The 57092-nt window shown below is 66.1% G+C and carries 50 protein-coding genes and 1 tRNA gene (2 of these 51 only partly in view); 17 read left to right on the top strand and 34 right to left on the bottom strand.

Annotated elements, in window-relative coordinates:
• From ACQ5SP_RS03745 to ACQ5SP_RS03725, 5 genes are all read right to left on the bottom strand, one after another.
• Positions 1-3125: the 5' portion of an Eco57I restriction-modification methylase domain-containing protein gene (locus tag ACQ5SP_RS03745; RefSeq protein ID WP_430936582.1), read on the bottom strand. It extends 1228 nt beyond the left edge of the window; the window shows 3125 of its 4353 coding nt (coding positions 1-3125); its start codon is at positions 3123-3125; its stop codon lies beyond the left edge, outside the window.
• On the bottom strand, positions 3122-6253 hold the full coding sequence (drmD, locus tag ACQ5SP_RS03740) for a DISARM system SNF2-like helicase DrmD (protein ID WP_430936580.1): 3132 nt from the start codon (positions 6251-6253) through the stop codon (positions 3122-3124). Before drmD ends, ACQ5SP_RS03745 begins: the two co-directional genes overlap by 4 nt.
• 22 nt (positions 6254-6275) lie before the next feature.
• The gene (locus ACQ5SP_RS03735) at positions 6276-7388 is read right to left on the bottom strand and encodes a DNA cytosine methyltransferase (protein ID WP_430936578.1); all 1113 of its coding nucleotides are present in this window, start codon (positions 7386-7388) and stop codon (positions 6276-6278) included.
• A 196-nt stretch (positions 7389-7584) separates the two neighbouring features.
• Positions 7585-9189 (bottom strand): hypothetical protein, encoded by a 1605-nt coding sequence (locus ACQ5SP_RS03730; RefSeq protein WP_430936576.1) that lies wholly within the window; start codon positions 9187-9189, stop codon positions 7585-7587.
• 39 nt (positions 9190-9228) lie between these two features.
• On the bottom strand, positions 9229-9573 hold the full coding sequence (locus tag ACQ5SP_RS03725) for a hypothetical protein (protein WP_430936574.1): 345 nt from the start codon (positions 9571-9573) through the stop codon (positions 9229-9231).
• Positions 9574-9897: 324 nt separating this feature from the next.
• Between ACQ5SP_RS03725 and ACQ5SP_RS03720 the strand changes: the two genes are divergently transcribed.
• Positions 9898-10059 (top strand): hypothetical protein, encoded by a 162-nt coding sequence (locus ACQ5SP_RS03720; protein ID WP_430936572.1) that lies wholly within the window; start codon positions 9898-9900, stop codon positions 10057-10059.
• On the opposite strand, the gene ACQ5SP_RS03715 is transcribed toward ACQ5SP_RS03720, so the two are convergent.
• The 5 genes from ACQ5SP_RS03715 to ACQ5SP_RS03695 all read right to left on the bottom strand — a co-directional run bounded on the left by ACQ5SP_RS03715 (position 10052) and on the right by ACQ5SP_RS03695 (position 15488).
• Complete coding sequence (locus ACQ5SP_RS03715) at positions 10052-12427, bottom strand: DUF3987 domain-containing protein (protein ID WP_430936571.1); 2376 nt, start codon at positions 12425-12427, stop codon at positions 10052-10054. The genes ACQ5SP_RS03720 and ACQ5SP_RS03715 overlap by 8 nt on opposite strands.
• On the bottom strand, positions 12424-12639 hold the full coding sequence (locus ACQ5SP_RS03710; protein ID WP_430936569.1) for a helix-turn-helix transcriptional regulator: 216 nt from the start codon (positions 12637-12639) through the stop codon (positions 12424-12426). Before ACQ5SP_RS03710 ends, ACQ5SP_RS03715 begins: the two co-directional genes overlap by 4 nt.
• Positions 12640-12725: 86 nt before the next feature.
• Positions 12726-13247 (bottom strand): hypothetical protein, encoded by a 522-nt coding sequence (locus tag ACQ5SP_RS03705; protein WP_430936567.1) that lies wholly within the window; start codon positions 13245-13247, stop codon positions 12726-12728.
• 15 nt (positions 13248-13262) lie between these two features.
• Positions 13263-14639, bottom strand: coding sequence for an SEL1-like repeat protein (locus tag ACQ5SP_RS03700; protein ID WP_430937169.1), 1377 nt, complete (start codon positions 14637-14639; stop codon positions 13263-13265).
• A gap of 45 nt (positions 14640-14684) precedes the next feature.
• Positions 14685-15488, bottom strand: a complete 804-nt coding sequence (locus ACQ5SP_RS03695) for a 3'-5' exonuclease (RefSeq protein ID WP_430936565.1) — start codon at positions 15486-15488, stop codon at positions 14685-14687.
• A 213-nt stretch (positions 15489-15701) separates the two neighbouring features.
• On the opposite strand from ACQ5SP_RS03695, the gene ACQ5SP_RS03690 reads away from it, so the two are divergent.
• From ACQ5SP_RS03690 to ACQ5SP_RS03675, 4 genes are all read left to right on the top strand, one after another.
• Complete coding sequence (locus ACQ5SP_RS03690; RefSeq protein ID WP_430936563.1) at positions 15702-16358, top strand: hypothetical protein; 657 nt, start codon at positions 15702-15704, stop codon at positions 16356-16358.
• A gap of 208 nt (positions 16359-16566) precedes the next feature.
• The gene (locus ACQ5SP_RS03685; protein WP_430936561.1) at positions 16567-18441 is read left to right on the top strand and encodes a hypothetical protein; all 1875 of its coding nucleotides are present in this window, start codon (positions 16567-16569) and stop codon (positions 18439-18441) included.
• A gap of 46 nt (positions 18442-18487) precedes the next feature.
• A complete protein-coding gene (locus tag ACQ5SP_RS03680) occupies positions 18488-18967 on the top strand; it encodes a hypothetical protein (RefSeq protein WP_430936559.1) in 480 nt (159 codons plus the stop codon).
• On the top strand, positions 18964-19824 hold the full coding sequence (locus ACQ5SP_RS03675; RefSeq protein WP_430936557.1) for a TerB family tellurite resistance protein: 861 nt from the start codon (positions 18964-18966) through the stop codon (positions 19822-19824). Before ACQ5SP_RS03680 ends, ACQ5SP_RS03675 begins: the two co-directional genes overlap by 4 nt.
• Before the next feature lie 273 nt (positions 19825-20097).
• Here the strand turns inward: ACQ5SP_RS03675 and ACQ5SP_RS03670 are convergent, their stop codons facing one another.
• Entirely contained in the window at positions 20098-21222 is a 1125-nt protein-coding gene (locus ACQ5SP_RS03670; protein WP_430936555.1) for a tyrosine-type recombinase/integrase, read from the bottom strand.
• Between the two features lie 364 nt (positions 21223-21586).
• Between ACQ5SP_RS03670 and hisB the strand changes: the two genes are divergently transcribed.
• On the top strand, positions 21587-22174 hold the full coding sequence (gene hisB, locus ACQ5SP_RS03665) for an imidazoleglycerol-phosphate dehydratase HisB (protein WP_430936553.1): 588 nt from the start codon (positions 21587-21589) through the stop codon (positions 22172-22174).
• A 1-nt stretch (position 22175) separates the two neighbouring features.
• On the top strand, positions 22176-22814 hold the full coding sequence (gene hisH / locus ACQ5SP_RS03660) for an imidazole glycerol phosphate synthase subunit HisH (protein WP_430936551.1): 639 nt from the start codon (positions 22176-22178) through the stop codon (positions 22812-22814).
• A gap of 15 nt (positions 22815-22829) precedes the next feature.
• Here hisH and ACQ5SP_RS03655 read toward each other — a convergent pair whose 3' ends face one another.
• The 3 genes from ACQ5SP_RS03655 to ACQ5SP_RS03645 form a co-directional block, all read right to left on the bottom strand.
• Positions 22830-23222: a DUF2147 domain-containing protein gene (locus tag ACQ5SP_RS03655; RefSeq protein ID WP_430936549.1), complete on the bottom strand. Its 393-nt coding sequence runs from the start codon at positions 23220-23222 to the stop codon at positions 22830-22832.
• A 69-nt stretch (positions 23223-23291) separates the two neighbouring features.
• Positions 23292-24764, bottom strand: a complete 1473-nt coding sequence (locus tag ACQ5SP_RS03650; RefSeq protein WP_430936547.1) for a sodium:solute symporter family protein — start codon at positions 24762-24764, stop codon at positions 23292-23294.
• Between the two features lie 3 nt (positions 24765-24767).
• The gene (locus ACQ5SP_RS03645) at positions 24768-24947 is read right to left on the bottom strand and encodes a hypothetical protein (protein WP_430936545.1); all 180 of its coding nucleotides are present in this window, start codon (positions 24945-24947) and stop codon (positions 24768-24770) included.
• A gap of 170 nt (positions 24948-25117) precedes the next feature.
• Here ACQ5SP_RS03645 and hisA point away from each other — a divergent pair, with 170 nt between their 5' ends.
• The 3 genes from hisA to ACQ5SP_RS03630 all read left to right on the top strand — a co-directional run bounded on the left by hisA (position 25118) and on the right by ACQ5SP_RS03630 (position 26983).
• The gene (hisA, locus tag ACQ5SP_RS03640; RefSeq protein ID WP_430936543.1) at positions 25118-25843 is read left to right on the top strand and encodes a 1-(5-phosphoribosyl)-5-[(5-phosphoribosylamino)methylideneamino]imidazole-4-carboxamide isomerase; all 726 of its coding nucleotides are present in this window, start codon (positions 25118-25120) and stop codon (positions 25841-25843) included.
• A gap of 67 nt (positions 25844-25910) precedes the next feature.
• Positions 25911-26672, top strand: a complete 762-nt coding sequence (hisF, locus tag ACQ5SP_RS03635) for an imidazole glycerol phosphate synthase subunit HisF (protein ID WP_430937167.1) — start codon at positions 25911-25913, stop codon at positions 26670-26672.
• A complete protein-coding gene (locus ACQ5SP_RS03630) occupies positions 26669-26983 on the top strand; it encodes a phosphoribosyl-ATP diphosphatase (RefSeq protein ID WP_430936541.1) in 315 nt (104 codons plus the stop codon). The genes hisF and ACQ5SP_RS03630 overlap by 4 nt, the downstream gene beginning before the upstream one ends.
• Positions 26984-27045: 62 nt before the next feature.
• Here the strand turns inward: ACQ5SP_RS03630 and ACQ5SP_RS03625 are convergent, their stop codons facing one another.
• The 3 genes from ACQ5SP_RS03625 to ACQ5SP_RS03615 form a co-directional block, all read right to left on the bottom strand.
• Positions 27046-28050 carry a hypothetical protein gene (locus ACQ5SP_RS03625; protein ID WP_430936539.1) on the bottom strand — a complete coding sequence of 335 codons (1005 nt, stop codon included), beginning with the start codon at positions 28048-28050 and terminating at the stop codon, positions 27046-27048.
• 95 nt (positions 28051-28145) lie between these two features.
• Complete coding sequence (locus ACQ5SP_RS03620; protein ID WP_430936537.1) at positions 28146-28424, bottom strand: hypothetical protein; 279 nt, start codon at positions 28422-28424, stop codon at positions 28146-28148.
• Between the two features lie 169 nt (positions 28425-28593).
• Positions 28594-28677 (bottom strand) — tRNA-Tyr (locus tag ACQ5SP_RS03615).
• 123 nt (positions 28678-28800) lie between these two features.
• On the opposite strand from ACQ5SP_RS03615, the gene rlmB reads away from it, so the two are divergent.
• From rlmB to ACQ5SP_RS03600, 3 genes are all read left to right on the top strand, one after another.
• Positions 28801-29595, top strand: coding sequence for a 23S rRNA (guanosine(2251)-2'-O)-methyltransferase RlmB (gene rlmB / locus ACQ5SP_RS03610; RefSeq protein WP_430936535.1), 795 nt, complete (start codon positions 28801-28803; stop codon positions 29593-29595).
• Between the two features lie 206 nt (positions 29596-29801).
• A complete protein-coding gene (locus ACQ5SP_RS03605) occupies positions 29802-30281 on the top strand; it encodes a CoA-binding protein (RefSeq protein ID WP_430936533.1) in 480 nt (159 codons plus the stop codon).
• Positions 30282-30439: 158 nt separating this feature from the next.
• Positions 30440-31732 (top strand): O-acetylhomoserine aminocarboxypropyltransferase/cysteine synthase family protein, encoded by a 1293-nt coding sequence (locus tag ACQ5SP_RS03600; RefSeq protein WP_430936531.1) that lies wholly within the window; start codon positions 30440-30442, stop codon positions 31730-31732.
• A 31-nt stretch (positions 31733-31763) separates the two neighbouring features.
• Here the strand turns inward: ACQ5SP_RS03600 and ACQ5SP_RS03595 are convergent, their stop codons facing one another.
• Positions 31764-32456, bottom strand: a complete 693-nt coding sequence (locus ACQ5SP_RS03595) for an SIMPL domain-containing protein (RefSeq protein WP_430936529.1) — start codon at positions 32454-32456, stop codon at positions 31764-31766.
• A gap of 166 nt (positions 32457-32622) precedes the next feature.
• Between ACQ5SP_RS03595 and ACQ5SP_RS03590 the strand changes: the two genes are divergently transcribed.
• Complete coding sequence (locus ACQ5SP_RS03590) at positions 32623-34995, top strand: hypothetical protein (protein ID WP_430936527.1); 2373 nt, start codon at positions 32623-32625, stop codon at positions 34993-34995.
• 101 nt (positions 34996-35096) lie between these two features.
• Here the strand turns inward: ACQ5SP_RS03590 and mgtE are convergent, their stop codons facing one another.
• Positions 35097-36488, bottom strand: coding sequence for a magnesium transporter (mgtE, locus tag ACQ5SP_RS03585; RefSeq protein ID WP_430936525.1), 1392 nt, complete (start codon positions 36486-36488; stop codon positions 35097-35099).
• A 232-nt stretch (positions 36489-36720) separates the two neighbouring features.
• On the opposite strand from mgtE, the gene guaD reads away from it, so the two are divergent.
• Complete coding sequence (gene guaD / locus ACQ5SP_RS03580; protein ID WP_430936523.1) at positions 36721-38013, top strand: guanine deaminase; 1293 nt, start codon at positions 36721-36723, stop codon at positions 38011-38013.
• Positions 38014-38016: 3 nt separating this feature from the next.
• On the opposite strand, the gene ACQ5SP_RS03575 is transcribed toward guaD, so the two are convergent.
• The 8 genes from ACQ5SP_RS03575 to ACQ5SP_RS03540 form a co-directional block, all read right to left on the bottom strand.
• Positions 38017-38466 (bottom strand): CAP domain-containing protein, encoded by a 450-nt coding sequence (locus ACQ5SP_RS03575; protein WP_430936521.1) that lies wholly within the window; start codon positions 38464-38466, stop codon positions 38017-38019.
• On the bottom strand, positions 38466-39113 hold the full coding sequence (locus ACQ5SP_RS03570) for a glutathione S-transferase family protein (RefSeq protein ID WP_430936519.1): 648 nt from the start codon (positions 39111-39113) through the stop codon (positions 38466-38468). Before ACQ5SP_RS03570 ends, ACQ5SP_RS03575 begins: the two co-directional genes overlap by 1 nt.
• Before the next feature lie 65 nt (positions 39114-39178).
• Complete coding sequence (locus ACQ5SP_RS03565) at positions 39179-40516, bottom strand: 8-oxoguanine deaminase (RefSeq protein WP_430936517.1); 1338 nt, start codon at positions 40514-40516, stop codon at positions 39179-39181.
• A gap of 157 nt (positions 40517-40673) precedes the next feature.
• The gene (gene upp, locus ACQ5SP_RS03560) at positions 40674-41306 is read right to left on the bottom strand and encodes a uracil phosphoribosyltransferase (RefSeq protein WP_430936515.1); all 633 of its coding nucleotides are present in this window, start codon (positions 41304-41306) and stop codon (positions 40674-40676) included.
• Positions 41303-42292, bottom strand: coding sequence for an adenosine deaminase (locus ACQ5SP_RS03555; RefSeq protein ID WP_430936513.1), 990 nt, complete (start codon positions 42290-42292; stop codon positions 41303-41305). The genes upp and ACQ5SP_RS03555 overlap by 4 nt, the downstream gene beginning before the upstream one ends.
• Positions 42293-42348: 56 nt before the next feature.
• Positions 42349-43551 (bottom strand): phosphopentomutase, encoded by a 1203-nt coding sequence (locus ACQ5SP_RS03550; protein WP_430936511.1) that lies wholly within the window; start codon positions 43549-43551, stop codon positions 42349-42351.
• Positions 43548-44861: a thymidine phosphorylase gene (locus ACQ5SP_RS03545; protein ID WP_430936509.1), complete on the bottom strand. Its 1314-nt coding sequence runs from the start codon at positions 44859-44861 to the stop codon at positions 43548-43550. The genes ACQ5SP_RS03550 and ACQ5SP_RS03545 overlap by 4 nt, the downstream gene beginning before the upstream one ends.
• An 8-nt stretch (positions 44862-44869) precedes the next feature.
• On the bottom strand, positions 44870-45262 hold the full coding sequence (locus ACQ5SP_RS03540; protein ID WP_430936507.1) for a cytidine deaminase: 393 nt from the start codon (positions 45260-45262) through the stop codon (positions 44870-44872).
• Positions 45263-45398: 136 nt separating this feature from the next.
• Here ACQ5SP_RS03540 and ACQ5SP_RS03535 point away from each other — a divergent pair, with 136 nt between their 5' ends.
• Positions 45399-46061, top strand: a complete 663-nt coding sequence (locus tag ACQ5SP_RS03535) for a DUF4396 domain-containing protein (protein ID WP_430936505.1) — start codon at positions 45399-45401, stop codon at positions 46059-46061.
• 3 nt (positions 46062-46064) lie between these two features.
• On the opposite strand, the gene ACQ5SP_RS03530 is transcribed toward ACQ5SP_RS03535, so the two are convergent.
• The 5 genes from ACQ5SP_RS03530 to ACQ5SP_RS03510 all read right to left on the bottom strand — a co-directional run bounded on the left by ACQ5SP_RS03530 (position 46065) and on the right by ACQ5SP_RS03510 (position 54130).
• Entirely contained in the window at positions 46065-46607 is a 543-nt protein-coding gene (locus ACQ5SP_RS03530) for a CIA30 family protein (RefSeq protein ID WP_430936503.1), read from the bottom strand.
• A gap of 86 nt (positions 46608-46693) precedes the next feature.
• Positions 46694-48586: a propionate-CoA ligase PrpE gene (gene prpE / locus ACQ5SP_RS03525; protein WP_430936501.1), complete on the bottom strand. Its 1893-nt coding sequence runs from the start codon at positions 48584-48586 to the stop codon at positions 46694-46696.
• Positions 48587-48604: 18 nt separating this feature from the next.
• Entirely contained in the window at positions 48605-50884 is a 2280-nt protein-coding gene (locus ACQ5SP_RS03520; RefSeq protein ID WP_430936499.1) for an NADP-dependent malic enzyme, read from the bottom strand.
• Positions 50885-51029: 145 nt separating this feature from the next.
• Positions 51030-53162, bottom strand: a complete 2133-nt coding sequence (gene scpA, locus ACQ5SP_RS03515) for a methylmalonyl-CoA mutase (protein WP_430936497.1) — start codon at positions 53160-53162, stop codon at positions 51030-51032.
• Positions 53159-54130 carry a hypothetical protein gene (locus ACQ5SP_RS03510; RefSeq protein WP_430936495.1) on the bottom strand — a complete coding sequence of 324 codons (972 nt, stop codon included), beginning with the start codon at positions 54128-54130 and terminating at the stop codon, positions 53159-53161. The genes scpA and ACQ5SP_RS03510 overlap by 4 nt, the downstream gene beginning before the upstream one ends.
• 123 nt (positions 54131-54253) lie before the next feature.
• On the opposite strand from ACQ5SP_RS03510, the gene ACQ5SP_RS03505 reads away from it, so the two are divergent.
• Positions 54254-54775 (top strand): DUF4174 domain-containing protein, encoded by a 522-nt coding sequence (locus ACQ5SP_RS03505; RefSeq protein WP_430936493.1) that lies wholly within the window; start codon positions 54254-54256, stop codon positions 54773-54775.
• Positions 54776-54779: 4 nt separating this feature from the next.
• On the opposite strand, the gene ACQ5SP_RS03500 is transcribed toward ACQ5SP_RS03505, so the two are convergent.
• Entirely contained in the window at positions 54780-55694 is a 915-nt protein-coding gene (locus ACQ5SP_RS03500; protein WP_430936491.1) for an aldo/keto reductase, read from the bottom strand.
• A gap of 4 nt (positions 55695-55698) precedes the next feature.
• A protein-coding gene (locus ACQ5SP_RS03495) for an acetyl-CoA carboxylase biotin carboxylase subunit (protein ID WP_430936489.1) crosses the window boundary here: on the bottom strand, positions 55699-57092 show its 3' portion. The gene runs 607 nt beyond the window's last position; 1394 of the gene's 2001 nt are visible here — the last part of the coding sequence; its start codon lies beyond the right edge, outside the window; its stop codon occupies positions 55699-55701.

Genomic DNA, 57092 nt, shown 5'->3' with positions numbered 1-57092 from the left:
GGAAATATCACTTGGGAGTATTTTGGTTTGTTTCTAATGAATGCTTGTGCGTCAGTTTCGGATAGGAAAAATCCCTTTCCAAGAGGTGCCGTTCCTTGTTGGATTAGACCGCTGTTTGTTGAAAGTTTTACTGGCTTCCACCTTTCATGCTCATCCAAACCTGCAGTGATAACGGCAACCTCAGAACCATTGAGGGTCTTTTTTCCGGACCATTTTCCTTTACATATTTGAATTCGGCTAGTCACGACATTCGCGGATCCAGGCCAAGTCTCGGAACGGACGGCCGAATAAATCTCTCCGCCTAAAGATATTATATTCTCTAGACCGACCTTTTTAGTTCCGCCCTCGGCAATAGACTTGGTGGCGATCAAGCCGATACAACCTAGATTTCGACAGACCAAGAATGAAGCCAAGAAGAAAAAAGCTACAAGATCTGAGGAACCCCGCGTTTTCTTACCCAGGCTAGTAATCAAAAAATTGAGATAGGACGAGCCCATTGCGCCGACAATACGTTTACCGCCTAAGAACGGTGGATTGCCGACCAAAGCGTCAAACCCGCGCTTCTCAGCCGAAAACACCTCCGGAAACTCTACTACCCAATGAAACGGCCGTCGCGATGGACGTCCGGCTGGGAGGTCCGTCGAGAGCCCTTCTCCGGCCTGGTTACGCAGCCGTCCGATATACGTCGGATCGCCTTTCATGGCCTCGCCGACTGTCAAGGAAAGCGACGTCGTATCACCACCTTCACCACCTTCCGCCAATGCGTCTCCGATTATGGCATCCCCGACCAGGATCGGCAGATCCAAAGCCTCTCGTGCACGACGATCGAGATCCACTGCGATTTCGACGTCGCGGATATCCACAATCGGCTTCGCGCGTAGCTCCCTCCGAAGACGAATGGCCTCGTCCACCGCCTCGTCGATCGTCGCTGCGAAGAGCTTCTTGGAAGAATTCGGCCCGGGATCGAGTTCGAGCGTGTGAAGTTGTTCGAGCGAGGTGATACCGAGCAGGCTGTCCCCGCTCTTCAGGTTGTGATCCAGAAACCCGAAGGGGCGCCCCTTGGCGAGCGTAACGAGCCAGATCGAAAGCTTCGCGAGTTCGACCGCGAGCGGGTTGAGGTCGACTCCGTAAAGGCAACGCTCGGCGATCAAGCGCTTCGCCGTCAAAAGACGTTCGTCGTCATCCTTGGCGAGCGGCTCCTCGGAGCCGAGCGTGTCGACCACACGGCCATTCTGGGTGACCGCCTTACGTTCCGCCTCCGCCGCGTCCCAGGCCTCGACAAGGCGCTCACCGAGCCAGCGGCAAACTTGCACCAAGAAGGCGCCCGACCCCATCGCCGGATCGCAGATCTTGAGATCGAGAAGCTCGGCCGGAGATTTCAGGCGCCAGTCGGCGCGTGGCGCGCCCTCGGCGGGACCGACGTATACGACCGGTTCGAGCGTTTCTTTGACGATCGCTTCGGTCAGCGATTTTGGGGTGTAGTGGGTCCCGGTTTCGCGTCGATCGGCCCCGGTCGTCACCATGAAGGTGTTTTTCGGATAGACCAGCGGATAGCCCCAAGGATCGCTTCTAAGGAGATGGAAATAGGGACGAATGCGATCTTTGAGCGCGACGTCGGCGTGACAGGCGGTCAGGAGCTTGTTTCCGTCCGCATCATCAACGGGTTTCGCCAAATCGTTGGAGACACGGCTCGCCGAACTGCCCGTCCTTTCCTGAAGGAGTGCCGCGAGTGCTTCGCGACCGCTCGTCGCCGCCGTTTCCAACTCTTCGAGCGTCACCCACGGCTTCTTGGACTTCTTGGTCGCGTCGAGATCGAGCGTGATTTCTTTGGCCTTGATCGCCGTCCGCTCTAGGAGACCTTCGTAGACGTAGCCGATTTGTTCGACGTCGAGCGCACGGTAAGAGAGAGTACGTCCTTGGAAGAGCTGCACGGCCTCGAGCAACAAGAGCACAGTCCGGTTGTCGATCGGCAAAGGCGCGGCCTGATCGTTTCGCCAGTTCGAGCCCCGCTTTCGGCCTTCGAGGAACGGGAACCGGTCGGGGTCGAAAAGCGATCCGCCGAGCGCCGGCATCCTGAGGCTTTCGTGCTCGATACCGGCGTAGACCGCTCGGAAGATCGCCAAGAGCCGTGACCAGGCGTCCCAACGACGTTCCAGGATTTCCTCGGTGTTTTCCCGTAGCTGCGTTCTGAGCGTCGAGACGGCGTAGTTGGCCTCATAGCCCTCGTCGCCCATAAGAAGCAGACCGCGTTCTTCGGCCGACAGCAGAAAGACGATCCGCATCATCACCGTCAGGCCGGCCTCGTAGAGCTCGCTAGGTTCGATGCCGTCGAGCAATTCGCGATTTCGGTTTGCATCCTCACGATCCAACGCTTGGATCAAGACCTCTACGGCACGCCGGACCTGCTCGCCGAGAGCGTCGGTCACCTCGTCCTGCATTTTGAGAGAACGATCCAAAAGCGCCGGCAGCTGTTCCTCGCGGTCGAGGAAGAAGCGTCGAATGCCTAGAAGATTGACGAAAGATTGGAGGGTCTTGGGCTCTTGACCCCAGAGACGTGCGTACCAACTCGCGAAACTCGGCACCCCTCCGACGGCCGCATCGACCAGCATCCAATGTTCGCCGTTCGTCAGGAGCCCAAGACGCACGCCCGTCCCGCGACAGAGATCGACCATGCGCTCGGCGGGGCTTGTCGCCCAGCGATCGACCGCCACCGGGTCATCAAGGTCGACGCGGCTGTCGTAGGTCACGACCAAGAGAAGGGGTTTGTCGGCATGCTGGTCATCGACAACGGCCATATCGGGGCGAAGCGTAAGACCGTGTTCAGGCACCTCGAAACGAAGGTTTTCAGGCAACGCGTCGGACGTCTTCAGAACGTCGTCATCAAAGTCTAGTCCAGTTCTCAAAACGAGATCGATCCAAGCCGCGTGATAAGCCTCCGCGTCCGGGTCCTCGTTGTCGATCGCGTCTCGCCATTCGTCGTAGGCCTGACGAAGACTACGTCGAACGTCGCTTTCGAGCCCCTCCAAGCCCTGAGGGAAGGCTTCGTTCAAGACCGGCTCGGCCAGGAACGGGCCGGAGACGTCGATGAGAGAGAGCCACTCTGAATGAACGGACGTCGGTTTCATCCGGATACCTCGGAAAGTTTCGAGTCGGGGACCAAGAAGATCACGGCAACGGGGAAGGTGCGCGGCGAGAACCCGTCGTATCGGCTCTCGATCGCCTCAGTTTCGATCCGCTTCTCGTCAGGGATCTGCCCGAGACGGGCGCGAATGGCCGCGAAGTCGCGACGCACCTGGGCACGTTCTTCTTCCTTGAACTGGTCGAAATCAAACAAGAGCTGCTCGGGCTCGTCTTCCTCGGCCAGCACCTTTTCGATGGAAGCGGCGAGTTCATCCAAGACGGTCGTGATATTCTTGATTTCTTGGTCTTTCTTGTTGAGGAGCGTCGTCTCCAACGTACGCAGACGTTCACGTGACCGCGCCTCGATGGCTTGACGGATCGAAGGCTCGTTCGCTGCGAACCTGGTCGCTAACGCTTCCATACCCAATTCACCAACGGTCAGCGGCTCCGCATTTTCGAGCCATTCATCGACGCGTGTGACGAGTCTTTCCCGCGCGAATCCGGTCTCGGTCAAATACCCGCCAGAGGCCGTCAGCTCTTCGTGAAGCCGATGATGGTTTCCCCCCGTGATGACCAGGCGCGAGATCACGACCACCGCCGGACGCTCGAGGACATCGTCCGGAAGCTTTCGGACGTCGACGCGATGCAGGCGCTTGGTGTCTTCGTGCGCCCAAACTTCGGCGCGCATCAGCTGGAGGCACATCTGCACCAAACGGTGATTGAGGTGGACGAGAACGACGTCGTCTCTGAACTTGGCTACCTCGTGGTCGAAGGTGATCGGTCGCATGACACCGGTGTGCGGGTGGCGCAGCCCCTCGAGGCAGCGCGCCCAAGACCCCGTCAGTGGCGGCATCTCGAACACGGTCCCAGGCGGGGCATTCGGGAGCTCCACCAGCTTCAAGGGGGGCTTTTCGGCCAGTGCCAAGCCGGTTTCGACGGCGGAACGCACCCTTTCCGGCGTCAGATGGAAGTCGCGTTGGGTCTCCAAAAGACGCTCGTGGAGTCTTTCGACGCGTTCCCTGAGTTGGCGCTCGGCTCCCACGAAGCGGCGCTGTTTTTCCACTCTGGCCTCGGCGGCGCGCGTGTCGAGTTCGCGGCGCGTGCCTTCGATTAGGCCAGCCATTTGCGGCGCGATCACGGGGTTCACCGCCCCCATGTCCGCACGCATCGCGTCGAGCTTTTCGAGTGCGCGGATGATGTCCGCCTCATGGCCCCCAAGCGATTTCGCCGCGTCGGGTTCGGCATCGACCGGATGCCAAATCAGCACCTCGTCGTAACGCTGACCGTGGCGGTCGATACGGCCGTTTCGCTGTTCCATGACATTTGGATTGTATGGGATCTCGACATGGACCAGGCAGTTGCAGTGGTTTTGAAGGTCGATCCCCTCGGCCGCCGCATCGGTGGCCAGCAATATGCGAACCGCGGAGTCTTTCGGATGCGCTTGGAACGCCGCCTTGACGCGCTCGCGCTCTTCTTGATCGACACCGCCGTGAATGATCTCCAAACGATCGGAATAACCATGGGACGACAGAATTTCCTGAAGCCAGCGATGGGTCGTCCGGTACTCAGTAAAGAGAACGACCCGACGATCGTTCCATTCTCCATCGGTCTTGAGGTTCTTCTCGATCCAATCGACGATCGCCAGGGCCTTCGCGTCGGGTCTCCGGCCGGCGACCTGCGCCCAATCCCGCAAGCGATCGAGAAGTCGGACCTCGTGAGCGGAGAGAGGCGCGCTGGACTTGGTCGCAAGATCGACCGCCTCCTCCTGAGCGGCTTCGACCAACCCGTCGTCCGCGTAGTCCTCAGCGGCTTTCGCGATGGCTTTTCGCAGGATCCTTTCGTCGAGTTTCGACGCGATTTTCTTAGCCCCACCGCTCGTCAGGGTCGTGTGATGTTTTTCAAGCGTCGAGGCCAAAGCCGCCGGCGACGAAAAGAGACGTTTCTTGAGCAGTTCGTTTACGAACTTCGTGCCTGGGGCTCCAGCCTCACGGGCCGTATTTTCTCTGCTTTTGCAATACTCGTCCAACAGCCGATGGATCGACCGCTCGTCATCGGTGAACGGCACCGGCAACGTTTTGAGGACACGTTGCGGATAGACCGGATCGCCGTTTTTATCGACGATCTGCGACTTCAATCGACGGATCATCACCTGCGAACGCTGGCGCTCGTCGGGCACGACACTGCGGGAGAACCGTTGATTGTCCAGAAGCTCGAGAAGCGACGTGAAGGACTCCGGGAAACCGTTGTGCGGCGTCGCGGTCAGGAAGAGCTTGTGCTGAAAGTGCGGAGCGATCGTCCGGATGAGCCTCGTTCTTTGACTTTCGAGCGCGTAGTGAGCCGAAGCCGCCGGAGCAACGTTGTGCGCTTCGTCGACCACCAATAAATCGAACTTACGAGGATGGGTCGCGCTGACTGGCAAGACGTCACGCATCGTTCGGAGTGGTTCGCCCGACTTCAGCCAATCGACCGATACGATGAGCCTGGGAAACGACGTCCAGGGGTTTGCATGGATTCCGCGTTCGCGACGCAACCAGCGCACGTACTCGGTATTCACGATACGGAAGTCGAGACCGAACTTTTCGAGCATTTCCGTCCGCCACTTCTCTTGAAGCGATGCGGGACAAACGACGAAAACGGTTCGCGCTCGGTGGCGGAGCAAAAGTTCCTGAATGACCAAACCGGCTTCGATCGTTTTACCGAGACCCACGTCGTCGGCGATGAGGAGGTTTGTCCGCGCCATATCGATCGCACGAACCAAGGGATCGAGTTGGAAGTCCTCGATGCTCACCCCGCTCCGAAACGGCGCTTGAAGGAAATTCCGATCGGCGCTGGTCGCCGCCCCCCAACGCACGGCGTCGAGAAATGCCTCCAGAGTTCGCGTATCGTCTCGGCCGGTGATCTTTGGAAGGCCAGCGCGTTCCAGGATGCGGGCACCGGGTTCAATCTCCCAGATGACCTCAATTTCTTCACCGAGGCTGTCGTCCTCGATCGACGCCAATCGAACACGATGCTGAGGCTCGCTAATTGCGCCGGAGGGCGTAGACGCGGTGATATCCGCGAGTACCCAGAGCCGCCTTCTGACTTCGACGAGTTGCCCCGGTTCGGGAACTCCGATAACGATTTCCAAATTCATACGCTCTTTCTCGAAATTTCGGTCAGGCCGCGCTGTCCTCCGCAGCTTCGTAATCTTGCACGTGCTCATAAATACTTTGGCCGATGGCCTTGCCGAGGTTGACCGGCACGGCATTTCCGATCAAGCGACCGACTGTCTTTATGTGAAGAGGCGCAGACTTCTCGACGAATTCGTAGGTTTCCGGAAAACTCTGAAGAATCGCGCCTTCGCGAAGAGATATCGCTCGATCTTGCTCCGGGTGACCGAAACGACCGTTTCCGAAACCGTAGAATTGGGTGGTCATGGTCGGAGCCGGCTCGTCCCAGACCATACGTCCGTAAACTCCTGGATAGGTCTTTCCAGTGGGCTTGGTATGACAACTCGCGACGAGCTCTGGCGGCCACTCTCGCCAAGTCCCGCCCGGACGAGAGGCCTTGATGCGTGCGAGGTTCAACTCGGAGAGCCTGGACGCCTGATGCATTCTGTCTCGCGCCGCGATTTCTCCCGCCTCTATCGGCTCCAGCTCCTCGATCGCCTCACGAACGGTAACGCGATTGCCCTCCGGAGTCGTAGGGCCGATAAGCTTGATGGGACCCAACTGAGAGGCGAGCAGAACCAGCCGATTGCGTTGCTGTGGCACGCCGTAGTCAGCCGAATTAACGACGTCGTACCAGAACCGATACCCGGCCCCATGTAGTCTTTCCACGAATTCGTGGAATACATCTTGATCGGACAGCCGGGGGACGTTCTCCATGGTAACGAAATGCGGCTGGACCACTTCGACGAGGCGCCCGAACTCTTGCAAAAGGTTCCAACGTTCGTCCGATGGGCCGTAACGACCCTGCTGGTAAGTCGAGAAGGTTTGACAGGGGGCACAGCCCGCTATCAACGAATAAGGTTTTTCGGCCAATACCTCACGGCACTCGGACGCATCTAAATCGGCGACGGACATATGGCGAAATTCAGCACGATTGTTGGCAGCGTAAGGGTATGCGCAATGCGCGTCCGTATCGACACCGAACGCAACGTCGAGGCCGGCAGCTTCGAGTCCATGAGTCAGTCCGCCAGCGCCGCAAAAAAGATCGATCGCACGGACCCGAGACGAACATGCGAGGCCATGCGAATTAATCGTGATTTGTTCTTTTTCACTGCTCATGATCCCACCCTAACATCGACGTGTTTTGCGTCCAGCAGAAGACACGAACTCTCTTCGGTCACTCGGATTTTTCAGGAATTTCGGGATCCGCTCTCATTGACTGACACCAGTTCGCATTCCGGCCAGTGGCCGCCGGCAGGCGCTCCATCGGCCTGATTGCGGATTCCGCGAGTTCGCATCCGTAACGGCACCCGTTTCACTCGACCACTAAGCGCCGCGTGCTCACCTGCGGCGCATCGCCGGCGGTCTCTTCGTCCGGCACGAACCGCATCACACTGGTTGCCAACACCCACCAGGCGTAGAGGGGTCCGATCGCTGCGGCCAGAAGCAGACGTCGTGCGAAGGCCGAACCACTGCGGGGCAATATCGTCTCCACGGCATGCCGAAAACGCTGACCGTCGATACGTCCGCGAATGTAGGCTGCCAGGAAGGGCCAAATCGCCGAGACGAGTGCAGCGCCGCCGCCGACACCGGCGGCACTCACGACGTCGACCGAGCTCGCCGGGGTTACACGCTCCAGCAATTCTTCGAAGTTCTCGTCCGTGACCCGGCGCAGCCCCTCGTTGCCCACGACGCTCGCCTGCACCATGTCGACCGCTTCGAACTCCTCGCCGAGTTCGGACGTGACGATGATCGGCGTGTCTGGATACCTGAGCAGGGTCTCTTCGATGTAGCCCTCATCCGCGGTCGCCTTGATCTGGACCTCAATGGTCTCTCCGGTCTCCAAGTCCGTGAACACGATGTCCGAACCGGGGTGTGAGAAATCCTCGTGCAAGCGGCCCTGCTGGGGCCGGTCCTCCCAACCCTCTCCGTTCCAGCTTTCGCTCCGCTCGACCAGCAGCTCGAACATCCGTCCCCTGACGAGGCTTTCCATGCCCTGTAGCTTGTCGGGATCGATCCTGCCGAGGCCGCCACCCAGCCTATCGGAGAGGATCTCCGCGATTTCGCGATCGGAGGCCTCTGCCAGATGGCCGTTGGTGTCTCTCAGAGCCTGCATGAAGGTCTCGCCCAAGGGCCCCTGCAACTGGTCGACACGACCGGCCAGGAGATGAACGAAGGCCACACTGACGAACAAGTCACCACGCAAACGCGCTGCGCCTGGAACGCCCTCACCGGTGAACCAGTCCTTCAGCCGTCGACCGGTCTCCAGATAGGTGCTCGGTGAAAAGCTACGCTTCACCAGCCCCCACTGATATCGAACCAGATCGCCGGTCGTCTTCCAGGCGGTCTTGGAGAGCCTGCGCGGGACGGTGAAGGCGCCATTCTCTCTGACTTCGACGAAGCCGATCCAGAACACGACGCCGATGAGGCTCGTCGCGAAGAGCTCGGCCAATGCCGTCGCGGGCAAGAAGCCGACCATCGAGAAGAAAGAGAAGAAGAAGCCGAGGACGTGGCGGAAGCCGATGAGTACCGTATAGGCGACCGCCGTCGCGGCGCCGAAATACTTCAGTACGTCGGCCGGCCGCTCGATCCTGACACCGACATGGCGTGCGATTTGGACGGCCATGTACATCTCGAGCGCCATGGCGACCACCACGCCGACCCCTAGCCTTCCGGGCAGGCCGGCCAACACGGCGTTGGCGATGGCTATCTGGCTGATGATCTGTCGGATGCGGGAATCCGTATCCGGCTCGGTTCTGCGCCAGAGCTCGGCGACGGGCTCGAAGACGTAGGCACCCAGTCGCTCGTCCTTGAAGAGGGCATCGACCTTCGACCAATTACGCCTCAGCCAAGCCAAAGCCTGCGTGTGCAGTCCGTCGTCGCGGCGTCGCGCGAACAGATCGAAGAGCTTCTTCTTCAAATCGAATGTCAAGTCGGGGAACCGTTGGCCTGTGAATCTTCAGCCGTGGCTCGAAAGCCTGGCCCTTTCACGGCCGGCCTCGAGCGCGGTCAGCAGGTCGTCGCTCATCGGCGCGCCGTCTTGCGGCGCCTCACGCCGCGGCAACAAGAAGGGCAGCGCCGTGCGCGCCGCCATGATCCTTACGCCCACCGGCTGCGTCGGGTCGAGCACGAGCCGCTCCATCTCGAGGAGAAGCGAGTGTCCTCGACGGTGCACCTCCTGTTCGAGCACGTCGACGTCTTCGACACCCAAGACCTCGGCGGCCGACATGCGCGCGATCGTCGTCTTGTTGCGCGAGCCTTTCTTACGCCCCGCTCCCTGTCTCTTGCCCCCGTGTGTGGCCACGTCCGGCACCTCCTCCGACCCTCTCGGATATCATCGATCTATCAAGTCACCCTCTTCTAACTCGGGTCCCCACGAAGTCCGAAGGACTCCACATAATCATTACAAATCAATAATATACCATACGGCGCCATCTGGCCACCCCGCCCTTTCTCGAAATCGCCACGACTTGATTTCCCGATGACCGTGGTGGGCGAGCGACAGGAGCGACTTCGGAGGTCCACAGGCCTTCAGGGTGACGGCGCGCGATGTCGGTTTTCCACGAATGCGTCACCATCCATGCGGCGCGCCCTGCCCTTTCTCTGACCCGATTTCTCGCTCAGAGAGGTGCCCCCAACCGTCGGTGACGGCATCACGGTCCACACCAAGAAACGCGGGTGTTTTCGCCGTGTCGAAGACGTCACCGACCGCGCCGGATGCATCCTGACCGAAACCTCTCACGTCCGGATCACGCTCGAAGAACACCGGTTCGTATTCGCCATCACGTGACGCATTTGCGCGGAAGCCGATACATGGTCGGCTTGATCCCCGGCTTGCCGGAGATCGCCTCGACGGTCTGCTCGATTTCGCCGTCCTCCACCATCGCGTTCAGGACACCGCTTCTTCGATCGTCCGGTACGTTTCGGAGGGCGTGCCGAGTTATGTGGTTCCGCGTCGCCGTGCCGCCCGCCTTCTCCAGGACCTGGAGCACCCGATCCTTTACGCGGTCGAGCTGGCCTCCGGTCCGCCCGGCGTTGCGCGCGATCTCTTCCAGCTGGATCAGCCCACGGCGCATGATCGAGATGGCGAGATCGACGTGTCGGCGCTCGCACGGAACGCGGTCCAACGAGGCCTCGGGGGTCATGAGCGCATCCGACACGGCGAGCAGACCCGCGATGCGCTGCGCGTTTTCGACGGCGCGGCCCCAGGTCTCGGCCGCCAGATCCCCGGAACGGATCCGCGCCTCGACCTCACCGAACTTGAAGTCGATCATCCGCTCGAGCGCGTCATCCGAGAGCCACACGGCGATCTTCGGCACGGGCCCTGGCACGAAGGGGCCGTGATCGACGCCCTTCAAGCGTCGGATCGCGGATTGCACGTCTTCCGAGAACTCCACGACGGCCTGCCGGTCCGGCAAGTCATCGCGGCCCCTCAACTCCGGCAGTTCGCGATCGACGAAGACCGTGAGGCGGTTGAAGAAGCCGCTGGAGCTGTCCTCCTGGCTCGTTCCCTCCGTGAAGTCCTTGATGGTAGAGGTGAGCATCAGCGTGGGGCGCGGATGCTCGACGGCCTCTATGTCGTTCTTGGTGTCCTTGTAGCGTCGGGCCTCCAGACTCGTCAGGCCACGCCCGTAAACTTGCATCAGAAGCGACATGAGCATCCTCTGCCAGCTCTGGGAGTGAGATTTCATCGCCTTGGCCAGAATACCGGCCTCGTCGATCATGAGCGTCGCACGCCCCGCCTGTCGCGACAGCGTGGCGTGAAACGACACGTCGGAGGGAGAGCCGTCGAAGACTTCGTCTCTGCGGCCCACCTCGTCCAGCAACGATGCCAAGAGGGTGCGGATCGCCTCCTTGCCGTATGCGGTCCGAGCGAGCGCGAGAACGTAGAGGTTCGTGCAGCAGGGCCCCATGACACCGTTTCGGATGACCGCCGAGGGGCCGGCCAGGGCACTCAAGGCGGCTAGGACACCACCGAGGTGAACCTCCCCCGCCCGCCGGTCCGTCGCCCGCTCCAGCGCCTCGTGCAGCCTCTTGGCGAGACCGGTGAAGGCGATCTCGGTGGCTGGGGAGTCGTCCTCCGCCACCATGGCGTGACCGCCGTCCGGATCGGGTGGTGGACCGAGAGGCGGTAATTTCTCGAGCTCCATGATCGCCGTACCGGCGCCGATGCGTGCGGGTTTGTCGTCGTCCTCGCTGGCCCAGAGCCGATCGATCTCCTTTCGCGCCGTCTCGCCGTTCTCCCATCTGAGCGAGAAATCGATGAACGCCGTCCGCGCCTCTTCTTCGAAGGCGGTGTCACGATATTTGTCGATCGTGCCGAAGGCGATGTTGCGCCAGGTTGCGTAGGAACCGACGGGGAGAGTGTTGCGACGCGTCGTCAGAAGGTCCAAGAGCCGGCGGTCCAGGCTGAGCTGGCGTAAGATGGCGCGGCGCGGGCTTGATCGCGCGTCCGTCGTGCGCTCATCGCTCGCGTTGGACGACGTCTCACGACGATCGTCGCATCCGAACGCTTCTTCCAACGCCGAGACGTCGTGGAGGGTGGCGGTGCCGGTCGACCAGGCGACCAATTCAGCGACGTAACCGCGCTCGATCTTGGTCGGCGACGGGTGGCTCACGGTACCGGGCAGACGCATCAGGCGTGCCGGGTTGACGCACTGGGGGTCTCCCCTCCCAAAGGCCGCCAAAGCGCGTTGAAGCGCCCGCCAGCGCTCCTGATCGCCGAGCGGTTCCGACAGGTCGAAATAGACGTGACGGCGCTCGTGCGGTGTGGTCCCGGTCCTGACGACGACCGAGGGCTCCACGCCCAAATCGTGCACGGCCACGGCGCCTTCTTCGTCTTGATCCAGGAAGCACGTCAGAAACGCCGGGATGTCCGCATCTCTCGCATGTCTGTGCCGGGCGCCGGCTCCTTTTGGCTGTGGAACCCAGTAAAGATTGGCGCCTTCTCGGTTGCGTTCGGAGGCCCAGGCGGCCGCCTCCTCGGCCCAGCCCTCGGTCATTTCGAAGGATCTTTGGATGCGTCTTCCCCGATCCAGTGCCGACAGCTCCACCACGAAGTCGTCGTGTCCGACCCGTTCTCCCCAACCTCGGGTCGTGTGCCCGAGAAACTGGCGTATGGTCTCCAGCTCGGGGGTCGGATCGTCGAAATCGGTCATCGGTCTCCTCCCTCGTCCATGGCGACTTGCGACGCCGTGAGCGTTTCGAGCGCGCGATCGACCTCCGCCTCGTTCCAGTAGTTCTTGGCGCCCGGCCCATCGCCGAATTTCTTGGGCGGTGGGAGCAGGCCTCTCTCGATGTCGGCGAAGATCGCGTTGCGCGAACGGCCGCCCATCTTGTTCCGCAGTTGCTGCAAGGTGATGAAGCGCATGGTTTTCTCTCCAATCGAAAGCGATGGAGAGAGAAATCACAGAACCGAACGGCGCAGGCGTCAGAGCCAAATACCTTGAATTCGGTCTATTTGGTTCGCATCGCCGACCATTCGAGCCACATGTCGACGATCTCGCAAACGTCAGTTCGATCGTGCTCCGCGCCAGCGATGGTGTGCCTGCTGGACCGGATCACGTTGACGAGCCACTCAGCATCCAGCCCGTAACGCTCCGCGATATGCGTGATACGCTCCTCCGCACTCGAAGACGGATCCTCCTCGCCCAACTTTCTATAAAGGTGACGCAAGCCGGCCTTGCGGTAGAAATTCATCACGGCCTCGTTTCGGTGAGGCCGCAGCCGGCCTCGGGCTTTCTTTGGGGGAATAAGCCCGTCTCTCCAAGCCTGGATCGCCAGCCCGTCGTATAGTGTCCAATAAGCATTGCCATCGGGGGTCCTGAACAACAATTCGAGGAATTTTCGGATTGCTTCGGCACGGCGCGCGAGCAACTCGGCCTGCGTGCCGGGTTCGTCCAACGCAGCGATAGCCTCGAAGATCTCGGATGGCAGCCGGTCTTCCGGCGCGTGCTCATGTGATTCGTCGTCTGCCATCTAGACGGTCAATTTTCAATCCAATCCATCAATATCGTCAGAAAAATCATAACTCTCTAAATATGCTTGATCTTCAATTTCAGGAGCACCCGAATCCATGTCAGCAGCCTTAGAAATCAAAAAATCGACTCTCTCCAAAGCACCCTCAGCATTACGAATCTTATTCTTTTTTGCTTCCCTATACCATTTTGCGGCCTCAAAAAGATTTTTTTTGACAAAAACTCCTTCTTCAAATATCCCCCCTAGAATAAACTGTGACCTTCCATCACCACCCTCCGCAGAAACCTTTACCTCAAGAAAATTCTGAAGTCTCTCTGTCATTCCATCCAAGTCTTCTTGATATCCCCTACTGCGCTCCAAAAGTTCTGAGTCCGATATTGAATCAATCTTTAGTAAAAGTTTTTTTGCTCGCTTATCTCCCTCCCTGGAAGCCAAAGCACACCACCTCCGAGCCTCCGAAAGATCACGCGCAACACCACGGGCATTCAAAAAGAATTGCGCAAGTCGATATTGAGCGTCACAAACACCTTGGGCGGCAGCCTTGCCATACCAATAGGCAGCGTCTTCATCACTTTGGCGCCCAAAAAGACCGTGATCAAATAGCTTTGCAATTCGATATTGCGCTTCCGCTAGACCCTGGTTCGCCGCAGCTTCAAAAAGGTCGCCTGCTACTTTCCGATCAGTCTCAGAGCTGCGTCTGGACCAGATCAGAGCTCCCAGACGGAATTGAAACTCTGCGTTCTTCTCGTTAATTGCCCTTGAGTAAAGGTGAGCGGCTCGCTCTTGCTCAATTTCTCCAAATTTGTCAATTGGAATCTCACAATTAGAATCTGACCCAAAGCCGACTCGATACCAATAGTATACCTTTTCTATATCTTTTGGAACAAGCTTCAAATATTTAATCTCTCTATCATTTGGATCAAATTTTTTACCTACATTTTCGCTTCCTGAGAATTGCGCTTCAGTGCCTTGTGGGATCGTCTTCTTTCTAGCGCTCAAGTTTTTTTGTTTTTTATAGCCGCGATGATTTTCTGAAGTAGATTTGAACTCATCTTCATGCCCTTCTTCCAATGTCGGTATGTAATATTTATTTTCTTCTATGTCGCGCTGTAGTAGCTTGCGAAACTTCGCAATGGCCCTCTTTTCGCCATTGACAGCCGACCTCAATAAGAGCATTAATGCCTTGTCAAATTTATCACCATCCCCTTTTAAAAGTAAATTATTTGCCAGTTTCCACTGAGCTCCAGAATGATCATTTTCGGCAGCTCTAGCTAACCAATACTCTGCCATTTTAGCATCTTGGGGCACATCAATTCCACGTTCATATCGCAAGGAAAGGCTTAGCTGTGCTTCGACCTCCCCCCTTGCCGCAGCCGTCTTGAGAGAAGTTATCTTTTGCTGTTCTTCAGAAGGGGTTTCATTCTTACTTGTATTTCTTTACGTCGGCTCTTTAAATTCGGGACTACCGACTCTCACCTTTGCCGGCTTAGCGACTGAAAATTCTTCGATTCTTGCAAGATACCACTTGGCTTGCCTGGATATCTCTGGATTCTGAGCCGATTCCACCAACCATTTCAGCCAAGAACTTATTTCTGGATCCGGCTCGCGAAAGTCATGTCCTTTAAATTTTCCAAATTGAATTATGGGCGGACACCAATCTCCTTCAATGAAATTATTCAAATCGCCCCACGAAGCGATTCCTTGGGCCTCAACCCTTGGCTTAAAGAATTTTCTTATTAGATCAATAACTGTATTTACATCACCCAGAGCGGAATGTGCCCCATGATCTGGAAGAGCAAAATGCTGCCGAAGGGTCTGTAGTTTATGATCTCCAGATTCCGAACTCCTAATAAGTCTCCTTGCAAGTCTTAAAAAACAAATTCCTCTTTGTCCGATCGGAGTAATGTTAAGGCGCCTCCATTCTGGAATCAGAACTCGATCCAAGTCAAAGTTTAAGTTATATGAGCATAATGGCTGCACGCCCACAAAATCCTTGAAATCCTGGTACGCTTTAATTGGTGAAATTCCCTCATGGCGCAGAAATTCTTCTGTGTATCCGTGAACTCTTTGGGCGCCGGGATCTATAGAAACCTCATGATTAAGAAGTCGTCGAAATGGTTCGCCGACCGGCTCCCATCCGTGCATACGCTGGGCAGCAATTTCAACCACATGAATGGGTCGCCTTAGACCGCTTGTCTCTGTGTCAATTACGACCCAGTCTTTATCCAAGTCACCGACCACAGCCTTATTCTCCTCGTACCAAAATAATTCCTAAGGCTACTAAATTCGCATACAAATCAAATCGAACCTTCGTAGACACCATTGTATGACCCAGTAGACCAAACAACTCACTCAACGGCTCGACTTCTGATGGTTAATGATGGTCGAATACCTGTGAGTTGTAAACTTCATACAAGAGCGACTGCGGGCACTTTTCATTCAAGGGAGGACCACATGGCCAAGAAGCGAAAACCAGCCAGCGTGCGTGGCTTGGAAACGCTCGGGCGTGAACGCCTATCGCGCCATTTCTTCATGCGAGATTTCCTTTACTCAGAGATCGGCAGCTTCAATGGAATTCCCAATATCCCGGATGATCCTGATCTCGCGCTGAAAGCCGGCAAATGCCTGGCGGAAGAGCTGTTGGAGCCACTCGTGGAAACCTTCGGTCCGATCGCCGTACGCTCCGCCTACAGGTCTCCCGAGGTCAATGCCTTCGGCAATGAACACGGGCTGGGCTGTGGCTCCAACGAGCGGAACAGGGCCGGACACATTTGGGATCAGCGAGACGCCCGAGGGCGTATGGGCGCCTGTGCTTCGGTCGTGATCCCTTGGTTCGCAGACCAATACGATCAGGGGCGCGACTTTCTCGATCTGGCATGGTGGATGTACGACCATCTCGATTTCCATGCCGTCTTCTTCTTCCCCAAGCTGGCAGCGTTCAATCTCACTTGGCGAGAGGAGCCGGAAAGACGCATCGGCTCTTGGATCGGCGAGTCCCGGAAGGTCTTGGGAGCCGGCGAAGATCCATCCGAACCGGCCGATCGACGTCAGAGACGCTACGCGGACTTCCCGAGCTTCCGCGGCATAGCATATCCGACGCCTGCACTCTGACACCGGATAGAAAATTGCGTCGGCAACGGAGATGGCAGGCCGGCGCGAGCGGAGCACATGGGCCGGACGATCGGTCGGGAGGATAGCGGCCGCTCGATACCCGACATCTCGTACCCGTCTGGATTTCGGGCTTGAAAAAAGCTGACTCCAGACCGCGTTGGCGTTATCGTCGAGTTCGACCTCGAAACGTATTTCCGAGGTAGGATCGTTGTTTGAACGCAAAGATTTTTTTCGATACGCCATCAAGTGCGTCGCAGCTTTTTGTTTGCTGGGAGCACTGCTGGCGGCGGTCCGTAATTTCGACGTCTGGGCCTTCGTTCTAGCCGTACCCATCATCACCGCACCCTTGGTGATGGTGTCGAGTGTGTTCGCCGCAGTCAGACGCGGCCACACACTATCGGTCTTTACCAGTGCCAGCTTTCTGCGCCGGTTGTTGTCGGGAACCGCCTTACGCCTGGTGATCCTGTCCACGTTCTACGGTGCACTCACCGCCCTCGTTCTGATCCCGGTGCTATCGCCCGTGGATCCTATCGAATGGCTACCTTTCATTCTCGGTGTACCGATCTTTTGGGTCGCCTTGAAATACTCCCAGGCGAATTTCGGGCCCCATTACGTGGAGCCTTTCAAGACCATCCGGCCGGTATCGATCGCCCATTGGATCACGACGTTCACCATCGTGCTCCTGTCCGTGGCCATGGCACTGACAGGGTATTTCACGCCCGAGCCCCTGCCCGCAGAACAGTTGTCGAATATCTTCGAAGAATTGGAAGCGCCGAGTGCATTGATTTCAGAACTGCTCGCCTTTGCGCGCCTACTGGAGAACTTCGAGGCCTACATCATAGGGAAAGCCTCCGAGGCCGGAGAGAACTCGCGCGTCTTGTCGATCTTGGTGTTCGGAACCGTGAGCGTCGGTCTCGCATGGACGATGTCTTCCTTCTTGGCCCTCGCTGCGATGCCTCACTCGCAATTGCTCCGAGCGATCATGCCTTCCGACGCATCGCCGTCGCCCCCGAAACCAACGCGCAGCGCCATCGGCTGGACGGTGGGCATCGCCACCTTTGCGCTCGCATTCGTTTGGGCGCCGCTCGCCGCGAACGTCGACGCGACGCTCCAGATGATGCCCCCCGAAGATCGCCCAGTCAGACGATTGGCGCGCTCGACCGAGAGGATCGTCGTCATCGTGGAAGAGATCCGTGGTATCTACACGAGCCCCGGTACGGTCTCGGAGCTGCGCCAGACGTCGCTCCTCAAGCTCGCCGACTTCGAAGACGTCGAGAAGACGAAGATCAAAGATGCGATCGACGGCGCCGCCGACGTCATGATCGACAACGTGGATCCGTTTCTGGACGAGTACTACAGCCTGGTCGGCGAATACAGACGGATCGCTGCGATGATGGCAGGCAGTCTCGAGAAGAGCCTACGCCGTGATCTCAGACAGGCACTCGAGAGAAACGCTCCCACCTCGGAATTGGAGAAATTGATCTCCGATGCCCGCATCGACGAAAAGGTCCCCGAAATCACCGAAGAGATCGTCGCCGAGGCAGAAGAGATCGTCGAATCTCGGAGAATGAACGTGCCCGCAGGCGCTCGCGTCGAGGTGATCCTGAGCTGCAGCCGCCTTCCGTGTTGGGAAGTCGAGAGCATGACCCAGGACATGATGGAGGATTTCGCCGATAGATTGCGCATCACCGGGACGGGCGCAGCGGCGGCAGGCGTGGTGAGTGCCGTGATCGTCAAGAAACTCGCCGCGAAGGGTGCGATCAAGATGGCGGCCAAGGCCCTCTCGAAGCTCGCGTCGTCCAAACTGGCGGCAGGGACGCTCGGGACGACCCTGGGCGGCATCGCCGGCGGCATATTGGGCAGCGTGGTGCCTGGCGCCGGGACGGCGGCAGGCGCCGCCGGCGGTGCAGCGTTGGGCGCCGTCGTGGTCGGTTTGAGCGTCGACAAGATGATGATCGAGCTCGAAGAGATGGTCAGGCGCGAGGAGCTGAGAGGGCAGATCGTTTCGGCGATCGACGAATGGAGAGACGAGATGCACGAAACGATCGATGGGCGGGAAACCGGCGACATCGCCGTCAAATAGTCAAAATCATCCCATCAATTTGCGGTTCAGAGACGTCTAGGGAGAGATGACCATGTTGCTGGAAGCGAAAGACCCTCGAAACGGGAACACCGTAAAATTCGAGGCCCCGGATTGCACCGAGGACTCGATCCGAGACCTTCTGGAATTCGACTTCTCGGACGAGGAACTCCGGCGCCGGATTTCCACTCTCGATCTGTCCGCCGATGCCAAGTCGGTCCTCTACACGATCGCGAAGGTATCGGTCCGCGCGGGATCGATGATCGTGAGGATCGGCCGAAAGATCTTAGACGGCGTGATGAAGATAATGGCGGAGTTTCCGTCGGCGACGTCCGGTACGATCTTGGGCGCGACACTGGGTTTCTTGGTCTCGTCCATACCCTTCGTCGGCTTAGTTCTCGGGCCGATCGCGGCGCCGCTATTCGCGGCCCTGGGTCTGGTGCTGGGGGCGAAACAGGACATTCGCGACAAGATGCTACTGAGACGCATCGCGGAGGCGAATGCGGCCTTCGACCCTCTCAAGACGTGACGATCGCCATGCAGAAAGAAGAAAGAGAAGACTGGTTCGAGGACGTCGAGACTGTCGTCGACGACCCGCTCCGCTTCAAGGCGAAACTGGGCATCGGCGAAGACGCCTACACCTCGCTCAGGATCAAGAACTCGGTCCTGGAGGCTTGGGACGTCGCAGGCGTCGCCCTCAGTGGAGCTTCCGTGGCGAGTTCGTCGGCAGTGGCTTCGAGCCTCTTCGGTGCAAAGACGATCTGGACCGCGATCGGGATAGGGACGGCGACCACGCCGATCGGCTGGGTCGTCGCAGCGGGCGTGCTGTCCGGAGGTGCATGGCTGGGCATCACGCGCTACCTGAAGAACACGAGCTCCAATCGTGTGACCGTCGTTCCGGATTTCATAAACACACCCATGGACGTCTTGGCCCTCGGCCTCTTCGATCTTCTCGCTCCCTTGGCCCTGAAGGTCGCGGACATCGACGGAGAGATCCACGAGCGCGAACGAGCACACATCTCGGACTACTTCGTACGGCAGTGGGGATATTCGGAGAAATTCGTCACCCAAGGCTTGTCGTTCGCCGAGGATAGGCTCGATCAGCACTCGATTAGGGATCTCACGTCGACGTTGGCAGACTTCAAGAAGAAGAACCCGGACTGCAATTACGGCGCCATGTCGAAAGAGATCACGAATTTCTTGACCGAGATAACCGAAGCCGACGGAGCGATCGACGAACGCGAAGAGATGGCAATAGACAGGATCGATCAGATCCTTTCGACAGAGGGCAAATTTTCGCTGAAGCGGAAAATTCGTAGGGGCGCTTCGGCCTTGAGCGACCGACTCGGATCGTTGAAAAAGTTCAAGAAAGTCAGCCGAGGTTAAGGTTTTTTCTTCTCGCTTTCAGACGAAAGCGCTGAGAATGACTAGCCGATAGTCGCGCCCGGGGGAGAACCGTTTGAGCGCCATACTTGTACCGCTCATTGTTTGCGCCATCGGAATCGGCCTAGCCCGGACCGGATTGCAACCCTTGGCGGCCATCGGTGTGTTGCTTTTTTTCTGGGGCGCCCACTCCGTTATTTCAACACTCGGATTGCTCGGCTCTCTTTAGTCCGCATCTAGCACTGATAGATAAGGCGGAATACTCGGCCGAAATTTCTAGTGCGTGACTGTCACATGATCGGCCCAGCGAGCCATCAGGTCACGTCGCAAATCCAAGTAATCGGTCCGCCTATAAGCCCGCTCGACCTTCCCACCCGATATGTGAGCCAGTGCGGCCTCGGCGACCTCGCGCGGCGTGTCCGTCATTTCGGCGCACCAAGTCCTGAAGGAGCTCCGAAATCCATGCGGCCGTGAATTCAGGCCGCGACGCTTCATCAGCTGGGACAATGTCATGTCGGACAGAGGTTTTCCCTTGTTACCTATGAAAGGGAAGCCGTCATTTTCGAAAGCCCGGGCATCTTCGAGGATCTGCAAGGCTTCATCGGAAAGTGGTACTCGATGCTCTTTGCCGCCTTTCATCCGGTCGCCCGGGATCGACCATATATTTCCCTGCAATTCTGCGAAGTTGAAGAGGCGCGCTTCGGTGGATCGCACGGCCGTCAAGATCAGAAAACGAAGCGCAAGATGTGCTGGCGAGCATTGATCGAGAGACGCGAAAAACGCCGGCACGTCTTGCCAAGCCATGGCCGGAGTATGCTGCACTTTGTGCCGCTGCCGCCCGAGGAGCGCCTTGGCCTTGGCAGTGAGCTGCATGTCGACGTCGAGCCCCATCGCTGCAGCGTATTGCATGACCATGCCCAGCCTCTCCAACGCGGTCCGAGCCACGACGGGCTTCTTGTGCCAAACGGGGGCGAGCGTGTTCTTGACGTCGTTCTGGTCGAGCTCGGTGACTGGAACGCCTCCGAGTTTGGGAAGAACATGATTGTTCAAGGGGCCCATCCATCTGGTGGCCTTCCCCTCGTTTTTCAGAGTAGCTTTTCGCGCCTCGAAACACGCGATCGCCACGTCGCGTAAAGTGTTCTGGGCACGTGCGGCTTCACGACGACGAGCCTGTCGGACCTTGATGGGATCTTTTCCCCTTCGCGCCAGAGCGCGCGCTTCTTCGGAGAGCTCGCGTGCTTCCTTGAGTGAGACGTCACGAATGCTTCCAAGACCCATTTCGCGACGTCTGCCATGGATCGTCACTCGTTGTATCCACTGGCCACCACCGTCATTGCGCTTAACCAGCCATAAGCCTGCACCATCGGGATACTTTCCAGACGGCAGGTGTTTGACCTGCAATGTTGTCAATTTGTTCCTAGCGCGTAGCAAACATGTCCTCCTTCCATCTCCAATCGAATACCCCCTCAAAAATCCCCCATTGAGGGCTCCCTTGAGTGATCAAGGCTGGGCAATAGTGAAAGGAATATCCAGTAACTAATTATTTCAAAACAATGACTTGAACGATTTTGAAGGTCATTGAAAACGCTGGCAAAGGGCATCGCCCGCTCCAGAAACTTCCAAGAAAGATCAGGCGGTGTTCGGGGCGTCCTTGTGGCTGCCCCGCGACGGCGGCCCGCCTAGGTGGCCGCGCCATGCGCTGCCCCCCTTCCCCTGCGCGCGCCGGGCGCCTATAACCCGCGCGAACCGCAAGAAGGGGCACGCCATGCGCAAGGCCACGATCACCCGCAAGACGGCCGAGACCGCGATCACCGTGGAACTCGATCTCGACGGCACCGGCCGCTACGACAACCGGACCGGGGTCGGGTTCTTCGACCACATGCTCGACCAGTTGGCGCGGCACGCGCTGATCGACATGACCGTGCGCTGTGAGGGCGATACCCATATCGACGACCACCACTCGGTCGAGGATACCGGGATCGCGCTTGGCCAGGCGCTGGCGGAGGCGCTCGGCGACAAGCGCGGCATCCGGCGCTACGGCGCCTGCCTTCTGCCGATGGACGACGCGCTGCTGCGCGCCGCGCTCGATCTGTCGGGCCGACCCTTCCTGGTCTGGAACGTCGATTTCCCCTCCGACAGGATCGGCGGTTTCGACACCGAGCTGGTGCGCGAGTTCTTCCAGGCGCTGTCCACCCATGGCGGCATCACCCTGCACGTGGACCGGCTGCACGGGATCAACAGCCATCACATCGCCGAGGCCGCCTTCAAGGCGGTCGCGCGGGCGCTCCGAGACGCGGTGGAGACCGATCCCCGCAAGGCCGACGACGTCCCGTCGACCAAGGGGGCGCTCTGACGTGACGACGGCGATCATCGATTACGGCTCCGGGAACCTCCACTCCGCCGAGAAGAGCTTTCAGCGGATGGCGGCGGAAACCGGCGCGGGCCCGGTCGTGGTGACGTCCGACCCCGATGTCGTCGCCGCGGCCGACCGTGTCGTTCTGCCGGGCGTCGGCGCCTTCGCCGACTGCCGGGCCGGGCTCGCGGCCTATGACGGGCTCTTCGACGCGATCGAGGCCGCGGTCATCGCCGGCGGCAAGCCCTTTCTCGGCATCTGCGTCGGCATGCAGATGATGGCCGACCGCGGCCGCGAATACGCCGTGACCGAGGGCTTCGGCTGGATCGCCGGCGAGGTCGTCGCGATCGAGCCCGCGGACCCGGCGCTGAAGGTGCCGCATATGGGCTGGAACGAACTGGTGATCGACACCCCCCACCCGGTCCTCGGGGGCATCGGCACGGGCGATCACGCCTATTTCGTGCACAGCTACCATTTCCGGACCGCCGATCCGGCCCATCGCGCCGCCCATGTTGATTACGGCGGCGAGATCACCGCGGCGGTGGCGCGCGACAACCTTTTCGGCACCCAGTTCCACCCGGAAAAGAGCCAGCGCACCGGGCTGCACCTGATCGCCAACTTCCTCAAGTGGCGCCCCTGAGCGGCGCCTGACGGCTCAGCGCAGCCGTGTCCAGTCCTGCCCCCGGCAGGCCAGGCCGCCCAGGATACACCCCTCGACCGTCAGCCGGTTCCCCTGCAGCGCCATCTGCGCGCGGTAGACCTTGTCGCGGTCCGGCGCCCAGATCTTGCCGCCGCCATAGCCGCCGCCCTCGGGGCGCATGTCCCAGATCATGCGCTTTCCGACGGTGTCGCTCTCGACCGGCGCCCCGGCGCGGTCGAAGGCGGCCTCGATCACCCCGCAGAGATGCGGCGCGCAGGAATAGATGCGGACATGGGCGAAGGCGCCGTCATCGCCGGGCTCCGTTTTCCAGAGCCCGGTGGCCGGGTCCGCGGCCGCGGGCCCCGCGAGCAAGAGGCCCGCGGCAAAGGCGCGTGCAAGACGTTTCATGGTTTTCCTCCCTCGTGAGGGCCCCAGACTGGGACCACCCCGCGGGATCGGGCAAGATTGACGTGGGGTCTACCAGGCCCCCATCCGGTCAAGCTCGGGACGCAGCGCGCCCTTGAAGTCGAGCGCATCGGCCCGCGGCCGGGTGACGAGGCTCACGCCCACGAAGAGCCCCACCGTCACCGCGATCACGGTCAGCGCCAGCGTCGGGTCGAAAACGCTGACACCCGCGACCATCGCCAGCCAGATCGCCGTCGTCGCGCCGCCCAGAAGCGAGGCCAGCACGCCCCAGGCGGTGCCGCCACGCCAGAAGAAGGCGCCGATCGTCGCGGGCACCGTCACGATCAGCCCCGCCGCCGACAGCGCCGCCAGCTGGTCGACGATCGCCGCCTCGCGCACCGCGAAGCCGGCGGCGAACAGCACGACCAGCACCACCACCACGCGGCCGATGAAGATCTGGCGCGCGTCGCGCCCCTCGCCCTGGCGCATCAGGTCGCGCGCCACCATCGAGCCCAGCGTCAGCGCGATGGAATCGAGCGTGGAGACGGCGGCCGACAGGATGCCGACGATCAGCAGCAGGCTGACCGCGACCGGCACCGCACCCGAGCCCAGCAGGGTCGGCGTCGCGCTGGCCGGGTTCTCAAGCCCGGGTGCGATCACCAGCGCCGCGAAGCCCCAGATCACCGCGATCAGCGTGAAGACCAGGCCGAAGCCCAGCACCCAGAGGATCATCCGCCGCATCGCGGCCATGTCCTCGACCACGAAGAGACGCTGGCTGACCTGGGGGTTGGAGAGCGGGAAGAAGAACCACGGCAACGCCAGCGCGATGAAGGTCGGAAAGGCCCAGAGCCCCGGGCCCGGGACGTCGAGCCATGCGCCGCTCTCCGCGGTCACCTTGGCCGTGAAGACGTCGAGCCCGCCGATGAAGGAAACCGCGAACCCCACCGCCAGGATCCCCGAGACCAGCATCACGGCCGCCTGCCCCGCATCGGTCCAGGCGACCGAGCGCAGCCCAGCCACCAGCGTCCAGAAGATCGCCAGCACCGCGCCGATGGCGATGGCCACCGGCAGGCTGATCTCGCCGCCCGTCACCCCCGACAGCAAGAGCCCGATCCCGGCCATTTGCGTCGTGCAGTAGGGCATCAGGAAGACGAGGCTCAGCACCGCCACCAGCCGCGCGATGTTGCGGTCGCCATAGCGTGCGCCCAGCATCTCGGCGGGGGTGATGAAGCCCCATTTCCGGGCCGCCAGCCAGAAGCGCGGCCCGAAGACGACCAGCAGCGTGAGGCCCGAGAAATAGACCAGCTCGAAGCCCAGCGCGCCCACACCGCCGCGATAGGTCAGCCCGGTCAGCACGACCAGCATGAAGGCCGAATAGGTCGTCGCGGCATAGGACAGCCCCGAGACCATGCCGCCGAGATGCCGCCCGCCGAGGTAGTAGTCGGCCGCGGTCCCGGTATTGCCGCGCGCCGCGGCGTAGACGATGAAGCCGCCGATCACGGCAAAGGCGATCACCGCGCCCCAGACCAGATAGGGTTCGATCATGGCTCAGACCCTCCAGCGCGAGACGCCGGCGACGATCAGAACGACGACCGCCACGCCGAAGGCGCACCAGAACCAGAAGATGTCGAGAGAGGCCACGCCGCCGCCAAGCAGCCCGTAAGGCACCGCGATGCCGGCCAGGATGACCGCGCCCACGAGCGCCAGCCAGGTTGCGAATCCGTTCATGCCAGTGACCCCTGCGTTCTGCGCCAGAAACCGTGCCAAGGGCTAACCTGTCACGGGCGGGGGAACAACCGCGAACGTGACCCCACGTCAACTTGGCGCGCGGCGGGGGTTTCCTCTGCCCGCGCATGGCGCTATCACCCGCGCGAGTTTTCCCGGCAAGGACGGCGCCCATGATCCTCTTCCCCGCCATCGACCTCAAGGACGGCAATTGCGTGCGGCTCCTGCGCGGCGAGATGGATGCCGCGACGGTCTTCAACGACGACCCGGCCGGCCAGGCGCGGGCCTTCGCCGCGGCGGGGTGCGACTGGCTGCATCTGGTCGACCTGAACGGCGCCTTCGCCGGGCACCCGGTCAACGGCGACGCCGTCGAGGCGATCCTCGGGGCGGTCGACGTGCCCTGCCAGCTCGGTGGCGGCATCCGCGAGATGCACCAGATCGAGACCTGGCTCGACAAGGGGCTGGCCCGCGTGATTCTCGGCACCGTCGCGGTGGAACGCCCGGCGCTGGTGCGCGAGGCGGCGGCGGCCTTCCCGGGCAAGGTGGCCGTCGGGCTCGACGCCCGCAACGGCAAGGTCGCGACCCGCGGCTGGGCCGAGGAGACCGAGCATGACGTGGTCGACCTCGCCCGGAGCTTCGAGGATGCCGGGGTCGCCGCGATCATCTACACCGATATCGAGCGCGACGGCGCCATGCAGGGCCCGAACGTGGCGGCCACCGCCGCGCTCGCCCGCGCGGTGTCGATCCCGGTCATCGCGTCGGGCGGCGTCTCGTCGCTCGCGGACCTGATCGCGCTGCGCGACTGCGGGGCGCCGCTGGCCGGGGCGATTTCCGGCCGGGCGCTCTATGACGGGGCGCTCGATCTCGGCGCGGCGCTCGCCGCGCTCCGGGACGGCTGAGGCCCAAGCCGCTGGCATCGGGGCGCGAATGCGCCTAGAACACGGCCGCGAGACCGAGGAACCCGAGATGCTGAAGACCCGTGTCATCCCCTGCCTGGACGTCGCCGACGGGCGCGTGGTCAAGGGCGTGAACTTCGTCGATCTCGTCGATGCCGGCGACCCGGTGGAGGCCGCCAAGGCCTATGACGCGGCCGGCGCGGACGAGCTTTGCTTCCTCGACATCAACGCCACCCACGAGAACCGCGGCACCATGTATGACGTGGCCGCCCGGACCGCCGAGCAATGCTTCATGCCGCTGACCGTCGGCGGCGGCGTCAAGACCGTCGAGGACGTCCGCCAGCTGCTTCTGGCCGGCGCGGACAAGGTGTCGTTCAACTCCGCCGCGGTGGCGGATCCCGACGTCGTCGCACGGGCCGCCAACAAGTTCGGCGACCAGTGCATCGTGGTCGCCATCGACGCCAAGACCGTGTCGCCCGGCACATGGGAGATCTTCACCCATGGCGGGCGCCGGGCCACCGGCGTGGACGCGGTCGACTTCGCCCGCACCGTGGCGGCCAAGGGCGCGGGGGAGATCCTGCTGACCTCGATGGATCGCGACGGCACGCGGGCGGGCTTCAACCTCGCGCTGACGCGGAAGATCGCGGACGCCGTCAACATTCCCGTCATCGCCTCGGGCGGCGTCGGCACGCTGGATCACCTGGTCGAGGGCGTCACCGAGGGGCACGCCTCGGCGGTGCTGGCGGCCTCGATCTTCCACTTCGGCGAATACACCATCCGCGAGGCCAAGGAACACATGGCCGCCGCGGGCATCCCCGTGAGGCTGGAATGAACGTACTGGACCGACTGGCCGAAACCGTCGCGGCCCGCCGCGATGCCGACCCCGAGACGAGCTGGACCGCGCGGCTGCTGGCCGAGGGGCCGGCGAAATGCGCCGAGAAATTCGGCGAGGAGGCCGTCGAGGCGATCATCGCCGCCGCGCAGGGGGACCGCGACGGCCTGGCCGCCGAGGCGGCGGACGTGCTCTTTCACCTTGTGGTGATGCTCGAATCGCGCGGGGTGAAGCTGGCCGACGTCCTGGCCGAGCTGGAACGGCGCGAGGGAACGAGCGGCGTGGCCGAGAAGGCCGCGCGCCGGGGCTGAGCGCCGCGCGCCGGGATTTCATGCCTCCGGCGGGGATATTTCCGGAACGATGAAGGCGCACGCTAGCGCATCCAGAGCCCGGCGCGCCTGAGCCGGTTCCGGATCGCCTGCTCGCGGCGCGGCAGGCCGTCGCGGTCGAACAGCGCGCGCGCCTTGTGGCCGCGCCCCTGGTAGATCATCCGCCGGAACGGCGCATAGGCCTTCAGCACCGTCTTGACCCGGTTCGGCGCGGCGACCTCTTCCATCCAGGCGATCTTCTCCGCGCTCTCGCGGGCATAGAACAACGGCAGCACCCGCCAGTGACAGCTCACCGCCCCGTCGAGCAGGCCCGGCGGCAGCGTGCCGCGCCCGCCGCCGAGCGCGTGGATCACCAGCGGCAGCGCGACCTGGTCGAGCCAGGGGTCGAGCGGCTGGAGCGCCAGTTCCGCCGGCGGATCGTCGCGGATCGACCGGGCATAGCGGAGGTAGAGGCGGTGAAACCGGCGCGGATCGCGGTGGAAGAACCAGCCGGCGTTGAAATAGAGATAGCGCGCCCAGTGCTCGTCGGGCTGCGCGCGGTCGAGCGTGCGCTCGAAGTCGAGCCCGAAGCGGTCGTAGAGCGCGCGCCAGATCGCCGTGTAGCCCGGCCCGTAAAGCGTTGGAACGGGCCAGGTGCCCCGGACCGCGGCCGAGGCGGTGGGCCGGTCGAAATCGAAGGGCACGCGGTCGAGCCGGTCGAGAAACAGCGTGTCCGTGTCGAAGAACACGAACGGGCTGTCGGGCGGCAGCACCGACAAGCCCTCGATCTTGTTGCCATGCGGGTAGCCGGCGCCGAAGGCCCGGCTTTCGAAGGGGCGGATCTCGGCGTCGAAGCGGTCGGCCAGCAGCGCGCGCACCGCCGGATCCGATATGCGCGGATCGCCCGGCCAGAGCGGACCCGGCTGCGGCTCCGCGAAGATCAGCCGCCCCCGGAAGCCCGGATTGGTCGCCCGGAAAGAGGCGGCGAAGAGAACCGCCTCGTATTCCAGCCGCCCGCGCTGCACGACTGCAAGAACGTTGAAAGGGTCTGGCGCCTGCGCCCCGGCCATGAACGGCACCCGCACTCGTTACTCGGGCGCAGTATACCCGCAATAGGCCTTGCGGAAACCCGAACGCTGCCGCCGGGTCGGGCGGCGCCGGGATCCTAGCGGGCGGCCACGGGCGCGGCGAGCAGCTGGCGCAGCACGTCGCGGCGGCGCTCCGGCAGGGAGGGCCGGGCCGCGACCGGGGCCGGCGTGGTCACCTGGCGCACCATCTGCGGCGGCTCGGCGACGGGTGGCATGTCCGCCGGCCGGCCGTTCATCTGGATGAACAGCGCCGCGGCGCCGAGCGCCAGGCCGCCGGCCACGATCAGGTTCGGCAGCGCCCCGAAGGCATCTTCGGCGACGCGGCTTGCAAGAAATCCCGGTTTCGCGGTTTGCATCGGACACCTCGCAGACGGTTCCAGGGGCGGGATTGCCCCCGGGATCGAGGAAGCCCGGCGCAGGTTGCCAGCATTTCCGCGGGCGGTGCCGAAGTGTGAGGAATTGTGGAAAAGTGTCGGCGCTTTGTGCTGCGCCGCCCCTGTCCGGTGGCATGACGGATCGGGAAAGTGGTGGGCGACCCTGGAATCGAACCAGGCATGGGTCTCCCCGGCGGATTTACAGTCCGCTGCCGCACCTTGCAGCGCGTCGCCCTCGCGGCGGGTGGCCCCGCGCGAATGGGCGTCTGGATACTTGGGCGCCCCCGGCCCGTCAACAGGAAAATCCCCCGCGATTGGCGCTTGCAGCGGGCCCCGCGACGGCCCAATCTGCGCGCCCATGACCCAGGACAAACGCCGCAAGCCCGATTGGGTGATCGACAAGGAAAAGGGCCGCCGCCGCGCGGCGCGCGAGACCGTCTGGCTGTTCGGGCTGCACGCCGTCCGCGACGCCCTGGCGAACCCGGCGCGCGCGCGGTTGCGCCTGGTCGTGACCCGCAACGCCGCCGACAAGCTGGCCGCCGAGATCGCCGCCTCCGGCATGGCGCCCGAGATCGCGGATGCGCGCAAGTTTCCCGCGCCGCTCGATCCGCAATCGGTCCACCAGGGCGCCGCACTCGAGGTTCGGCCGCTCGACTGGGGCGGGCTGGCCGAGCGCTGCGCGCCCGGGGACGGCGCGCCGGTGGTGGTCTGCCTGGACCGGGTGTCCGATCCGCATAACGTCGGCGCGATCCTGCGCTCGGCCGAGGTCTTCGGCGCGCGCGCCGTGATCGCGCCGCACCGTCATTCCGCCCCCGAGACGGGCGCGCTGGCCAAGACGGCCTCCGGCGCGCTGGAACGTCAGCCCTATCTGCGCGTGCCGAACCTGGCCCGCGCGATGGGACGCCTGCGCGAGATGGGCTACACGCTGCTCGGTCTCGACGGCGCGGCCACCGAAACGCTGGACGCGGCCGCCGGCCGGCTGACCGGGCAGCCGGTGGCCCTGGTGATGGGGGCCGAGGGACCCGGTCTGCGCCAGCTCACCCGTGACAGCTGCGACGGGCTGATCCGGATTCCGGCGGCGGGCGCGTTCGGGTCGCTCAACGTCTCGAACGCGGCGGCGGTCGCGCTTTACGCGGCGACGCGGGGGCGCTGATCCCTCCCCTGCATGTTCGTCCTCCGTTCACGACTTTATTACATGCTCTGGACCGCGGAGAAGCACTGCCTATGTAGTTAGGCGGAGGCGCGATCACGGAACTTCGCGCTTCACTTCACTGTCCCTCGTTCCGTACTTGCGCCCGGGAGTCCATCTCGGGCGCTTTTTTTATGGTTCGCCGGGCGCATGCCCGCTAGGAGAGGGCCATGACAGAAACCCCATCCGAGGCGCTGCTGCGCCATATCCTGACGACCGCCAAGGTCTTTGCCTGCGTCGGCGTATCGATGAACCCGGTGCGCCCGTCGAACTATGTCGCGCGCTACCTGGGGCTCAAGGGGTTCCGGGTGATCCCGGTCAACCCGGGCCATGCGGGCGAGACGCTGTACGGCGAAACGGTCTATCCCGAACTCTCTGCCATTCCCGCCGATATCCCGGTGGATGTCGTCGACATCTTCCGGCGCTCCGAGGCCGTGCCGGGCATCGTCGATCAGGCGCTCGACCGGTTTCCCGATCTCAAGGTGATCTGGATGCAGATCGGCGTCCGTCATGCCGAGGCGGCGGCCAGGGCCGAGGCGCGCGGCGTCACCGTGATCCAGAACCGCTGCCCCAAGATCGAGTACCAGCGCCTCTTCGGCGAGTTGCGGATGGGCGGGTTCAACACCGGGATCATCTCCTCGAGGCTTTGAACGGCCGGGACGCCGATCCGCCGCGCGGGGGGCGGAGCGGAACCCGGTTCGCCGCCGCCGGCAGTTGCCACACCCGCGTTCTTTGCCGCGTGCTTGGCGTTGTGCGGGCGCGAGCGATGCCATACCTTCGGCGCCAAACACCACAAGGGAGACCCGAGATGTCCGAACAGCGCAGCCCCGGATTCGACACGCTTCTGATCCATGCCGGCGCCCGGCCCGACCCGGCCACAGGCGCCCGCCAGATTCCGATCTACCAGACCACGTCCTACGTGTTCCGCGACGCGGACCATGCCGCGGCGCTCTTCAACCTTCAGGAAGTGGGGTACATCTACTCGCGCCTGACGAACCCGACCGTGGCGGCGCTGCAGGAACGCATGGCCGCGCTCGAGGGCGGCCAGGGCGCGGTCTGCTGCTCGTCCGGGCACGCGGCCCAGATCATGGCGCTGTTCCCGCTGATGGGTCCCGGCAAGAACGTCGTCTCCTCCACCCGGCTTTACGGCGGCACGGTCACCCAGTTCAGCCAGACCATCAAGCGCTTCGGCTGGTCGGCGAAATTCGTGGATACCGACGACCTCGACGCGGTGAAGGCCGCGATCGACGACGACACCCGGGCGATCTTCTGCGAATCCATTGCCAACCCGGGCGGCTACGTGACCGACCTCGACGCCATGGCCAAAATCGCCGACGCGGCGGGCATCCCGCTGATCGTCGACAACACCACCGCGACGCCCTATCTCTGCCGCCCGATCGAGCACGGCGCGACCCTGGTGGTCCATTCCATGACCAAGTACCTGACCGGCAACGGCACCGTCACCGGCGGCTGCATCGTCGACTCGGGCAAGTTCGACTGGTCGGCGTCCGACAAGTTCCCCTCGCTCTCGCAGCCCGAGCCCGCCTATCACGGGCTCAAGTTCCACGAGACCTTCGGCCCGCTCGCCTTCACCTTCCACGGCATCGCGATCGGGCTGCGCGACCTGGGCATGACGCTGAACCCGCAAGCCGCCCATTACACGCTGATGGGGATCGAGACGCTGAGCCTGCGGATGCAGCGCCACGTCGAGAACGCCGAAAAGGTGGCCAAGTGGCTCGAGGACGACCCGCGGGTGGATTTCGTCACCTATGCCGGGCTCGAGTCCTCGCCCTACAAGGCGGTGGCCGACCGGATCTGCCCCAAGGGCGCAAGCTCGCTCTTCACCTTCGGGCTCAAGGGCGGCTACGAGGCCTGCGTGAAGCTGGTCGATTCCGTCGACATCTTCAGCCACGTGGCGAACCTGGGCGATACCCGGTCGCTGATCATCCACTCGGCCTCGACAACGCACCGCCAGCTCACCCCCGAACAGCAGGAAGCCGCGGGCGCGGCGCCCAACGTGGTGCGGCTGTCCATCGGGATCGAGGACGCCGACGACCTGATTGCCGATCTCGACCAGGCACTCGCCAAGGCCACGGCCTGAGACGGAACGCGGCCGGCCCGGCGGGGCCGGCTCATTCCGCCAGCGCGTAGCGGATCGTGACCGTGGCGCGGATGGCCAGCTCGCCCGCCGCGACCGGCGTGCCGGCGTCCGCGGCGCGGGCGAAGCTCATCTCCGCCATGGGGCCGGGGACCGGGGGCGCCCCGCCCTCGCGGATGTCCAGCACGGCCCCGAGCCCGTGTCCGGCCGCCTCGGCCAGGATCTCGGCCTTGTGCCGCGCATCCGCGACCGCGCGGCGCCGCGCGGCGTCGGCGGCCTCGGCCTCGGCCTCGTCGGCAAGCCCGAAGCGGATGCCGCCCGTCTGATTCGCCCCGGCCGCGATGGCGGCGTCGATCAGCCCGCCGAGCGCATCGAGATCCGCGACCGTCACCGCGACGCTGTTGGAGGCTCGGAACGCGACGACCTGCGGCGGATTATCGCCGTCGCGGCGCCATTGCGGCGACAGGTCGATCGCGGTGGTCCGGATATCGGTCTCGGCGATGCCACCGGCCCGGAGCGCCGCGATCACCGCCGTCATGGCGGCGCCGTTCCGCGCCATCGCCGCCGCGGCATCGGCGGCCTCGGTGACCACGCCGAGGCGCATCTCGGCCATGTCCGGCGCGCGCGATACCGCGCCGGTCCCCTGCACGGTGATCTCCGGCGCGGCCCGGGCCGGCGCGGCCAGGGACAGGACGGCGAGAACGAGGATCAGGATGGACCGGGTCATGGAACCTCCGCGGCGCGATAGCTTAGGATCAGTGTCTTCCCGGCCCGTGGCCGGACGCAAGCCGCACGTCCCCGCCCCCTATGCCTTCGGCGGTTTCCTGCTATACTGCCGGACGGCCCGCATGACGCGACTCCTGCCGACCAGAGGTTTTTGCTAAGCGACACGCATGAAACCCGATTTCGCCCTCACGCTGTCCCATGACGGGATCGGCCTTTTGCGTCGTGCCGGCGCGGACCGCTGGACCCGGCTGGGCGAAATCGCTCTGGACGATCCCCGTTTCGAGACCCGCCTGGCCGCGCTGCGCCGCAGGGCTGCCGGCACCGACACGCCGCTGGCGGCCAAGCTGGTGCTGCCGCAATCCGAGGTGCTCTACACCTGGATCGACGCCCCGGGACCCGACATTCCCGCCCAGATCGAGGCCGCGCTCGAGGGACAGACGCCTTACGCGCTGGACGAGCTCGTCTATGACTGGCGGGACGAGGGCGGGCGCGTCCACGTGGCGGTCGCCGCGCGCGAAACCCTCGCCGAGGCCGAGGCCTTCGCGGAAGCCCACGGATTCCTGCCGCTGGCCATCGCGGCCATCCCCGGCGAGGATCGTTTCGGCGGGGCCGAGCCGGTTTTCGGCGAGACCCGCGCCGCCGCCGAGCTGGCCCGGCAGGGCGAGGCGGTCGATCGCGACCCCGTGCAGATCATCATCGGACCGCCGGCGACGCCGGACGCCCCCGCGGCCACGCCCGCGCCGACGGATGACGCGGCCGACGGGGCGGCGGATCCCGGCGCGGAACCGGCAGACGACACGCCGCCGCCGGACGCTCCTTCGCCGAAGGCCGACATCACGGCGCCCGCCGACGCGACAGCGGATGCGCCCCCGGCGGACGACGCCGCCCCGGCGGAAAGCGCCGCCGACGGCGCCCCGGCGCCGGACCAGGACCCGCCCATTATGTTCAGCCGGTCCACGCGGGGCAAGGACACCGCCGCCCCGGCCGCCCCGGTGGCGGATGACCCGGCATCGGCGCCGGCCGAACCGGCCCCGCCGGCCATGGCCGCGACGGCGCCGCTGCCCCGGTTCCGCTCGCGCCGGCAGAACCGCAAGGCCAAGGCCCCCAGGGCCCCGGTCGCGACGACGCCGTCCGCACCCGACAGCGCCGTCGCGCCACCGCCCCCGGCCGCGGCCGCCCGGTCGCTCGCCCCCGGCAGCGACGCCCCCGATGACGAGGCGCGCAAGCTCACCGTCTTCGGCGCGCGCGAGACCGCCGCCGCCGAGCCCCGGGTCCGGCCCGGGCTCGTGGTGACCCTGGTGCTGCTCGCGCTCCTGGCCGCCGTGGCGATCTGGGCTGCCCTCTACCTGCCGGGCGACCGGCTCGCGCGGCTGTTTTCCGGCCCCGCCGTGCCGCCCGTGACCGAGGCCGCGGATCGCCCCGCCGAGGAGGCCGCCCTGCCACCCGCCGGCCAAACCCTGCCCGATCGCCCCCCCGCGCCCGCACCCACGCCGGAAACGGCGGCGCCGGCGGATACCCCGCCCCCACCGGACGACACCGCGCCGCCCGGGCCAGCCCCGACCCCGCCCCCGGCGGCCGCCGCCAGCGATCCCGAGCTGGCGCCGGAACCCGAACCCGTGCCCGCCGCACCGGCCCCGCAAAGCCTCGCCGGCGACACCACGACCGCGCCGGCGCTCGCCGCGCCGCCGGTGGCCGACGGGCTCGCCGAAGAGCTCTATATTCCCGGCCGCGACCGCCGGATCATGCCGCAGGACCCGGTGGTGCTGCCCGATTACGCGGCCGGGCCGGGCGATGCGCGCCTGCCCACGCCCCTCCCCCCGGCGCCTGCCGGCACGGCCTTCGACATCGGGCCGGACGGCCGCGTCGTCGCCACCGGGGACGGCGCGCTGACGCCCGACGGCACAACCGTCTATGCCGGCTCCCCGCCCGCGGTGCCACCGGCCCGCCCGGCGGCCGCGGCGCCGCCGCCGCCCCCGAACCCGCTCAAGGGCAAGGAACCGCGCCCCCGCCCCGAGGGACTGGCCGAGCAGACCGAGATCACGCGGCTCGGCGGGCGCACCCGCGACGAGCTGGCCCAGGTCCGGCCACGGCCCCGGACAAGCGCCCCCGCCGCCACCGCCACCGCGACGCCCGGGCCGGCGCCCGACGCCCCGGTCGCCGGCGGCACGGCCCTCGCCGTGCGGGCCACGATCACCCCGGCCCCGCGCCCCGACAACTTCGAGAGCGTCGTCTCCACCGCGCGGCGCACCCCGGCCGCGGCGCTCTCGGCGCCCGCCGCGCCGACCCTGCCGACCAGCGCCTCCGTCGCGCGCCAGGCGACGGTCGAGAACGCGATCCGTCTCAACCGGATCAACCTGATCGGTGTCTATGGCAGCGCCTCGAACCGCCGCGCGCTGGTGCGGCTCTCCAACGGGCGCTACGTCAAGGTCGAGGTGGGCGACCGCCTCGACGGCGGCCAGGTCGCCGCGATCGGGCGCGACGCGCTGCGCTACGTCAAGCGGGGCCGGAACATCGTGCTGGAACTGCCCGGGGACGGCTGACCCGCCGGTTCACCGTTCCGGAAATATCCCCGCCGGAGGCACCGCGCGCCCGGCACGGGCGCGCAAACCGTCTTGGCGCGCGCCAGCGCGCCGCGATTTCCTCAGAGCATCAGAACCGCCGCCAGCCCGAGGAAGGCAAAGAACCCCACCACGTCGGTCACCGTGGTGACGAAAGCGCCCGACGCCAGGGCCGGGTCGATCCCCAGCCGTTCCAGCCCCATCGGGATCAGGATCCCGGCCAGCGCGGCGATCACCAGGTTGACCACCATGGCGATCCCGATCACCGCGCCCAGGACGGGCGTTCCGAACCAGAGAACGCCCACCACCCCCATGATCACGGCGAAGGCCAGGCCGTTGAGAAGTCCCGCGACCGCCTCGCGCCGGACCACGCGCAGGGCATTCGACCCGGTAAGGTCCTTGGTGGCGATGGCGCGCACGGCCACGGTCAGCGACTGGGTCCCGGCATTGCCACCCATCGAGGCCACGATGGGCATCAGCACCGCGAGCGCCACGATCGCCTCGATCACGCCCGTGAACTGCGCGATCACCACCGAGGCGGCGATCGCCGTCAGCAGGTTGACGAAGAGCCAGGGAAAGCGCCGCCGCACCGTCTCGAGTATCCCGTCGGACAGCCGCCCCTCGCCGGCACCGGCCAGGCGCAGGATGTCTTCCTCCGCCTCCTCCGAGAGCACCGCCATGGCGTCGTCGATGGTGATGACGCCGACGATCCGCTCGTCCTCGTTGACCACCGGCGCGGTGATCAGGTGATACTGGTTGAAGGCATAGGCCACGTCTTCCTGGCTCTGGGTGACGGGCATCGGGACGAAATCCTCGTCCATGATGTCGGTCAGCCTGACGTCGCGACGCGAGGCCATCAGCCGTCCCAGCGCCACCTGGCCGATGACCTTGTGGCGGGGATCCACGATCATGATGTGGTAGAACTGCTCGGGCAGGTCTTCCTCGGCGCGCATGTAGTCGATGGCGTCCCCCACCGACCAGTGCGCCGGGGCCATGACCAGTTCGCGCTGCATCAGCCGGCCCGCGGTGTATTCGGGATAGGTCAGCGCCTGTTCGACGGCGGCCCGGTCGGCCTCTTCCAGGGCGGACAGAACCACCCCCTGCTGCTGCGGCTCCAGGTCCTCGACGAGGTCTACCACGTCGTCGGACTCGAGCGCCCGGACCGCCCGCGCCAGCACGTCGGCCGGCAGGTACTCGATCACCTCCGCGCGAAGGCTGTCGTCGAGCTCCGACAGCACCTCGCCGTCGATGCCCGCCGACCAGAGCGCCAGCAGGTCGCGCCGCTCGCCCGGCGCGATCTGTTCCAGCAGGTCGGCGATATCGGCCGCGTGCAGAGGCTCCAGCAACTCGTCCAGACGCTCGGCCGCGCCGAGTTCCACCGCGCCGAGGATCTGGCCCACCTTGCGGTTGTCCAGCGCGTAGGCATCGGTCTCGCCCGACGGATCGTCGCGTTCCTGCAGCTCGTCCTCGCTCACCCTGCCCTCCGCCGTGGCCGTGATCCGGTCCCGCGGCGTCACTCTAGCGAAGCGCCGCGCGATGCGACAGGGGACAAAGCCGCGAAACCACGGGATTTCCGCCCGGCTCCGGAAAGGCTATCAGGGAAATCCAGAAAGCGCGGCGCGGCCCGCTGCGCTAGGCTGGGACCGGCGCCGCGCCGCGTGTGCGTGCGCGCGCGCGCCGCCCCGTACCACGTGAACAGGACACCGCATGACCGGACCCGCCCTGCTGATCGGCCAGACGCTGGATTTCCCCGCCGACCCGTTCCACGCGCCCCTGCCCGAGGCCGCGCGCCACGACTCGCGCGGGGCCGTGCTGGTGGAAAACGGGCGCGTCGCCGCGACCGGCCCGGCCGACGCCCTGCGCACCGCCCATCCGCGCGCCAGCCTGCATGATTACGGCGATCGGCTGATCCTGCCGGGCTTCGTGGACGCCCATGTCCACTATCCCCAGACCGCCATGATCGCCAGCTGGGGCAAGCGGCTAATCGACTGGCTGAACGACTACACCTTTCCCGAGGAGATGCGCTTCGGCGATCCGGACTACGCCGCGCGGACCGCGGCGCGGTACTTCGACCTCGTGCTGGCCAACGGCACCACCACGGTCTGCAGCTATTGCACGATCCATCCCGAGAGCGTCGACGCCTTCTTCGCCGAGGCCGCGCGGCGCGGGCTGCGGGTCGCGGGCGGCAAGACCTGCATGGATCGCAACGCCCCCGACGGGCTGCGCGACACGGCCCAGTCGGCCCATGACGAGTCGGCGGCGCTGATCGCGCGCTGGCACGGGCGCGGGCGGCTGACCTACGCGGTAACGCCCCGCTTCTCGCCGACCTCGAGCCACGCGCAACTCGAGGCGCTGGGCGCGCTCTGGGCGGCGCATCCCGACTGCCTGATGCAGACCCATCTTGCCGAACAGCTGGACGAAGTCGACTGGGTCGCCCGCCTCTACCCCGAGGCGCGCGATTACCTCGACACCTACGAGCGGGCCGGGCTGGTCGGGCCCGGCGCGGTGTTCGGCCACGCCATCCACCTGACCGACCGCGAACGCGCGCGCCTTGCCGAAAGCGGATCGGCGATCGCCCATTGCCCGACCTCCAACACCTTCATCGGCTCGGGGCTCTTCGACATGGCCGGGCTGACGGCGGCGGGTCACCGGGTGGGGCTCGCCACCGATACCGGCGGCGGGTCGTCCTTTTCCATGCTCCGGACCATGGCCGCGGCCTACGAGATCGGCCAGCTGCGCGGCACGCCGCTGCATCCCGCGCAGCTGATCTGGCTTGCCACGGCGGGCGCGGCGGCGACGCTGCGCATGGGCGACCGGATCGGGCGCCTCGCCCCGGGGATGGAGGCCGATCTCGTCGTGCTCGACCTGGCCTCGACCCCCGCCATCGCGCAGCGCGCGGCACGGGCCGGCGATATATGGGAGGCCCTTTTCCCCACGATCATGATGGGCGACGACCGCGCCGTCGCGGCCGTCTGGATCGGCGGCGCCCCGCTGTCCTGAGGCTCAGCAGCCCGGCCGCCCCATCACCAGCACCCAGAGATCGCCCGCCCCGCGCGCGGCGCCAAGCTCGGTCAGGTCCGGATGGAGGAGATTGCGCCGGTGGCCGCGCGATTCCAGCCAGTCCCCGACCACCTCGGCCGCACCGCGCTGCCCCTGCGCGAGGTTCTCGGCCGCCCGGCAAGGCCCGTAGCCGGTCCGGTCGAGACGATCGGCCAGCGAGCTGCCGTCGGGACCGAGATGCGAGAACCCGCCGCTGGCGACGAGGGCATCGGCATGCCCGGCCGCGGTCCGCGCCAGCGCCGCGTCGGGTTCGAGCGGCGCCCGGCCCTGTGCGGCGCGTACCGCGTTGACCTCGGCCAGCAGCGCGCCGGTCACGTCTTCGGCCGCCGGGGCGGCGCCAACCGGCATCACCGCGAGCGCCGCCGCGGCCCAGAGGAGGCGCACCCGGCGCATCAGGCCGCCCCCGGTGCAAGGCTGTCATACGGGATCATGACATGCGCGCGGTAGGCCGGGCGCGCGGCCAGCCGCTCGTAATACCGGCGGATCGCCGGGAAATCCCCGCGCGGAATATCGATGTCGTAATAGCGCCAGAGGACATGGCCGAACTGGATATCGGCCGGCGTAAAGCTCTCTCCGGCAAGGAAATCATGGGCCGCCAGCCGGTCCTCGGCCACGGCGAGGAACCGGTCGAGCGCGCGCAGCGCCGCCGCGATCGCAACCGGGTCGCGGTCGGCCGGCGCGGTCTTGGCCACGCGCCAGAAAACCGGGCGCACGAAGCCCGTGACCACGTTGATCTTCGCCCATTCCGCCCATTTGTCCACCTGCGCCCGGGCCGCCGGATCGGCCGGCCAGAAATGCGCGTCACCATAGCGCGCCGCGAGGTAGCGCAGGATGGCGCCGGTCTCCCAGATCGCGTCGCCGGTCCCGTCCCTGAGCACCGGGATCGTTCCGTTCGGGTTCATCGCCAGGAAGTCCGGCGTGTCGAGCCCGCCATGGACATGGCCGGCATCGTGGCGCACGGGCTCGAGCCCCAGCTCGGCCAGGCACCACATCACGGCTTGCACGTTGGACGAGGTGGCCCGTCCCCAGACGGTGATCATGCGGCATCTCCCTGCCATTACCCGGAACAGATTGCCCAGAGACGCGGCCGGGTGCAACGCCGCTTTCAGATGCCGGCCAGGGCCGCGGCGCGGCGGCGCTGATCGGCCAGCACCGCCGGCAGGTCGATGGTCGCCACCTCGCCGTCGCGGACGACCGCGCGCCCCTCGACATAGAGATCGCGCACCCGCGTGGGCCCCGCCAGCAGCAGCGCCGCCGGGTCCCAGCTGCCGGCGCTCTCGACCCCCGAGACATCCCATATGGCGATATCGGCCCGCATGCCCGGCGCGATCCGGCCGCAGTCGTCCCGCCCCAGCACCGCGGCACCGCCGCGGGTGGCGATCTCCAGGGCCTCGCGGGCGCTCATCGCGTCGGCGCCGCGCGCCACGCGCTGCAGCAGCATCGCCTGGCGTGCCTCGGCCACGAGGTTGCCGGAGTCGTTCGACGCCGAGCCGTCGACGCCCAGCCCCACGGAAACGCCGGCGTCGCGCATCGCGCGCACCGGCGCGATGCCGCTGCCCAGCCGGCAATTGGAACAGGGGCAGTGCGCGACGCCGGTCCGCGTCCGGGCGAAGAGCGCGATCTCGGGGGCGTCCAGCATCACGCAGTGGGCATGCCAGACATCCGGCCCGGTCCAGCCCAGCTCTTCGGCGTACTGGCCGGGCCGGCAGCCAAACCTTGCCATGGAATAGGCGATATCCTCGGCGTTCTCCGCGAGATGCGTGTGGAGCATCACCCCCTTGTCGCGCGCCAGCAGCGCCGCGTCGCGCATCAGCTCCCGGCTGACGGAAAACGGCGAACAGGGCGCGACGCCAACCCGGATCATGGCGCCGGGGTTCGAATCGTGAAAGGAATCGATCACCCTGATGCAATCTTCCAGTATTTCGTGTTCGTTTTCGACAAGGCTGTCAGGTGGCAATCCGCCCGCGCTTTCCCCGATGCTCATCGCGCCGCGCGTCGGATGGAAGCGCAGACCGATCTCGCGGGCCGCGTCGATCGTGTCGTCGAGACGCGCGCCGTTCGGGTAGAGGTAGAGATGGTCGGAGGTCAGCGTGCAGCCCGAAAGCGCCAGTTCCGCCAACCCGGCCAGGGCCGAGACCCGGATATCCCCGGGCCCCATCCGCCCCCAGATCGGGTAGAGCGTCTCGAGCCAGCCGAACAGCAGCGCGTCCTGCGCGCCGGGCACCGCGCGCGTCAGGCTCTGGTAAAGATGGTGATGCGTGTTGACGAGGCCCGGCGTCACGACACAGCCGGAGGCCGACACGGTGGCGCCCGTGGTGGTCAGCCCCGTGCCCACCGCGGCGATCTCTCCGTCGCGGACCAGGATATCGCCGCCGGAGATCTCTTCGCGCCGGTCGTTCATGGTCACCACGCAGGCGGCGCCGCGGATCAGGATTTCGGACATGGTCACCCCTCCTCGTGTGAAAAGGCCGCCCTTCGGGCGATGGCGGCGGGCGCCGGCGGCAGGCAGCGGCGAGACCCCGGCACCGGCCAAGGTCCGGCCTGCCGGCCCGCCTGGGAAAAGCCGCGCGCGCGACCGCGAGCGCATCGGCCCGGGGCGGTCACTGGGTGCCGTACATCCGGTCGCCGGCATCGCCGAGACCGGGCAGGATATAGCCCTTGTCGTTCAGCTTCTCATCCACCGCCGCGGTGAAGATGGGCACGTCGGGATGCGCCTCGGACATGCGCGCGACGCCCTCGGGCGCGGCCAGCAGGCAGAGAAACCGGATATCGCGGGCGCCGGCGGCCTTGAGCTTGTCGATGGCCGCCGCCGAGGTATTGCCGGTCGCCAGCATCGGGTCGACGACGATCACCCGCCGCGCGCCCAGTTCCGATGGCACCTTGAAGTAATACTCGACGGGCTCAAGCGTCGCCTCGTCCCGGTAGAGCCCGACGAAGCCCACCCTGGCCGAGGGGATCAGTTCCAGCACCCCGTCGAGCAGCCCGTTGCCGGCCCGCAGGATCGAGATGAGCGCCGGTTTCTTGCCGGCCAGCACGGGCGACTCCATCTCCATCAGCGGTGTCTCGACCGTGGTCTCGACGAGCGGCAGGTCGCGCGAGACCTCGTAGGCCAGCAGCATCGAGATTTCGCGCAGCAGTCGCCGGAACGAGGCCGTGCTGGTGGCCAGGTCCCGCATCACGGTCAGCTTGTGCTGGACCAGCGGGTGGTCGACGATGGTGACGTTGTCGCTCATGTGGCGTCCTCCAGTCGTTTCAGCAGCGCGGCGCGGGTCGCCGCGTCGCAGAAGGCGGCCGCGGCCGCGGCGCGGTTCATCTCGGTGAAATCCGCCGGTTCCCATCCGAAGGCCTCCGCCATACGGGCGTATTCGAGCGGCAGGCGCGTGTGAAAGAAGGGCGGATCGTCGGTCGAGAGCGTGACCTTCACCCCCGCCGCACGCAGCCGCGCGACCGGGTGCGCGGCCCAGTCGGGATAGAGCCCGAGCGCGATGTTCGATCCCGGACAGACCTCGAGGACCGTGCCGGCTTCGGCCAGCCGCGCGACCAGCGCCGGATCCTCGGCGGCGCGCACCCCGTGGCCGATCCGCGCCGGGCGCAAGGCGTCCAGCGTCTCGCGCACCGACTCCGGCCCGGCCCATTCGCCGGCATGGCTCGTCAGCCCCAGCCCCGCCTCGCGCGCGCAGTCGAAGGCCCAGGCGAAATCGCCCGCGCGACCGCGCGTCTCGTCCCCGGCCATCCCGAAGCCGGTCAAGAAGGCGCCCGCGGTCTCGGCCGCGCAGCGTGCCGCGGATTTCGCCTGCTCCGGCCCAAGGTGGCGCACGGCGGTGACCACGGCCCGCATCACGATCCCGTGGCGCGCCTCGGCGGTTCGCGCGGCCTCCTCGATCGCGGCGAGATACTCCTGCCAGGCGCCGAGATCGCCGCCTCCGCAGAAATCCGGAGAGAGGAACATCTCGGTGTAGATCACCCCGTCCCCGGACGAACGCCGCAGGATCTCGCCGGTCAGGCGCGCATAGTCCCGGGGCGTTTGCAGCACGCTGCAGGCCTGGTCGTAGACCTGCAGGAAATGGAAGAAATCGCGGTAGGCATAGGCCCCGCGATCATCGAAGAGCCCGCCGAGATCGATGTCCTTCTCATCCGCGAGACGCCGCGCGAAATCCGGGGGCATGGCGCCCTCGATATGCAGGTGCAGCTCGAGCTTGGGAGTTTCCGCGAAGTCCATCCCGCCTGCTTAGCCGGGCCGCGGGCGCGGGTCCAGAGCCAGTGCGCCCGGCCGGCTCACGGCAGGAACGACTCGCCCTCGGGGCCGGGCGGGATGCCGAGATGCACGGCCAGGCTCGCCGCCACGTCGGCGAAGCCGCGTAGCCCCATGGCGCCCGGCCCCGCCCCGGCGACCAGAACCGGGACGCGTTCGCGGGTGTGGTCGGTGCCGGTCCAGGTCGGGTCGTTGCCATGATCGGCCGTCAGCACCGCGACATCGCCGGGGCCGAGCCGGTCGAGAAAGCGCGGCAGCGCCGCGTCGACCCATTCGAGCGCCCGGGCATAGCCGGCGACATCGCGCCGATGGCCATAGAGCGAGTCGAACTCCACCAGGTTGGCGAAAACGAGCGCGCCGTCCTCGGCCGTGTCGCCGAGCGCGACGAGCTGCTCGAACAGTTCGGCGTCGCTGCCCTTCGGCCCGGCATCGGTGATCCCCCGCCCCGAGAAGATGTCCCGGATCTTGCCGACCGAATAGCTGCGCCGCCCTGCCCCGGCGACACGGTCGAGCAGTGTCGGCGCGGGCGGCGCGATGGCGAAGTCGCGGCGGTTCCCGGTACGGGTGAAGCCCGCCTCGGGCGTCCCGATGAAGGGCCGGGCGATCACCCGCCCGACGCGCATGGCATGGAGCCGCGGCGCCACCGCCCGGCAGAGATCGAGCAGCCGGTCGAGACCGAACACCTCCTCGTGGGCGGCGATCTGGAACACGCTGTCGGCCGAGGTATAGCAGATCGGCCAGCCGCTGCGCATGTGTTCGGCCCCGAGCTCCTCGAGGATCACCGTCCCCGAGGCGTGCCGGTTTCCGAGGATCCCGCCGGTCCCGGCAGCCTCGGCCACCGCGGCAGAGAGCTCGGGGGGGAAAGCGGGGTCGGTGTCCGGGAAGTAATGCCATGTCCAGGGCACCGGGACACCGGCCAGTTCCCAGTGCCCCGAGGGCGTGTCCTTGCCCGGCGATCGCTCGGTCGCCGCGCCCCAACGCCCTTGCGGCGTCGCGCCCAGCCCCGGCATCGCGCATCCCGAGGCCAGCCGCACAGCCGCCGACAGCCCGAGCCTGTCCATGTTGGGCAGGCGCAGCGGTCCCTCCCGCCCGGTGTCGGCCCGGCCGGCGGCGCATTCCTCGGCGATATGGGCCAGCGTGTTGGCCCCGGCGTCGCCGAAATCGGCCGCGTCGGGCGCGCCGCCCGCGCCGACGCTGTCCAGCACGATCAGGAAGGCCCGTGTCATCCCCGCACCCGCTCGCGGATCAGGGGCGCGGGATCGGGCGGAACGTCGGAAATGCCGTAGGCGGCCCGCACGGCCCCGGCCGCGGCGGCGACGGCGTCGGGATCCGTCCCGTGGACCAGCGCCAGCGGGGTCTGCGGATCGACCAGCGCACCCAGCCCGGCCAGGTCGTCGAGCCCCACCGCCGGGTCGATCGGATCACCCTGCACCCGCCGACCGCCGCCCAGCGCCACGACAGCGCGGCCGAGCGCCGCGGTATCGATTTCAGATACGAATCCGCGGCCCGGCTGGGTGACTTCCTCGACAACGGGCGCCCGCGGCAGGTGACGCCGGCTGTTCTCCACGAAATCCGCCGGGCCACCCTGCGCGGCGACCATCGTGCCGAAACGCTCTGCCGCGCGGCCCGATTGCAGCGCCTCGGCCAGCCGGTGCGCACCCTCCGCCGGGTCGGCGGCCAGCCCGCCCAGCGCCAGCGCCTCGCCGCCGAGCGCCACGGTCACGTCCCAGAGCCGGGCATCGACCTCCTCTCCGCGCAGGAGCGCCACGGCGTTGGCGACCTCCAGCGCGTTGCCGGCGGACCGGGCCAGCGGCTCGTTCATATCGGTCACCAGCGCCGCGGCCCGGCATCCGGCTGCATCGGCCCCGGCGACGAGGCTCTCGGCCAGCGCATGGGCCGTCGCGGCATCCTTCATGAAGGCCCCGGAGCCGCATTTGACGTCCAGCACCAGCGCATCCAGCCCGGCGGCGAGTTTCTTGGACAGGATCGACGCGGTGATCAGGTCGAGGCTTTCGACCGTGCCCGAAACGTCGCGCACCGCGTAAAGCCGCCGGTCCGCCGGCGCGATCTCGCCCGTGGCGCCGGTGATGGCACAGCCTGTCTCGGCCACCACCCGGCGCAGGCGCGCCTCGTCGAGATCGGTGCGGTAGCCCGGGATCGCCTCGAGCTTGTCGAGCGTGCCCCCGGTATGGCCAAGCCCGCGCCCCGAGATCATCGGCACATAGGCCCCGCAGACCGCGAGCGCGGGCGCCAGCACCAACGAGACGGCATCGCCCACGCCGCCGGTCGAATGCTTGTCGAGCACCGGGCCGGGCAGGTCCCAGGCCAGCACGTCGCCCGTGTCGCGCATGGCGCGGGTCAGCGCGGCGCGCTCCGCGCCCGTCATGCCGTTCAGCAAGACCGCCATGGCGAAGGCCGCGGCCTGCGCGTCGCTCACCCTGCCGTCCGCGAGCCCCTGCGCGAACCAGTCGAGCTGGGCGGCGTCCAGGGCGCGGCCGTCGCGCTTCGCGGCGATGATCGTGCGGGCGTCCGGCATCGCGCGGCTCAGTCGAGCGCCATGTGCGCGCGATCGAAGGCCCCGGGCAGGAGATCGCCCAGCGTCATGCGCCCGGCCTCGCCGGACAGATCCGCGAGGATCACCGGCACCTCGGGGCTCGCGAATTCCGAGAGCCGCTGCCGGCACCCACCGCAGGGGGTCACCGGCACCGGGCTGTCGGCGATCACCAGGACTTCCGCGATCTCGGTCTCGCCGGCGGCGACCATCGCCGCGATGGCGCCGGCCTCGGCACAGGTGCCTTCGGGGTAGGAGACGTTCTCGACGTTGCAACCGGCATAGACCATGCCCCGCCGGGTCCGGATGGCGGCCCCGACCTTGAAGCCCGAGTAAGGGGCGTGCGCGTTCTCCCGTGCGGCACGCGCCGCGTCCATCAGATCCATCCGGGTCTCTCCTTGATGCCACCGGGAGGAGTCTGCGCCTGGCCCCGGACGGATGCAAGGGGCCAAGGCGGAACCGATCCGGTTTCGCAGGGGTTGGGTGCCCGAGCCCTTCCCCCGCCCCGACGACGGAGCCGTCATGCAGACCATCCAGATCATCCTGTCGAGCCCCTGGTTCCTGATCGGCTGGGCCGTCCTGATGCTGCCGAGCCTTGCCCTGACGATCCACGACCTGCGAACCCGCAACAGCCACCTGATGGGCCTCATGAAAGTCGTCTGGGCGCTGACGGTGGTGTATTCCGGCCCGCTCGGCCTGCTGATCTACTGGACGACCGGGCGCAAGGAAATCCGGCACGACGGGCTTGCGCGGCGCGCCTTCCGATCGGTGGCGCATTGCTATTCCGGCTGCGGCATGGGCGAGATCGCGGGCCTGGTCATCGCAGTGGGTCTGCTGACGCTCGACACGATCTGGGTGGCGGCGATCACCTTCGCCATGGCCTATGTCGCCGGCTACGCGCTGACCGTCGGTCCGCTGATGCAGGAAGGCGTGCCCTTCCGCACGGCGATGTGGGATGCCTTCCTGGCCGAAACGCCATCGATCGCGGTGATGGAAATCGTGGCCATCGGGGTCGACCTGACGCTGGCCGGCGATGCCGGGCTGGGCGATGTGCGCTTCTGGTCCTCGCTGACGGTATCGCTGACCTGCGGGCTCTTCGCGGCCTACCCGGTCAACGTGCTGCTGATCCGCTTCGGCGTGAAGGAAGGCATGATGGACCCGCGCCGGACCCACCACGCGCACTAGCCGTCAGCGCGTCCCGATCCGCGCGACCCAGAGATCGGCCGCATGGTCGCGGCCATAGGCGACGACCGCGATGGAGCGGACGCTCTCCGGGGTCACCTCGGCGCCGAGCAGCCGCCCGGACCGCTCGAAGGCCGAGAGCGGCACGGTGATGTCCCGCCAGTCCCCGGTCACCTCGAAGGGCGCCTGGTAGTACTGCCAGGGCAGCACGGTGCCGCGGGTGCGGATATGCAGGAAATAGCGCGTATCGTTGCCGCGCGCGGTCAAGGTGATGGCCTCCGTTCCCGCGGGCAGACCGTCGGGCAGGTCCTTGCGCGCCTGGATGAAGCCGCCGCGGTTCTCGGTGCTGACCGTGCCGGTCAGGTGCAGGGCGCGCCGGTCGCCGCTGGTTTCCAGCCGCGCCGCACCGGTGGAGACCCCGCCCATGACCTGGTCGGTGAAGAAGCGCCAGTCGCCGGCGCGGGTGTCCGTGAAATCGTCGATCATGCCGGCCCCCGCCGCCGGCGCGGCGAGACAGAGGGCGAGGCAAAGCGCGGCAAGGCGTGGCATGGCGGGCTCCTGCGTGTCATGGGACAGATATAGGATCCGCCGCCCCGGAATACAGCCGGGCGGAGACGCGCCCCGCCCGTCCCCGGTCAGTCCCCGGCGTAGCCGATCGTCTGCAGCGCGTCCCTGATCTCGTCGAGGATCGCCGGGTCGTCGATCGTGGCGGGCATCTTGAACGCCGCCCCGTCGGCGATCTTGACCATCGTGGCGCGCAGGATCTTGCCCGAGCGGGTCTTGGGCAGCCTGTCGACCACCACGGCCTTCTTGAAGGCCGCGACGGGGCCGATCTGGTCGCGGACCAGCTTCACGCATTCCGAGACGATCTCGTCATGGGGGCGGTTCACGCCCTTGGTCAGGCAGAGAAAGCCCACCGGCATCTGGCCCTTGAGCTCGTCCGACACACCGATCACCGCGCATTCGGCCACGTCCGGATGCCCGGCGAGCACCTCTTCCATGCCCCCGGTGGACAGGCGGTGGCCGGCCACGTTGATGACGTCGTCGGTGCGCGCCATGATGTAGAGATACCCGTCCTCGTCGATCATGCCCGCATCGCCGGTCTCGTAGTAGCCGGGGAAATGCTCGAGATAGCTTTTCTTGAAGCGCGCCTCGGCGTTCCAGAGCGTGGGCAGCGTGCCCGGCGGCAGCGGCAGTTTCACCGCCACCGCGCCCAGCGTGTTCGGCCCCATGGGCTGGCCGCCCTCGTCGAGGATCTGCACGTCGTAGCCGGGCATCGGCACGCCCGAGGAGCCGATCTTGACCGGCATTTCCTCGATCCCCATCGGGATCGCGGTGATGGCGTAGCCGGTCTCGGTCTGCCACCAGTGATCGACCACCGGCACCTTCAGCATGTCCTGCGCCCAGTGGATCGTGTCCGGGTCGGCGCGTTCGCCGGCCAGGTACAGCGTGCGCAGGCAGGAGGTGTCGTAGGCCTTCAGGAACTCGCCCTTCGGATCCTCGCGCTTGATCGCACGGAAGGCCGTCGGCGCGGTGAAGAAGGACTTCACGTCGTGGTCGCGGATCACCCGCCAGAAGGTGCCCGCATCCGGCGTGCCGACCGGCTTGCCCTCGAAGACGATCGTGGTGTTGCCGTGGATGAGCGGCGCGTAGGCGATGTAGCTGTGCCCCACGACCCAGCCCACGTCCGAGGCCGCCCAGAAGGTTTCGCCCGGCGCCACGTTGTAGATGTTCTTCATCGTCCAGTTCAGCGCCACGAGGTGCCCGCCCGTCGGGCGCACAACGCCCTTGGGCGCGCCGGTCGTGCCGGAGGTGTAGAGGATGTAGGCCGGGTGGCTGCCCTCGACCGGCACGCAGTCTGCCGGCTCGACACCGTATTGGAAGGCGTACCAGTCGTGATCGCGGCCCGCCTCGAGACGGGCGACCTCCTGCTCGCGCTGGAAGATCACGCAGAAGGACGGCTCGTGTTCGGCCTGCTCGAGCGCGCCGTCCAGCAACGGCTTGTAATGGACCACGCGGCCGGGCTCGATCCCGCAGCTGGCGGCGATGATGCATTTGGGCCGGGCATCGTCGATGCGCACCGCCAGCTCATGCGCGGCGAAGCCCCCGAAGACGACCGAGTGGATCGCCCCGATCCGGGCACAGGCGAGCATCGCCTCCAGGGCTTCCGGCACCATCGGCATGTAGATGATGACGCGGTCGCCCTTCTCGACGCCCTTGGCGCGGAGCGCACCGGCAAGGCTGGCGACGCGGTTGCGCAGCTCGGCATAGGTGATCTTGTGGATCGTGCCGGTGACCGGGCTGTCGTGTATGATCGCCACTTGCCCGCCGCGGCCGGCCTCCACATGGCGGTCGACCGCGTTCCAGCAGGTGTTGACCATCCCGTCGGAAAACCACTCGTAGAGCGGCGCGTTGCCGTCGAACAGCGCCTTAGAGGGTTTCCTGTCCCAATCGATGGCCTCGGCCTCGCGCATCCAGAAACCGTCTGGGTCGGCGCGCCACGCCTCGTAGACCTCCCGGTACCCCATCTTTGTCCTCCTCCTGTGTCATCCGTAATGCTGCACCGGCGTTCCCGCGAGCGCGGCCATGTTCAGCAGCCCCCGCGCGGTGATCGACGGTGTGACGATATGGGCGCGGTTCCCCATCCCCATCAGGATCGGCCCCACCTCGAGCCCGTTGGCCCGCATCTTGAGCACGTTGCGCGCCGCGCTGGCCGCGTCGGTGCCCGGGAAGACCAGCACGTTGGCCGGCCCGTCGAAGCGGGCGTTGGGGAAGATCCGGCGGCGCAGCTCCGGGTCGAGCGCCGCGTCGGCGGCCATCTCGCCCTCGAAGGCGAAATCCGGCGCCATCTGTTCCAGCAGCCGCATCGCGCCGCGCATGCGCCGCGCGCTCTCGGTGTCGAGATTGCCGAACTGCGAATGCGAACAGAGCGCGATCTGCGGCGCCACCCCGAAGCGGCGCACGTGGCGCGCGGCGCCGATCACCGTCTCGGCGACCTGTTCCGGCGTCGGCTCGGGATGCACCTGCGTGTCGGCCAGGAAAAGCGGCCCGTCTTCCTGGATCATAAGGCTCAACGCCCCGACCGGGTGCAGATCGCCCTCCGACAGGACCTGGGTGACGTAGTTCAGATGCCAGAGATACTGCCCGAAGGTGCCGCAGATCATGCTGTCGGCCTCGCCCCGGTGCACCATCACCGCGGCGATCGCGGTGGTGTTCGTGCGCAGCACGGCCTTGGCGATGTCGGGGGTGACGCCGCGCCGCTCCATCAGCTGGTGATAGGTGCCCCAGTAGTCCCGGTAGCGCGGATCGTTTTCCGGGTTCACGATCTCGAAATCGGCGCCCGGGCGGATCGGAAGCCCGGCGCGTTCGCAGCGCCGGCCGACGACCTCGGGCCGGCCGATCAGGATCGGGGTGTCGGTCGTCTCCTCGATCATGGCATTGGCCGCGCGCAGCACGCGTTCGTCCTCGCCCTCGGCGAAGACGATCTTGCGCTCGGCCCCCTGCGCGGCGGCGAAGACCGGCCGCATGATCAGCGCGGACCGGAACACCGACCCGTCGAGCGTCTGCTTGTAGGCCTCGAGATCCGCGATCGGGCGGGTGGCGACGCCCGAGTCCATGGCGGCCCCCGCCACGGCGGTGGCGACCACGCCCATCAGCCGCGGATCGAAGGGCTTCGGGATCAGGTAGTCCGGGCCGAAGGTCATCCGCTCGTCCTGGTAGGCGGCGGCGGCCTCCGCGCTGGTGGTGGCGCGGGCCAGGGCCGCGATCCCCTCGACGCAGGCGATCTGCATGGCATCGTTGATCTCGGTCGCGCCGACGTCCAGCGCGCCGCGAAAGATGAACGGAAAGCAGAGCACGTTGTTGACCTGGTTCGGATAATCCGACCGGCCCGTGGCGATGATCGCCTCTGGCGCGACGGCGCGCACGTCGTCGGGCATGATCTCGGGCACCGGGTTGGCAAGGGCGAAGACGATGGGACGCTCGGCCATCCTGGCGACCATCTCGGGTTTCAGCACGTTCGGTCCGGACAGGCCGAGGAACAGGTCGGCTCCCGCGATCACCTCGCCAAGCGCGCGCAGGTCGCTGTCCTGGGCATAGGCGGCCTTCTGCGGGGTCATGTCCTCTGCGCGGCCCTCGTAGACCAGACCGTGAATGTCGCAGAGCCAGACATTCTCGCGCTTCACGCCGAGCTTCAGCAGGGTATTGAGGCAGGCGATGCCCGCCGCGCCCCCGCCGGTGGAGACGATCTTGATGTCCTCGAAACGCTTGCCCGCGACCCGCAGCGCGTTGGTGGCCGCCGCGCCCACGACGATGGCGGTGCCGTGCTGGTCGTCGTGGAAGACGGGAATGTTCATCCGCTCGCGGCAAATCTTTTCCACGATGAAGCAATCGGGCGACTTGATGTCCTCGAGGTTGATGGCGCCGAAGGTCGGCTCCAGCGCGCAGACCAGGTCGGCCAGCCTCTCGGGATCGGATTCGTCCAGCTCGATGTCGAAACAGTCGATATTGGCGAATTTCTTGAAGAGAACCGCCTTGCCCTCCATCACCGGCTTGGACGCCAGCGCGCCGATATTGCCCAGTCCGAGGACGGCCGAGCCGTTGGTGACGACCCCCACCAGGTTGCCGCGCGCGGTGTAGCGGCGGGCGGTTGCCGGGTCCCGGGTGATCTCGGTGCAGGCCTCGGCCACGCCGGGGCTGTAGGCGCGCGCCAGGTCGCGCTGGTTGGCCATCGGCTTGGTCGCCCGGATCTCGAGTTTCCCGGGCTTCGGATGCTCGTGGTAGTCCAGCGCCGACTGGCGCGCGGTTTCCTGGCTGCGATCGGTCATTGACGCGGCTCCTCCCTGAACGGCGATGAATGGTTTAGCATTGAACCATTTTTGCGCCGCGCCTGACAGGGCGGAAAATCCGGCGACGGTTTCGGGCTTTGCCTGAAAATCCCGCCGGCGGCGGTGGATATGACCGGCGCGGGGTTCACCCGCGGGCCTCGCGGATCAGCGTGAGGATGTTCTTCGCCGCCTCGGGGATGTTGGTTCCCGGGCCGAAGATGGCCTTCACGCCGGCCTTCTTGAGGAACTCGTAGTCCTGCTGCGGGATCACGCCGCCGCAGATCACGATGATATCCCCGGCGCCCTGTTCCTTCAGCGCCGCGATCAGCTTCGGCGCCAGGGTCTTGTGACCGGCCGCCTGCGAGCTGATGCCGATGACGTGGACATCGTTGTCGATGGCGTCCTGCGCGGCTTCCTCGGGCGTCTGGAAGAGCGGGCCCACATCCACGTCGAAGCCGATATCGGCGAAGGCCGTCGCGATCACCTTGGCGCCGCGGTCATGGCCGTCCTGGCCCATCTTGACCACCAGCATCCGGGGCCGGCGTCCCTCGTCCTCGGCGAAGGCGTCCACGTCCTTCTTGATCTGCGCGAAGCCTTCGTCGCCCTCGTAGGCCGCGCCGTAGACCCCGGCCAGCGTCTGCACCTCGGCCCTGTGGCGGCCGAACGCCTTTTCCATCGCCATCGAGATCTCTCCCACGGTTGCGCGCGTCCGGGCGGCCTCGACCGCCAGCCGCAGCAGGTTGCCTTCGCCGGATTTCGCCGCCTGTTCCAGCGCCTCGAGCGCGCTGTCGCAGGCCGCCTGGTCGCGCCCGGCACGCAGTTTCTCGAGCCGGGCGATCTGGCTGTCACGGACGCGGACATTGTCCACGTCGAGGATGTCGATCTCCTGCTCTTTCTCGGGGCGCCACTTGTTGACGCCGACGATCACCTCGTCGCCGCGGTCGACCGCGGCCTGCCAGCGCGCGGCGGCCTCCTCGATCCGCAGTTTCGGCATGCCCGACTCGACGGCTTTGGTCATGCCGCCCATCTCGTCGATCTCGCGGATGATCTCCCAGGCGGCATCCGCCAGGTCGGCGGTCAGCTTCTCGACATAGTAGGAGCCTGCCAGCGGGTCGACGACGTTGGTCACCCCGGTCTCGTTCTGCAGGATCAGCTGGGTGTTCCGCGCGATCCGGGACGAGAAATCGGTCGGCAGCGCGATCGCCTCGTCGAAGCTGTTGGTATGCAGCGACTGGGTGCCGCCGAGCACCGCGCTCATCGCCTCGTAGGCGGTGCGCACGATGTTGTTGTAGGGATCCTGCTCGGCCAGGCTGACGCCCGAGGTCTGGCAATGCGTGCGCAGCATCATCGAGCGCGGGTCCTTCGGCGCGAACTCGGACATGATGCGGTGCCAGAGGAACCGCGCCGCGCGGAGCTTCGCGGCCTCCATGAAGAAGTTCATGCCGATGGCGAAGAAGAACGACAGCCGCGGCGCGAAGGCGTCCACGTCCAGCCCGCGCCCGATCGCGGCTTTCACGTATTCCTTGCCGTCGGCCAGCGTGAAGGCCAGCTCCTGGACCAGCGTCGCGCCCGCCTCCTGCATGTGGTAGCCGGAGATCGAGATCGAGTTGAACCGCGGCATGTCGGTCGAGGTGTACTCGATGATGTCGCTGACGATCCGCATCGAGGGTTCGGGCGGGTAGATATAGGTATTCCGCACCATGAACTCTTTCAGGATATCGTTCTGGATCGTTCCCGAAAGCTGCTTGCGGTCGACGCCCTGTTCCTCGCCCGCGACGATGAAGCTGGCGAGCACCGGGATCACCGCGCCGTTCATCGTCATGGAGACCGACACCTGGTCGAGCGGGATGCCGTCGAAGAGGATCTTCATGTCCTCGACCGAGTCGATCGCGACGCCGGCCTTGCCCACGTCGCCCTCGACGCGCGGATGGTCGCTGTCATAGCCGCGATGGGTGGCCAGATCGAAGGCGACCGAGACACCCTGCTGCCCCGCCGCAAGCGCCCGGCGGTAGAACGCGTTCGAGTCCTCGGCCGTGGAGAAGCCGGCATATTGCCGGATCGTCCAGGGGCGCCCCGTGTACATCGTGGCCCGCGGCCCGCGGGTGAAAGGGGCCTGCCCCGGCACCGAGCCGGTATGCGCGAGGCCCGCGAGGTCTTCCTCGGTGTAGAGCGGCTTGACCGTTATGCCTTCGGGCGTGGTCCAGTCGAGGCTCTCCAGCGGGCGGCCTTTCAGCTCTTTCTCGGCAAGCCGGGCCCAGTCGTCTTTGCTGTCCGTCACGTCGGTATCCCCTGTCCTCTCCGGCCGGGGGAAAGGCCCGGCCTGTCTTCGGTGAAACGCGCGAGACCCGCGGCCCCGCTCCGCAGCCACGCGAGGTCCGCAGCGTAGCGGATCCGCAGCGCGGCGCGCTGATCCCGATCAAAGGGCATGTAGCGGCCGGGGCCGGGCGGGATCGCCGCCGCCTCGGCCAGCGCACCGCGCCGCGCCAGCGTCGCCCGCAGCCCGTCGCGCGGCAGCGAGGCGTTCTGCCGCCGCGCCGCGCCCGGCAACGCCGCCGTGCCCGCGCCCCCTGTCATCATGGCCAGTTGCGCCGCCGGCCGGCCCACGACATCGTCGAACGCCCAGACCGTCACCTCCGCCCGCGGGAAGGCCGCGGCGGTCTCGCGCACCACGTCGCGCCAGCTGCGCGGTCCGGCGGCGATGGCGGCATGCGCCGACGGACCCGCGACCGGTAGGCCGGCGGCGATGGCATAGGCGCAGGCCGAGGCCCAGTAGTCTTCGAGTCCGCGGACGCCGAGCGCGACGCGGCGCACCTCCGGGAAAGCCGCGCCGATCCGCGCGAGCCGTACCGCCAGCCCCGGATAGAGCGCGCGCGCGGCCAGGTTGCCGCGCATCGTGCCCATCATGTTCTCTTCGCTCACGACCAGCCGGCGGGTTCCCCGGTCCCGCTCGGCCGCGAGCGCCGCGGCGATCGCCGCCCGGCTCCGCCGCGCGCGGGCGCGCTCGGCGGCCGTGGCCTGCGCGGGATCGCGGCCCAGCCCGTCCAGGAGCCCCGCACGGGTCTGCGCCGGACCCCAGAAGCCGAGTCCAGTTTTCCTCAAATTCGCGCGATTGGCCTCTAGGGTCTGCTGGAAACTGGTGGTGGCGGTGCGATGCGCACCGATATGCAGGATCACCTCCAAAAGCCGCCGGGCCCCGCGCGTGACGGCGGCCAGGGCCGCCGGGATATGTGCGATCGGCGCGGACATTAGGCACAGATCCTCTGCACGGGATTAACGGCCGGCGGGCCGTGGCGGAGCGTCGGCGCACCGCGCAATCGGCCCTTCGCTTTCGGCGCGGCGCGGCCTATATGTCGGGGAGCCGGAGGATACATGACAACACGCTTCGCCGCCCTTCTCGCCCTTGCCGCCCTGGCCGCACCCGCCGCGGCCCAGACCGCCGCGATGCTGGATACCGGGGACAATGGCATGCAGACGGCCCAGAACGACGCTGGCGCCGGGGACGACGCCACCGCGCCCGCCGCGGCGGAAGACGCCGATACCCTGCCGATCTTCCCGGCAGAGGAGGTCACGCTGGACGAGTTCCGCTGGATCTCGCGGCCCATCGTCGTCTTCGCCGACACCCCGGCCGATCCACGGTACCAGGAACAGATGGAACTGCTGGCCCGGGAACCGGAGCTGCTCGTCGAACGGGACGTTGTGATCATCACCGATACCGCGCCCGACACCCTGTCGGATGCGCGCGAACGCCTGCGGCCGCGCGGCTTCATGCTGGCGCTCCTCGCCAAGGACGGCACGGTGAACCTGCGCAAGCCCTTCCCCTGGGACATCCGCGAAATCACCCGCGCCATCGACAAGATGCCGATGCGGCAAGAGGAATTGCGCCGGCAGTAATCCGTCACGGCATCGCCTCCCCCAGCCGAGCCTCGAGAACCGCGTACCAGTCACGGCGGGTCAAGCGGACATCGAAGGCGCGCATGGCCGCGCGGATGCGCGCGGGCCGCTGGGTGCCGATCAGCGCCACCGGGGCCGCCGGGTGCGCCAGCACCCAGGCCAGCGCCACCACGTCGCGCCCGCACCCGTTCCGCCCGGCGATGCGGTCGATCTCGGCCAGCACGGCGTCGCGGCGCGCGGCCGGGGCGGGCCCGCCCTGCCCCGTGGCCAGCGCGCCGCCACCGAGCGGCGACCAGGCCATCGGGGCGAGGCCCGTCTCCTGCGCGAGATCCAGCACCCCGTCATAGAGCGGCGCCGGTTCCAGCGCCGAGAATTCCGGCTGGGTGGCCACGAGCGGAAGGTCCATCTGCGCCTGCAACGCGCGGGTTTGGGCGACCGTGTAGTTGGACACGCCCGCCGCCCGGATCTTGCCGGCGGCGTGCATCTCCTCCAGCGCCGCGCCGACCTCGGCATGGGCGGCCAGGAAATCGGGACGGTGGACGAGGAAAAGGTCGACCGCCTCCGTCCGCAGCCGCCGGAGCGAGGCCTCGACGCTCTCGATCAGCGCGGCCTTGCGGCTGTCATAGGGGATCGGCGGCACGATCCCGCCCTTCGTCACCAGCACGATTTTCTCGCGCAGTCCCGGCGCATCGGCCAGGGCGTCGCCGAGCCGTTCCTCCGCCTCTCCGAAGGCCGTCTCGCCGAAGCCATAGATCGCCGCCGTATCGATCAGGTCGATGCCCGCCGCGAGCGCGGTCTCGAGCTTTTCACGCGCCGCCGCGACCGGCGTGCCGGCGAACCGCCAGCAGCCATAGCCGATCCGCCCCACCTCGAAGGGGCCGATCCGGCGGGTCCGGGCAAGCGGCAGCGCGTCGATCATTGGATCACTCGAACTCCATGATCACGTCGTCGACGGCGAGGCTGTCGCCGGCGCCCGCGTTGATCTTGGCGACGACCGCCTGGCGTTCGGCCCGGAGCACGTTTTCCATCTTCATCGCCTCGACGGTGCAGAGGACCTGGCCCTCCTGCACCTCCTGGCCCTGCTCCACCGCGACCGACACCATCAGCCCCGGCATCGGGCAAAGCAGCATTTTCGACGTGTCGGGCGGCACCTTCTCGAGCATGTGCTGGGACAGCTCGAACTGGCGCGGGGTCTGGACCTTGACGATCAGGTCGGCGCCCCGGTGGCGCATCCGGTAGCCGAGCGGCACCGGCTCGGCCTTGATCACCACGCGATCCGCGTCGATGTCGAGCACCGCCAGCGGCATGCCCGGCTTCCAGTCCGAGGCGACGCGGTGCTGCCCGCCATGGGCGAACTTCACCGTCGAGCCCTCGCGGTCGGCCGCGATCGTCACCGGGTAGTCATGCCCGGCCAGCGACACGACCCAGTCGGCGCCGACCTCGCGCTCGTGGTTCGACATCCGCCCCGAGACCCGCGCCGCGCGGATCTCGCTGACCCGGTGCATGGCCGCGGCCGCGGCCGCGAGCTGGCGCAGGACCGGCTCGGGCAGTTCCGCGCCGGCGAAGCCGTCGGGATATTCCTCGGCGATGAAGGCCGTTGTGATATCGCCCGAGATGAAGCGCGGGTGATCCATCACCGCCGAAAGGAACGGCAGGTTGTGGCCGATCCCCTCGACCTCGAAGCCGTCGAGCGCGTCGCGCATTCCCTCCAGCGCATCGGCACGCGTCGGCCCCCAGGTGCAGAGCTTGGCGATCATCGGGTCGTAATACATCGAGATCTCGCCGCCCTCGAAGACGCCGGTATCGTTGCGGACGACCGCCGTGTCGCCGACCGCTTCCTCGGGCGGGCGATAGCGCGTCAGTCGCCCGATCGACGGCAGGAAGTTGCGATACGGATCCTCCGCGTAGAGCCGGCTCTCGATCGCCCAGCCGTCGAGGCTGATGTCGTCCTGGGTCAGCGCCAGCGTTTCGCCCGCCGCGACCCGGATCATCTGCTCCACCAGGTCGACGCCCGTGATCAGCTCGGTCACCGGGTGTTCCACCTGCAGGCGGGTGTTCATCTCGAGGAAGTAGAAGTTCTTGTCCCCGTCGACGATGAATTCTACCGTCCCCGCCGAGCAGTAGTCCACGGCGCGCGCCAGCGCGCAGGCCTGCTCGCCCATGGCCTTGCGGGTCTCCTCGTCGAGGAAGGGCGAGGGGGCCTCCTCGATGACCTTCTGGTTCCGGCGCTGGATCGAGCATTCCCGCTCGCCCAGGTAGATGCAGTTGCCGTGGCTGTCGCCGAGAACCTGGATCTCGATATGCCGGGGCTGGGTGA

The sequence above is a fragment of the Rhodovulum sp. YNF3179 genome (genome assembly GCF_050586465.1).
In the GTDB taxonomy this organism is placed as follows: domain Bacteria; phylum Pseudomonadota; class Alphaproteobacteria; order Rhodobacterales; family Rhodobacteraceae; genus CAJXYS01.
The sequence above is the reverse complement of the archived record's forward strand: the minus strand, read 5'-3'. Positions and strand labels throughout refer to the sequence as shown.

Excerpts from the sequence above, each read along its gene's own strand:
- drmD (WP_430936580.1), bottom strand. The coding sequence starts at position 6,253 with ATGAATTTGGAAATCGTTATCGGAGTTCCCGAACCGGGGCAACTCGTC.
- ACQ5SP_RS03735 (WP_430936578.1), bottom strand. The coding sequence starts at position 7,388 with ATGAGCAGTGAAAAAGAACAAATCACGATTAATTCGCATGGCCTCGCA.
- ACQ5SP_RS03715 (WP_430936571.1), bottom strand. The coding sequence starts at position 12,427 with ATGACCGATTTCGACGATCCGACCCCCGAGCTGGAGACCATACGCCAG.
- ACQ5SP_RS03710 (WP_430936569.1), bottom strand. The coding sequence starts at position 12,639 with ATGCGCTTCATCACCTTGCAGCAACTGCGGAACAAGATGGGCGGCCGT.
- ACQ5SP_RS03705 (WP_430936567.1), bottom strand. The coding sequence starts at position 13,247 with ATGGCAGACGACGAATCACATGAGCACGCGCCGGAAGACCGGCTGCCA.
- ACQ5SP_RS03690 (WP_430936563.1), top strand. The coding sequence starts at position 15,702 with ATGGCCAAGAAGCGAAAACCAGCCAGCGTGCGTGGCTTGGAAACGCTC.
- ACQ5SP_RS03680 (WP_430936559.1), top strand. The coding sequence starts at position 18,488 with ATGACCATGTTGCTGGAAGCGAAAGACCCTCGAAACGGGAACACCGTA.
- hisB (WP_430936553.1), top strand. The coding sequence starts at position 21,587 with ATGCGCAAGGCCACGATCACCCGCAAGACGGCCGAGACCGCGATCACC.
- ACQ5SP_RS03655 (WP_430936549.1), bottom strand. The coding sequence starts at position 23,222 with ATGAAACGTCTTGCACGCGCCTTTGCCGCGGGCCTCTTGCTCGCGGGG.
- ACQ5SP_RS03650 (WP_430936547.1), bottom strand. The coding sequence starts at position 24,764 with ATGATCGAACCCTATCTGGTCTGGGGCGCGGTGATCGCCTTTGCCGTG.
- ACQ5SP_RS03645 (WP_430936545.1), bottom strand. The coding sequence starts at position 24,947 with ATGAACGGATTCGCAACCTGGCTGGCGCTCGTGGGCGCGGTCATCCTG.
- hisA (WP_430936543.1), top strand. The coding sequence starts at position 25,118 with ATGATCCTCTTCCCCGCCATCGACCTCAAGGACGGCAATTGCGTGCGG.
- hisF (WP_430937167.1), top strand. The coding sequence starts at position 25,911 with ATGCTGAAGACCCGTGTCATCCCCTGCCTGGACGTCGCCGACGGGCGC.
- ACQ5SP_RS03630 (WP_430936541.1), top strand. The coding sequence starts at position 26,669 with ATGAACGTACTGGACCGACTGGCCGAAACCGTCGCGGCCCGCCGCGAT.
- ACQ5SP_RS03625 (WP_430936539.1), bottom strand. The coding sequence starts at position 28,050 with ATGGCCGGGGCGCAGGCGCCAGACCCTTTCAACGTTCTTGCAGTCGTG.
- ACQ5SP_RS03620 (WP_430936537.1), bottom strand. The coding sequence starts at position 28,424 with ATGCAAACCGCGAAACCGGGATTTCTTGCAAGCCGCGTCGCCGAAGAT.
- rlmB (WP_430936535.1), top strand. The coding sequence starts at position 28,801 with ATGACCCAGGACAAACGCCGCAAGCCCGATTGGGTGATCGACAAGGAA.
- ACQ5SP_RS03605 (WP_430936533.1), top strand. The coding sequence starts at position 29,802 with ATGACAGAAACCCCATCCGAGGCGCTGCTGCGCCATATCCTGACGACC.
- ACQ5SP_RS03600 (WP_430936531.1), top strand. The coding sequence starts at position 30,440 with ATGTCCGAACAGCGCAGCCCCGGATTCGACACGCTTCTGATCCATGCC.
- ACQ5SP_RS03595 (WP_430936529.1), bottom strand. The coding sequence starts at position 32,456 with ATGACCCGGTCCATCCTGATCCTCGTTCTCGCCGTCCTGTCCCTGGCC.
- ACQ5SP_RS03590 (WP_430936527.1), top strand. The coding sequence starts at position 32,623 with ATGAAACCCGATTTCGCCCTCACGCTGTCCCATGACGGGATCGGCCTT.
- guaD (WP_430936523.1), top strand. The coding sequence starts at position 36,721 with ATGACCGGACCCGCCCTGCTGATCGGCCAGACGCTGGATTTCCCCGCC.
- ACQ5SP_RS03575 (WP_430936521.1), bottom strand. The coding sequence starts at position 38,466 with ATGCGCCGGGTGCGCCTCCTCTGGGCCGCGGCGGCGCTCGCGGTGATG.
- ACQ5SP_RS03570 (WP_430936519.1), bottom strand. The coding sequence starts at position 39,113 with ATGATCACCGTCTGGGGACGGGCCACCTCGTCCAACGTGCAAGCCGTG.
- ACQ5SP_RS03565 (WP_430936517.1), bottom strand. The coding sequence starts at position 40,516 with ATGTCCGAAATCCTGATCCGCGGCGCCGCCTGCGTGGTGACCATGAAC.
- upp (WP_430936515.1), bottom strand. The coding sequence starts at position 41,306 with ATGAGCGACAACGTCACCATCGTCGACCACCCGCTGGTCCAGCACAAG.
- ACQ5SP_RS03555 (WP_430936513.1), bottom strand. The coding sequence starts at position 42,292 with ATGGACTTCGCGGAAACTCCCAAGCTCGAGCTGCACCTGCATATCGAG.
- ACQ5SP_RS03550 (WP_430936511.1), bottom strand. The coding sequence starts at position 43,551 with ATGACACGGGCCTTCCTGATCGTGCTGGACAGCGTCGGCGCGGGCGGC.
- ACQ5SP_RS03545 (WP_430936509.1), bottom strand. The coding sequence starts at position 44,861 with ATGCCGGACGCCCGCACGATCATCGCCGCGAAGCGCGACGGCCGCGCC.
- ACQ5SP_RS03540 (WP_430936507.1), bottom strand. The coding sequence starts at position 45,262 with ATGGATCTGATGGACGCGGCGCGTGCCGCACGGGAGAACGCGCACGCC.
- ACQ5SP_RS03535 (WP_430936505.1), top strand. The coding sequence starts at position 45,399 with ATGCAGACCATCCAGATCATCCTGTCGAGCCCCTGGTTCCTGATCGGC.
- ACQ5SP_RS03530 (WP_430936503.1), bottom strand. The coding sequence starts at position 46,607 with ATGCCACGCCTTGCCGCGCTTTGCCTCGCCCTCTGTCTCGCCGCGCCG.
- prpE (WP_430936501.1), bottom strand. The coding sequence starts at position 48,586 with ATGGGGTACCGGGAGGTCTACGAGGCGTGGCGCGCCGACCCAGACGGT.
- ACQ5SP_RS03520 (WP_430936499.1), bottom strand. The coding sequence starts at position 50,884 with ATGACCGATCGCAGCCAGGAAACCGCGCGCCAGTCGGCGCTGGACTAC.
- ACQ5SP_RS03510 (WP_430936495.1), bottom strand. The coding sequence starts at position 54,130 with ATGTCCGCGCCGATCGCACATATCCCGGCGGCCCTGGCCGCCGTCACG.
- ACQ5SP_RS03505 (WP_430936493.1), top strand. The coding sequence starts at position 54,254 with ATGACAACACGCTTCGCCGCCCTTCTCGCCCTTGCCGCCCTGGCCGCA.
- ACQ5SP_RS03500 (WP_430936491.1), bottom strand. The coding sequence starts at position 55,694 with ATGATCGACGCGCTGCCGCTTGCCCGGACCCGCCGGATCGGCCCCTTC.